Annotated in this window: 55 protein-coding genes and 1 other annotated feature (2 of these 56 cut by a window edge); of the genes, 5 read left to right on the forward strand and 50 right to left on the reverse strand. The window is 46.2% G+C overall.

Annotated features, from left to right (window positions below; genetic code table 11):
* The 4 genes from GKG41_RS10780 to GKG41_RS10795 form a co-directional block, all read right to left on the reverse strand.
* On the reverse strand, nt 1-449 hold the 5' portion of the coding sequence (locus GKG41_RS10780) for an ABC transporter ATP-binding protein (protein WP_154258514.1). Its footprint begins 256 nt before the window's first position; 449 of the gene's 705 nt are visible here — the first part of the coding sequence; it begins with the start codon at nt 447-449; its stop codon lies off the left edge, out of view.
* A 10-nt stretch (nt 450-459) separates the two neighbouring features.
* On the reverse strand, nt 460-2,526 hold the full coding sequence (gene recG, locus GKG41_RS10785) for an ATP-dependent DNA helicase RecG (RefSeq protein ID WP_154258516.1): 2,067 nt from the start codon (nt 2,524-2,526) through the stop codon (nt 460-462).
* A 99-nt stretch (nt 2,527-2,625) separates the two neighbouring features.
* The gene (locus GKG41_RS10790) at nt 2,626-4,281 is read right to left on the reverse strand and encodes a DAK2 domain-containing protein (RefSeq protein ID WP_347563307.1); all 1,656 of its coding nucleotides are present in this window, start codon (nt 4,279-4,281) and stop codon (nt 2,626-2,628) included.
* A gap of 17 nt (nt 4,282-4,298) precedes the next feature.
* The gene (locus GKG41_RS10795) at nt 4,299-4,655 is read right to left on the reverse strand and encodes an Asp23/Gls24 family envelope stress response protein (protein WP_072850922.1); all 357 of its coding nucleotides are present in this window, start codon (nt 4,653-4,655) and stop codon (nt 4,299-4,301) included.
* A 226-nt stretch (nt 4,656-4,881) separates the two neighbouring features.
* Here GKG41_RS10795 and rpmB point away from each other — a divergent pair, with 226 nt between their 5' ends.
* Nucleotides 4,882-5,067: a 50S ribosomal protein L28 gene (gene rpmB, locus GKG41_RS10800; RefSeq protein WP_072850920.1), complete on the forward strand. Its 186-nt coding sequence runs from the start codon at nt 4,882-4,884 to the stop codon at nt 5,065-5,067.
* Nucleotides 5,068-5,317: 250 nt separating this feature from the next.
* Here rpmB and GKG41_RS10805 read toward each other — a convergent pair whose 3' ends face one another.
* The 20 genes from GKG41_RS10805 to rsxC form a co-directional block, all read right to left on the reverse strand.
* Nucleotides 5,318-5,734: a GerW family sporulation protein gene (locus GKG41_RS10805; RefSeq protein WP_154258518.1), complete on the reverse strand. Its 417-nt coding sequence runs from the start codon at nt 5,732-5,734 to the stop codon at nt 5,318-5,320.
* A 2-nt stretch (nt 5,735-5,736) separates the two neighbouring features.
* Nucleotides 5,737-6,696, reverse strand: a complete 960-nt coding sequence (locus tag GKG41_RS10810) for a DUF2953 domain-containing protein (protein WP_154258520.1) — start codon at nt 6,694-6,696, stop codon at nt 5,737-5,739.
* Between the two features lie 13 nt (nt 6,697-6,709).
* The gene (locus tag GKG41_RS10815) at nt 6,710-7,036 is read right to left on the reverse strand and encodes a hypothetical protein (RefSeq protein ID WP_072850914.1); all 327 of its coding nucleotides are present in this window, start codon (nt 7,034-7,036) and stop codon (nt 6,710-6,712) included.
* Nucleotides 7,037-7,047: 11 nt separating this feature from the next.
* Nucleotides 7,048-8,562: a polyphosphate:AMP phosphotransferase gene (pap, locus tag GKG41_RS10820; protein ID WP_154258522.1), complete on the reverse strand. Its 1,515-nt coding sequence runs from the start codon at nt 8,560-8,562 to the stop codon at nt 7,048-7,050.
* A gap of 56 nt (nt 8,563-8,618) precedes the next feature.
* The gene (locus tag GKG41_RS10825; protein ID WP_072850910.1) at nt 8,619-9,071 is read right to left on the reverse strand and encodes an NUDIX domain-containing protein; all 453 of its coding nucleotides are present in this window, start codon (nt 9,069-9,071) and stop codon (nt 8,619-8,621) included.
* An 81-nt stretch (nt 9,072-9,152) separates the two neighbouring features.
* The gene (locus tag GKG41_RS10830) at nt 9,153-10,646 is read right to left on the reverse strand and encodes a penicillin-binding transpeptidase domain-containing protein (protein ID WP_347563308.1); all 1,494 of its coding nucleotides are present in this window, start codon (nt 10,644-10,646) and stop codon (nt 9,153-9,155) included.
* Nucleotides 10,573-11,946 carry an FtsW/RodA/SpoVE family cell cycle protein gene (locus GKG41_RS10835; RefSeq protein WP_226903548.1) on the reverse strand — a complete coding sequence of 458 codons (1,374 nt, stop codon included), beginning with the start codon at nt 11,944-11,946 and terminating at the stop codon, nt 10,573-10,575. Before GKG41_RS10835 ends, GKG41_RS10830 begins: the two co-directional genes overlap by 74 nt.
* An 8-nt stretch (nt 11,947-11,954) precedes the next feature.
* The gene (locus tag GKG41_RS10840) at nt 11,955-14,156 is read right to left on the reverse strand and encodes a U32 family peptidase (RefSeq protein ID WP_154258526.1); all 2,202 of its coding nucleotides are present in this window, start codon (nt 14,154-14,156) and stop codon (nt 11,955-11,957) included.
* Nucleotides 14,157-14,215: 59 nt separating this feature from the next.
* Complete coding sequence (locus GKG41_RS10845; protein WP_072850902.1) at nt 14,216-14,623, reverse strand: cell division protein ZapA; 408 nt, start codon at nt 14,621-14,623, stop codon at nt 14,216-14,218.
* A gap of 70 nt (nt 14,624-14,693) precedes the next feature.
* Nucleotides 14,694-15,689 (reverse strand): Holliday junction branch migration DNA helicase RuvB, encoded by a 996-nt coding sequence (gene ruvB, locus GKG41_RS10850; protein ID WP_154258528.1) that lies wholly within the window; start codon nt 15,687-15,689, stop codon nt 14,694-14,696.
* Between the two features lie 18 nt (nt 15,690-15,707).
* The gene (gene ruvA / locus GKG41_RS10855; protein WP_154258530.1) at nt 15,708-16,322 is read right to left on the reverse strand and encodes a Holliday junction branch migration protein RuvA; all 615 of its coding nucleotides are present in this window, start codon (nt 16,320-16,322) and stop codon (nt 15,708-15,710) included.
* Between the two features lie 42 nt (nt 16,323-16,364).
* A complete protein-coding gene (locus GKG41_RS10860; RefSeq protein WP_226903550.1) occupies nt 16,365-16,853 on the reverse strand; it encodes a Gx transporter family protein in 489 nt (162 codons plus the stop codon).
* 16 nt (nt 16,854-16,869) lie between these two features.
* Nucleotides 16,870-17,229 (reverse strand): NusG domain II-containing protein, encoded by a 360-nt coding sequence (locus GKG41_RS10865; protein ID WP_226903551.1) that lies wholly within the window; start codon nt 17,227-17,229, stop codon nt 16,870-16,872.
* 93 nt (nt 17,230-17,322) lie between these two features.
* Nucleotides 17,323-18,318, reverse strand: coding sequence for an FAD:protein FMN transferase (locus GKG41_RS10870; RefSeq protein ID WP_154258533.1), 996 nt, complete (start codon nt 18,316-18,318; stop codon nt 17,323-17,325).
* The gene (locus GKG41_RS10875) at nt 18,315-19,106 is read right to left on the reverse strand and encodes an RnfABCDGE type electron transport complex subunit B (RefSeq protein WP_154258535.1); all 792 of its coding nucleotides are present in this window, start codon (nt 19,104-19,106) and stop codon (nt 18,315-18,317) included. The genes GKG41_RS10870 and GKG41_RS10875 overlap by 4 nt, the downstream gene beginning before the upstream one ends.
* A gap of 12 nt (nt 19,107-19,118) precedes the next feature.
* On the reverse strand, nt 19,119-19,709 hold the full coding sequence (locus GKG41_RS10880; RefSeq protein WP_072850888.1) for an RnfABCDGE type electron transport complex subunit A: 591 nt from the start codon (nt 19,707-19,709) through the stop codon (nt 19,119-19,121).
* 12 nt (nt 19,710-19,721) lie between these two features.
* A complete protein-coding gene (locus tag GKG41_RS10885) occupies nt 19,722-20,420 on the reverse strand; it encodes an electron transport complex subunit E (protein WP_154258537.1) in 699 nt (232 codons plus the stop codon).
* 2 nt (nt 20,421-20,422) lie between these two features.
* Entirely contained in the window at nt 20,423-21,028 is a 606-nt protein-coding gene (locus tag GKG41_RS10890) for an RnfABCDGE type electron transport complex subunit G (RefSeq protein WP_154258539.1), read from the reverse strand.
* The gene (locus GKG41_RS10895) at nt 21,028-21,981 is read right to left on the reverse strand and encodes an RnfABCDGE type electron transport complex subunit D (RefSeq protein ID WP_154258541.1); all 954 of its coding nucleotides are present in this window, start codon (nt 21,979-21,981) and stop codon (nt 21,028-21,030) included. Before GKG41_RS10895 ends, GKG41_RS10890 begins: the two co-directional genes overlap by 1 nt.
* A 14-nt stretch (nt 21,982-21,995) precedes the next feature.
* The gene (rsxC, locus tag GKG41_RS10900) at nt 21,996-23,318 is read right to left on the reverse strand and encodes an electron transport complex subunit RsxC (RefSeq protein ID WP_154258543.1); all 1,323 of its coding nucleotides are present in this window, start codon (nt 23,316-23,318) and stop codon (nt 21,996-21,998) included.
* Between the two features lie 259 nt (nt 23,319-23,577).
* Between rsxC and GKG41_RS10905 the strand changes: the two genes are divergently transcribed.
* A complete protein-coding gene (locus GKG41_RS10905; protein ID WP_154258545.1) occupies nt 23,578-24,603 on the forward strand; it encodes a ribonuclease H-like domain-containing protein in 1,026 nt (341 codons plus the stop codon).
* Between the two features lie 76 nt (nt 24,604-24,679).
* On the opposite strand, the gene rpsA is transcribed toward GKG41_RS10905, so the two are convergent.
* From rpsA to GKG41_RS10950, 9 genes are all read right to left on the reverse strand, one after another.
* Nucleotides 24,680-25,774, reverse strand: coding sequence for a 30S ribosomal protein S1 (gene rpsA / locus GKG41_RS10910; protein WP_154258547.1), 1,095 nt, complete (start codon nt 25,772-25,774; stop codon nt 24,680-24,682).
* A complete protein-coding gene (gene ispH, locus GKG41_RS10915; RefSeq protein WP_154258549.1) occupies nt 25,755-26,603 on the reverse strand; it encodes a 4-hydroxy-3-methylbut-2-enyl diphosphate reductase in 849 nt (282 codons plus the stop codon). The genes rpsA and ispH overlap by 20 nt, the downstream gene beginning before the upstream one ends.
* Before the next feature lie 6 nt (nt 26,604-26,609).
* Complete coding sequence (gene cmk / locus GKG41_RS10920; protein WP_154258551.1) at nt 26,610-27,290, reverse strand: (d)CMP kinase; 681 nt, start codon at nt 27,288-27,290, stop codon at nt 26,610-26,612.
* Nucleotides 27,280-28,530 (reverse strand): NAD(P)/FAD-dependent oxidoreductase, encoded by a 1,251-nt coding sequence (locus GKG41_RS10925; protein WP_154258553.1) that lies wholly within the window; start codon nt 28,528-28,530, stop codon nt 27,280-27,282. Before GKG41_RS10925 ends, cmk begins: the two co-directional genes overlap by 11 nt.
* The gene (locus GKG41_RS10930; protein ID WP_072850867.1) at nt 28,523-29,449 is read right to left on the reverse strand and encodes a MurR/RpiR family transcriptional regulator; all 927 of its coding nucleotides are present in this window, start codon (nt 29,447-29,449) and stop codon (nt 28,523-28,525) included. Before GKG41_RS10930 ends, GKG41_RS10925 begins: the two co-directional genes overlap by 8 nt.
* A 200-nt stretch (nt 29,450-29,649) precedes the next feature.
* Nucleotides 29,650-30,849 carry a metallophosphoesterase gene (locus GKG41_RS10935; protein ID WP_154258556.1) on the reverse strand — a complete coding sequence of 400 codons (1,200 nt, stop codon included), beginning with the start codon at nt 30,847-30,849 and terminating at the stop codon, nt 29,650-29,652.
* 109 nt (nt 30,850-30,958) lie between these two features.
* Nucleotides 30,959-32,242, reverse strand: a complete 1,284-nt coding sequence (locus tag GKG41_RS10940; protein WP_154258558.1) for a lactate racemase domain-containing protein — start codon at nt 32,240-32,242, stop codon at nt 30,959-30,961.
* An 18-nt stretch (nt 32,243-32,260) separates the two neighbouring features.
* Nucleotides 32,261-33,625: a GntP family permease gene (locus GKG41_RS10945; RefSeq protein WP_154258560.1), complete on the reverse strand. Its 1,365-nt coding sequence runs from the start codon at nt 33,623-33,625 to the stop codon at nt 32,261-32,263.
* A gap of 31 nt (nt 33,626-33,656) precedes the next feature.
* On the reverse strand, nt 33,657-34,676 hold the full coding sequence (locus tag GKG41_RS10950) for a zinc-binding alcohol dehydrogenase family protein (RefSeq protein WP_154258562.1): 1,020 nt from the start codon (nt 34,674-34,676) through the stop codon (nt 33,657-33,659).
* Nucleotides 34,677-34,959: 283 nt separating this feature from the next.
* On the opposite strand from GKG41_RS10950, the gene GKG41_RS10955 reads away from it, so the two are divergent.
* The 3 genes from GKG41_RS10955 to GKG41_RS10965 all read left to right on the forward strand — a co-directional run bounded on the left by GKG41_RS10955 (nt 34,960) and on the right by GKG41_RS10965 (nt 38,768).
* Complete coding sequence (locus GKG41_RS10955; protein WP_154258564.1) at nt 34,960-35,616, forward strand: GntR family transcriptional regulator; 657 nt, start codon at nt 34,960-34,962, stop codon at nt 35,614-35,616.
* Between the two features lie 147 nt (nt 35,617-35,763).
* Nucleotides 35,764-37,239, forward strand: a complete 1,476-nt coding sequence (locus GKG41_RS10960; protein WP_154258566.1) for a tagaturonate reductase — start codon at nt 35,764-35,766, stop codon at nt 37,237-37,239.
* A 23-nt stretch (nt 37,240-37,262) separates the two neighbouring features.
* On the forward strand, nt 37,263-38,768 hold the full coding sequence (locus GKG41_RS10965; RefSeq protein ID WP_154258568.1) for an altronate dehydratase family protein: 1,506 nt from the start codon (nt 37,263-37,265) through the stop codon (nt 38,766-38,768).
* Nucleotides 38,769-38,956: 188 nt separating this feature from the next.
* On the opposite strand, the gene GKG41_RS10970 is transcribed toward GKG41_RS10965, so the two are convergent.
* The 17 genes from GKG41_RS10970 to GKG41_RS11045 all read right to left on the reverse strand — a co-directional run.
* A complete protein-coding gene (locus tag GKG41_RS10970; protein ID WP_154258570.1) occupies nt 38,957-42,745 on the reverse strand; it encodes a multicopper oxidase domain-containing protein in 3,789 nt (1,262 codons plus the stop codon).
* Complete coding sequence (locus GKG41_RS10975; RefSeq protein ID WP_154258573.1) at nt 42,745-43,653, reverse strand: DUF2935 domain-containing protein; 909 nt, start codon at nt 43,651-43,653, stop codon at nt 42,745-42,747. The genes GKG41_RS10970 and GKG41_RS10975 overlap by 1 nt, the downstream gene beginning before the upstream one ends.
* A gap of 32 nt (nt 43,654-43,685) precedes the next feature.
* Nucleotides 43,686-43,934 (reverse strand): hypothetical protein, encoded by a 249-nt coding sequence (locus tag GKG41_RS23500; RefSeq protein ID WP_243141025.1) that lies wholly within the window; start codon nt 43,932-43,934, stop codon nt 43,686-43,688.
* Nucleotides 43,935-44,356: 422 nt separating this feature from the next.
* Complete coding sequence (locus GKG41_RS10985) at nt 44,357-45,769, reverse strand: oxaloacetate decarboxylase subunit alpha (RefSeq protein ID WP_154258575.1); 1,413 nt, start codon at nt 45,767-45,769, stop codon at nt 44,357-44,359.
* A 28-nt stretch (nt 45,770-45,797) separates the two neighbouring features.
* The gene (locus GKG41_RS10990) at nt 45,798-46,946 is read right to left on the reverse strand and encodes a sodium ion-translocating decarboxylase subunit beta (RefSeq protein ID WP_154258577.1); all 1,149 of its coding nucleotides are present in this window, start codon (nt 46,944-46,946) and stop codon (nt 45,798-45,800) included.
* A 72-nt stretch (nt 46,947-47,018) separates the two neighbouring features.
* The gene (locus tag GKG41_RS10995; protein ID WP_154258579.1) at nt 47,019-47,390 is read right to left on the reverse strand and encodes a biotin/lipoyl-binding carrier protein; all 372 of its coding nucleotides are present in this window, start codon (nt 47,388-47,390) and stop codon (nt 47,019-47,021) included.
* A gap of 18 nt (nt 47,391-47,408) precedes the next feature.
* A complete protein-coding gene (locus tag GKG41_RS11000) occupies nt 47,409-48,176 on the reverse strand; it encodes an OadG family transporter subunit (RefSeq protein WP_226904396.1) in 768 nt (255 codons plus the stop codon).
* A 14-nt stretch (nt 48,177-48,190) separates the two neighbouring features.
* Nucleotides 48,191-49,627, reverse strand: coding sequence for a carboxyl transferase domain-containing protein (locus GKG41_RS11005; RefSeq protein ID WP_154258581.1), 1,437 nt, complete (start codon nt 49,625-49,627; stop codon nt 48,191-48,193).
* Nucleotides 49,628-49,803: 176 nt separating this feature from the next.
* The gene (locus GKG41_RS11010) at nt 49,804-50,448 is read right to left on the reverse strand and encodes a TetR/AcrR family transcriptional regulator (protein WP_173015591.1); all 645 of its coding nucleotides are present in this window, start codon (nt 50,446-50,448) and stop codon (nt 49,804-49,806) included.
* Nucleotides 50,449-50,597: 149 nt separating this feature from the next.
* Nucleotides 50,598-51,383: a tryptophan synthase subunit alpha gene (trpA, locus tag GKG41_RS11015; protein ID WP_154258585.1), complete on the reverse strand. Its 786-nt coding sequence runs from the start codon at nt 51,381-51,383 to the stop codon at nt 50,598-50,600.
* Nucleotides 51,376-52,560 (reverse strand): tryptophan synthase subunit beta, encoded by a 1,185-nt coding sequence (gene trpB, locus GKG41_RS11020; protein ID WP_154258587.1) that lies wholly within the window; start codon nt 52,558-52,560, stop codon nt 51,376-51,378. Before trpB ends, trpA begins: the two co-directional genes overlap by 8 nt.
* A complete protein-coding gene (locus GKG41_RS11025) occupies nt 52,553-53,167 on the reverse strand; it encodes a phosphoribosylanthranilate isomerase (protein WP_154258589.1) in 615 nt (204 codons plus the stop codon). The genes trpB and GKG41_RS11025 overlap by 8 nt, the downstream gene beginning before the upstream one ends.
* Before the next feature lie 4 nt (nt 53,168-53,171).
* On the reverse strand, nt 53,172-53,951 hold the full coding sequence (gene trpC / locus GKG41_RS11030; RefSeq protein WP_154258591.1) for an indole-3-glycerol phosphate synthase TrpC: 780 nt from the start codon (nt 53,949-53,951) through the stop codon (nt 53,172-53,174).
* Complete coding sequence (gene trpD, locus GKG41_RS23505) at nt 53,948-54,967, reverse strand: anthranilate phosphoribosyltransferase (RefSeq protein ID WP_243141026.1); 1,020 nt, start codon at nt 54,965-54,967, stop codon at nt 53,948-53,950. The genes trpC and trpD overlap by 4 nt, the downstream gene beginning before the upstream one ends.
* Nucleotides 54,968-54,994: 27 nt before the next feature.
* Entirely contained in the window at nt 54,995-55,564 is a 570-nt protein-coding gene (locus tag GKG41_RS23510) for an aminodeoxychorismate/anthranilate synthase component II (protein ID WP_243141027.1), read from the reverse strand.
* Nucleotides 55,564-57,024 (reverse strand): anthranilate synthase component I, encoded by a 1,461-nt coding sequence (gene trpE / locus GKG41_RS11040; protein WP_154258593.1) that lies wholly within the window; start codon nt 57,022-57,024, stop codon nt 55,564-55,566. The genes GKG41_RS23510 and trpE overlap by 1 nt, the downstream gene beginning before the upstream one ends.
* Before the next feature lie 62 nt (nt 57,025-57,086).
* Nucleotides 57,087-57,337: a binding site (T-box leader), on the reverse strand.
* A gap of 118 nt (nt 57,338-57,455) precedes the next feature.
* Nucleotides 57,456-57,671: the final stretch of a DUF4367 domain-containing protein gene (locus GKG41_RS11045; RefSeq protein ID WP_154258596.1), read on the reverse strand. It continues 1,140 nt past the right edge of the window; the window shows 216 of its 1,356 coding nt (coding positions 1,141-1,356); its start codon lies beyond the right edge, outside the window — the gene reads right to left on this strand; its stop codon occupies nt 57,456-57,458.

Here is a 57,671-nt window from a genome sequence, read left to right on the forward strand (position 1 = left end):
ATGGCCACCCGCTGCTGTTCCCCTCCCGAAAGCTGAGCTGGAAAATTCTGCATTCTCTCTTTCAAGCCTACGTCACAGAGGGCGTCCTCAGCATTGAGGGGATCCCTGCAGATCTGAATTGCCAGTTCAACATTCTCCAGAGCTGTCAGGTTCTGGATCAGGTTATAGAATTGAAACACAAAACCAATCGCATCCCGGCGATATTCAATCAATTTTTTACCCCTGAATCTGCTTATGTCTGTGCCGTCCACCAGGACAGCACCTTCATCACAGGTATCCATTCCGCCCAGAATATTCAGTACCGTTGTCTTTCCCGCACCGCTGGGGCCCACAATAACCACAAATTCCCCTTCCTGTATATAAAAAGACACGCCGTCCACAGCATGAATGGTAACTTCTCCCATCCGGTAAGATTTTTTCACATTGTCCAGTCTTACAATTTCCTTCATACACACCGCCTTACAGTCCCAGCGTCTCTGACTGAGACTTCATATATTTCTCCAATTCCTCTCTCAGAGGCCTGTGCTGTTCCAGGGAAAGCTCGGGATCCAGAGCCAGTATTCTCCCTGCCGCCTCGCTGGCCTCCTTTAATATATTCGCATCCTGATAAACATCTGCGATCTTAAACTCCATAATACCGCTCTGACGGACTCCAAACAGATCTCCCGGCCCCCGCAGGCGCAGATCCTCCCCTGCAATAAAAAAACCGTCGTTGGATTTTTCCAAAATCTCCAGCCGTTTCTGAATCTCTTCCCCTGCCTCTTTGTGCATAAAAATGCAGTAAGACTGAACATCCCCCCGTCCTACCCTGCCCCGCAGCTGGTGGAGCTGTGCAAGGCCGAACCGCTCTGCGTTTTCAACCATCATAACCACTGCATTAGGGACATTCACACCCACCTCTATGACAGTGGTGGACACCAGAACTTGGATCTTATTCTCTGCAAAAGCCTCCATAATCTGATTCTTTTCCGCCGGTTTCATTCGTCCATGAAGTGATTCTACCACAATTTGGGAAGGAAAAACAGTCTTTAAACGCTTTGTGTAATCAAGAACATTTTCCGCCTCCATCCCTTCGCTTTCCTCCACCATGGGACAGATAATATACACCTGGTGTCCCGCCTCTATCTGTTGCTGCATAAAAGCATAGGCTTTCGGCCGATAACTGGTATCTACTACACAATTTTTTATAGGAAGACGTTTTGCCGGCAGTTCATCGATAACGGAAATATCCAAATCCCCGTACAAAATAATCGCCAGTGTCCTGGGAATAGGAGTTGCACTCATTACAAGCACATGGGGACTCCCGCCTTTCTTAGACAGTATTTCTCTCTGCTGCACCCCAAACCTGTGCTGCTCATCCGTAATTACCAGCGCTATATTCTGATAAACTACCTTTTCCTGGATGAGTGCATGAGTGCCCACAATTATCTTAGCCTTTCCTTCCGCAATCTTTGCATATGCCTCTCTTTTCTCCTTTGCAGCAGAGGAACCGGTCAGGAGAATAGGTTCTAAGCCTGTCAGTCCGCTGTCCTCCAGCAGTCTTCTCAGCCCCTCGTAATGCTGTCTGGCCAGCACTTCTGTAGGGACCATCAGCGCACTCTGGTATCCGTTTGTCCCGGCAAGAATCATGGCCAGAAATGCAAGAATTGTTTTTCCGGATCCTACATCCCCCTGTACCAGACGGTTCATCAGGGTATGGCCTGTCATGTCCCTTTCTATCTCATGCCACACCTGCATCTGGGCACTGGTCAGACGGTAAGGAAGCTGTTCTATTACTTTTTCTGTCTCCCATACCGGCTTCATATCAAACAAATTCTTTTCTTCTGTCTTTTTTTCCTTCAGAAGCTGAATCCCCAGAATAAAGAAGAGGAATTCGTCGAAGGCAAGCCTGTGCCGTCCCAAGACCATGCACTCCTGATTTTCCGGAAAATGTATCTGGGAAACGGCAAAATTATACTCCGACAGCCGATACGCATTTCTTACTTCTTCCGGAAGATATTCCACAGCCAGCTCCTTCTGCTCCAAAACCTGGCGGAGCATTTTAACCAGCATTTTGTTTGTGATGCCCGCTGTGAGGCTATAGACAGGCTGCAGGCCATTCTGCAGCTTTTCATACTCCTCCCGCGTAAAGATCTGCGGGTGTTCCATAACCATTCTATGTCTTTTTTCCGATACCTTTCCTCTGAATATATAAATCCCGCCCCTTTTCAGCACATTTCTCAGAAAAGGCATATGAAACCAGATGAGCTGTAAGGTTTCCCCCCGATCCGTCAGAACAGTAGATACTATAGTACTTTTCCCTGCATTTTTCACATCCACATTTCCCGTAATCCTTGCCGCGACTGCTGTTTTCCCGGCTCCTTTTTCCACCGCTTCCTTTACGGTTACAGGTTCCGTATATCTGTCATACTCTCTGGGGTAATAGTGCAGCAGATCACCAACTGTATAAATTCCAAGCTTCTGAAACAGCTTTTCAGTCTTGTCCCCTACCCCTTTCAGGGAACGAAGAGGTGCATTTTCTTCCATAATATCCCTTCCACCTTTTTATGTAATATTAGAAAATCTGTGAAAAAAAGGTGCTGCCTTGGCCCACTTAGCCAGGCAACACCCTTCTTTTTCTCTCCTCTATTCTACTGATACAATATAATAATAGATTGGCTGTCCGCCCTGATTGACCTCTACATCAAAGTCCGGGTACTTATCTTCCAGCCGGGACGCCAGTTCCTCCGCATCCTCTTTTGAAACCTCTTCCCCATAGTAAATGCTTATGATCTCAGAGTCTTCATCCACCATCTCTTCAACCATATGCAGAGTTACCTGCTCTATCTCTTTTCCCACAGAGAGAATCTTATGATCGCCGATTCCCATGATATCCCCCTGGGATATTTCCTTGTCATCAATATGGGTATCCCGGACCGCATAAGTTACCTGTCCTGTTTTTACATTCTTGATTTCTTCTGCCATTGCCTCAGCATTTTCTTCCGGGCTTCTGTCCGGAACATAATTGATAAGTGCGGTAATTCCCTGAGGTATGGTTTTGGTGGGAATTACATAGATATTCTTATCTTCTGTCAGATCCCTGGCCTGATTCGCCGCCAAAATAATATTCTTGTTGTTCGGGAATATAAAAATGTTTTTCGCCGGGACACGTGAAATTGCGTTGAGCATATCCTCTGTACTGGGGTTCATGGTCTGTCCCCCTTCAATCAGATAGTCCGCCCCCAGCTCCTTAAAGATCTCACACATACCTTCACCCACAGACACAGAGATGAATCCAACTTCCTTCTCCGGCACTGTCTCTTCCCTGGCCTGCTCTGCGGCAAGCTTTTCCGCATCCTTTATCAGCTTCTCCTGATGTTCTTCCCGCATATTGTCAATCTTAATACGGGAGAGAGAACCATAAGTTAAAGCCTTGGAAATTGCAAGTCCAGGATCATTGGTATGTACATGGATCTTGACAATTTCATCGTCAGCCACGACCACCAGTGAATCACCGATTGACATCAAATATTCTTTTATCTTGGAAACCTCATGCTCCGAAAGTTCTTCCTTCAATACAATAAGAAATTCCGTACAATATCCGAACTTAATATCCGCTTCCGCCTGGGGAGAGATTCGGGTCAGTTTCTGCCCCGCAGGAGCCTCAAAACTATAGTCGATTTCTTTTCCCTGGAACCCGTCGTAGGCCCCCTTCAGCACTTCCAGAAGCCCCTGTCCTCCGGAATCAACGACACCTGCCTCTTTCAGCACAGGAAGCATCTCCGGGGTCTGAGAGAGGACATATTCCGCATGGTCAATGATCTCTCTGAAAAAAGCATCCAGATCATCCATCTCCTCAGCCAGTTCAAGTGCACGGGTTGCCGCTCCTTTTGCCACAGTTAGTATCGTCCCCTCCTTCGGCTTCATAACTGCTTTGTAAGCAGTCTCAACACCTTTTTCAAAAGCGTCGGCAAATTTCTGTGCATCCAGTTTCTCATAATGTGCGATTCCTTTTGTAAATCCCCGCAGCAGCTGGGAGAGAATAACGCCGGAATTTCCTCTGGCACCTCTGAGGGAGCCGGACGATATGGCTTTTGCCAGGGAATCCATGCTTATTTTATCCAGCTGACTGACTTCTGTCGCTGCCGACATAATCGTCAGGGTCATATTCGTTCCCGTATCCCCGTCCGGCACTGGAAATACATTCAGTTCATTAATCCACTCTTTTTTTGCCTCCAGATTCTTTGCTCCCGCCAGGAACATCTTAGCCAGGACGCCTGCATCTATGGTCTTTGTACTCACAACAAGTTCCTCCTTAATTAATCAATTACTCGTACGCCTTCCACAAGGATATTGATCTTCTCAATCTCCATGCCGGTAAAGGCTTCTACTTTATATTTCACGTTGCTGATTAGATTGTCGGACACTGCGGAAATACTAACACCATATGCCACAATTACGTGAAAATCCAACTCTATCTTATTGTCACTGATCGTCACATTGATTCCGTGCTTTAAGCTGTCCTTTTTCAAAAGCTTAACAAGCCCGTCTTTCATGCTGACAGCAGCCATTCCTACGATACCAAAACACTCAACGGCAACACTTCCCGCGTACGTAGCAATCACATCTGTATCAATAACTATTTTGCCCAATCCTGTATCAATACAACCATTCATACCGGACACCTCCACTATATTATTCAAAATCCGGTTCTGTGCCAAGACGCCAATCTTCCGGATCATGTTAGTATTATAACCTGTTTTATACAAAAATGAAATAATAATTTGAATTTTTTATATTTTTACTTGCAAAAAGCGCCGCCATCTGTTAAAATAACTATTGTTGTGAGTCTGTATTAATAGGGTATATCAGACTTATTTTATATGTCAAGGAGGTGCTATCATGGCAAAGTGTGCTATTTGTGAAAAGGGCGCTCATTTCGGAAACAGTGTGAGCCATTCCCATAGACGTTCTAATAAAATGTGGAAATCAAACATCAAATCTGTAAGAGTGAATGTGAACGGTGCTTCAAAGAAGATGTATGTTTGTACTTCTTGCCTGAAGTCCGGTAAAGTTGAAAGAGCGTAATGTAAGGAAATAAAAAACCATCGCGGTTGGCGGTGGTTTTTTTATTTTCCACTATCTGCAAAATAGATTATATCCCCCTAACAGGCATCCTGCTGCCACTAATACGATAAAAAAGCACTTGGGAAATATCAGGGCAATGAGCATTCCCACTCCTACCCAAAATAACAGGAATCCAATGAGACGACACATTTTTGACTCCTTTTGTCCTCTTACTTTTTAGTATATGCAGACACCCGCTCCTTCAATACACCTAGTCTGTGGGCTCTTCCTGGGAATCCCCTTCTGCCTTTTTGTCCTCCGCCTTCTGATTATGGGCGATAATATCCTCAGCTTTCTTGTCTGTAAACTTATTGACAAAGTCAGGCACCATATCCAGAATCTTAGTAAGTCCGTCCTGATTCTTAACATTTACCAGTTTTGTTGTCCCATTGGAGATTACAAGTACAGCGCTGGGGGATACTTTGCCGCCCATACCTCCGGCACCGTTATTCTTTTTATCATCGGCAAAAGCACCCGCTGCCACTCCAAAGGATACATCGATGAGCGGAAGTATAATGGTATCGCCTACCGTAATTGCCTCACCCACCACTGTCTTGGTTGTGATAAAACTGTCCATTCCCTTAAAAAGAGAATCTACTGTTGTCTGAAAATTATTCCCGTCTGCCATTGTTACTCCTCCTTGTGCTTACATCTTTTTATCATATATTTTATATTAGAATCACGATACAGCTTCCATGCCGCAGCCAGCAAATGAACCCCGTAGATTCTTCCCCTGAGATAGAGATCTGTCTCCAGAATCTTTCGGTCAAAATATGGGTAGATACGCAGTCTGTCTCCATATTTGGGATAGAATAAACTGAGCCCCGCCAACACCTGACCGGTCAGGGCAGGGTCATCAAACCCGTAAGAAAGGGTACCCTTTATCTTGGTCGGTCCCAGTCTCCGCAGAAGCGTCCTCAGCTGCTCCCACAGCAGCGTTCTGGCTCCCAAAAATTCTTCTGACTTTATCAGCTCCAGAAACACTTTCATTCTACCATATATTTCCCCGGTTGTTGAGTAAATATTTCTCACTGCCGCAAGAATCTTTCCCGGCAGATGCAGGAGCTTATACAGGATTCCTTTTAGTTTCGCCAGCAATGCGGTAAATTTGTTCTTTTTACCCTCTTTCGCCGGTATATCCTTTTCTTCCAATGCCTCCTGAACGCTGCGTCCCCCTTGAAGAGATTCTTTCTCTTCCTGGTTAGGTTCCTCCAGGGGATTATATGGGAGCTCCATTCCCTCAGATGACGCGGTTTTCAGCTGCTTCTTGGTATCCGGCTGCGTCTTTTTCCGCCGGAAACGAATTTTACCAAGACGCGTCACCAGTCCTTTTACCCGCTCTGCAGGAATCCCTAATATTCTTAACTTGATCCTGAATTCACCATGTTCATAAAGGATTAAAACAGACAGTCCATGGGCCAGCCAGGTAATTTTTCCTCTCCCGGCCACTCCATTCCCATCCTTCTGCAGCTTACCCTGGTATCGCAGGGGCACCAGAAGCAGGGATAGCAGAAGCAGAAGAACAAGTCCTACCAAAATGCCCAATATGATTGCTATAACTTTTAGTATTCCCAAAATAATATGTAGCATATTCTCACACCTATTATTTTTCTAGTTCTTTCTGTTTCAGATATCCCCGCACATCTGCGGTCTTTGTATTCTCATAGACTTCCTGTACCATCAAAGCCACAAGCTGTACCGCTTCGTCATATCCTTTTGCCAGGCCTACGATCATGGGACAGGTACGGCGAAGAGGCTTCTGCAGAAGAAGATTTGCAGAAAATATCTCCAGGAGATTCTCCGGATTCTTAGCAAGCGTCACAAGATAGACATCAATGACTCCGGCTCCATGATTAATTTTCCATATCAGTTTATTTTTCTTCTTTTCTGCAGTATCGCCCACATACAGATTCTTATACCATTTTAACATAATTTCTTTCCTTACTGCTCTTGCTTCAATCTTTCTTCAATCGCCTGTACCACAGATTCCAGGACTTTGATTCTTGCATAATATTTGCAGTTTCCCTCTACGATAATCCAGGGGGCATAGGAGGTGGAAGTCCGGATAATCATTTCATTCACGGCTTCCTCATACTGTTCCCATTTCTCCCGGTTTCTCCAGTCCTCCTCTGTAATCTTCCACTGCTTTATGGGATTCTCCATCCTCTCTTTAAAGCGGGCCTCCTGCTCATCCTTATCAATGTGCATCCAGAATTTCAGGACAATGGCCCCTGAATGGGACAGATGAGCTTCCATGTCATTGATTTCTTTATAGGCTCTCTGCCACTCCTCTTTCGTACAGAATCCCTCAATTCTTTCTACCATCACGCGCCCGTACCAGGTTCTGTCATAGACAGCCACATGGCCGTTTTTCGGTATGGTTTTCCAGAACCGCCACAGGTAGTGGTGCTCTTTTTCCGCACCGCTGGGAGCAGCTGTGGGATTGACAACATATCCCCGGGGATCCATCGTCTCTGTCAGACGTTTGATTGCCCCGCCCTTTCCCGCCGCATCCCAGCCTTCAAACCCCAGCACAACCGGAATTCTCCTGCGGTACAGTTCACTGTGCAGAAGCGCTATTTTATCCTGTAGTTTCTTCAGCTTTTCTTTGTACTCGTCCTTCGTATAAGAAAGGCTCAGATCCACACTGCTCAGACTGGAGGATTTCAATACTAAATCTTCCTCTGTAGGCTTTTTTAACTGCCCCTCTGCCGCAGCTTTCTTTTTCTCTTTCCCGGCCCGGCGCACCAGCTCTACCTGTTCATTCAGCCGGTCAATTACCGTACGGTAGATTTTGATGGTGGCAAACTTCCGATCCATACCCTCAACAATCGTCCAGGGTGCATAGGAAGTATCTGTCTTCTCCAGCATCTCCTCATTCATCTCTTTGTAGAGTTCATACTTCCTGTTTCTTTTCAGGTCTCCGCTGCTCACCCGCCAGGCTGTCTCCGGGGAGGCCAAAAGCTTCCGGAATCTTTTTTTCTGTTCCTTTTTGTCAATATGCAGAAATATCTTAAGGATTACGGTGCCGTCGTCGTTCAGCTGCTTCTCAAAGGTATTAATCTCCTGATATGCATATTCCAGCTCCGCCTCCGTAGTTTTTTTATCAAACCTGTCCACCAGGACCTTCCGGTACCAGCTCCTGTCAAATATAGCAATTCTTCCTCTGGCAGGAGTCTTTGTCCAGAATCGCCATAAAAAGGGGTGCATCTTCTCATCCTCTGACTCCCCGCTGATAGCGAACACCTGGAACCCTCTGGGATCCAGGGGATGGATCAGGCGGTTGATCTGCACACCTTTGCCCGCCGCGCCAAAGCCTTCAAACACAATAATCACTGGAATTCCCAATGTTCTGCATTCTCTCTGAAGCTCTGCCAGCCTGGTTTCCAGCCTGTCGATTTTTTCATGATACTCTTTTTTCACAATACTCTTTGTCAAATCAATCTGCTCCAACATGGTCCGCTACCTCCTTTAATTTCAGCAAGAGGGACTGAATGCCAGTCCCTCTTCCGTTAAAAATATTTCTTATTTCCCCATAGATTTGCCTTTTTCAAATCCAAATATTCATTGTACGCTTTCTCCAAAATCTGCTTTTCATTGGAAAAGCGCAACAGATGGTAAGCTTCATGGAATTTATAATACCCAGAATCCACAAAATATTCCTCTCTCTGAGGCTTGCTGTAATAGCTGTTCGCCGCCATTAGATACCAGTGTACATCCTTCTCTACCATATCCTCCGGCACGCAGAAACTGTATTGACTCTTACCCACATACTTAATTATGGTCGCTGATACTCCCGCCTCTTCTCTTACTTCCCGTATGGCTGTATCTTTAAAGTCTTCCCCTGCTTCAACTGTTCCTTTTGGTAATACCCATCCCTCGTATTTGTGCTTGTATGTCTTATACAAGGTCAGTATTTTGCCACGATAAATTACCACCCCGCCACAGCTCGTTGCTTCAATCATCTGCAATTCCTCCTGTACGGTTGTGTTCAAACCTATTTTAGTATAACTCTTTTTCAATTCTCACGCAAGGGAGGAAATAAATTAATAATAGTATTCATTAAACACTGCCCTGGCGATGGGAACGGCGGCCTCACTGCCTGTCCCTGCCCCTTCGGCTATCACACTGACTACAATATCCGGATCCTCCACATTGGAAAACCCTACAAACCAGGAGTGCGTCTGACGCTCTCCGCCCTGATCATACTCTGCCGATCCTGTCTTGCCCGCAGCCGTGTAGCCCTGTCCGTTCAGCTTTTTGGCAGTACCGTTTTCCACAACATCGATCATCAGCTCTTTCAGAGTGTCCGCCTCTTTCACAGACATCAGTCTTTTGTAAGTTTCCGGCTCTGTTTCACTTACCTTGTCTTCGTTGTCATTCTCCACACGATCCATAAGATAAGGAGTCATCAGTTCCCCCTCGTTGGCTACCGCACTGGTGATCAGCGCCATATGCATGGGAGATACCAGAGTATTTCCCTGCCCGATGGAAGTCTGCATCAGCAGAGGCTTTCCGGCGCTGGAATCAAGAGAAAAACGGCTCTTTCTGTACGTGAGATCCACAGGAAGTTTCTTATTAAACAGCAGGTCCTCACTTGCGGATTTCAGGGCACCCGCCCCCAGATCCAAACCAATCTGGGCAAAGGCACTGTTGCAGGATTTGGCAAAGGCTGTGGCAAAGTCCTCCTGGCCATGTACCGTATCGTTATAACAGTGAATCGTATGTTCTCCCACCGTGATACTGCCCTGACAGTCAAAAGAAAAGCCATCCAGTGTCCCATGTTCCCTCAGGTAAGCCAGAGAGGTTACAATCTTGAATGTGGAGCCGGGAGGATATGCCCCCTGGGTCGCCCGGTTCAACAGGCTGGAGTTGCTGTCGTCACTGACCAGTTCATCCCAGTTGTCGGCCAGATGATTCGGATTAAAATCTGGTTTGCTCACCATAGCCAGGATCTTGCCGGTCTTAGGCTCCATCACAACCACTGCGCCGTTATAATCTCCAAGGGCATCATATGCCGCCCTCTGCAGACTGGTATCCAGAGTAGTAATTACATTGTCCCCGATCACCTTCTCTCCCTTAAAGGCTTTCTGCATCTGTCCAAGATATCCTTCATGGGAAGTCAGAAGCTGGAAATTGGCCAGAGATTCCAGACCGCTTTTCCCCTTCTCCGTATAACCCACCACGTGGGCAAAAAGATCATCATAAGGATACACTCTTGTCTCAGAACCGTCCTCCGCTGTTTCCGTATAAGCCAGGCTCTCTCCGTCGGCAGAGAGAAGCTTTCCGCGGATCACCCGGTCTGCAAAGGTATCCTGCCGTTTATTGTAAGGACTATTAATGAATTCCTCGCTTTTCAGAGCATTAAAGTATACCAGGTAGCCAATAAGTGCTACAAAGATAGCTACAAAAAAGTACGACACAATGGCATATTCCCTGTTTCTGGCCTTTTTTGCCTTCTTCTTCTTAGCTTTTTGTTTTTGCTCTTTTTTGATTTGTCTGAGCTCTTCTTCTCTCTTTCTGCTTTCCAAGTTCCTCATCCTCATCTTCTCTTAAAATATATAATCCCTGAACAATGGCCAGCATAATAATTGTGCTGAGCACAGAGCTTCCTCCATAGCTGACAAGAGGCAGGGTAATTCCTGTCATTGGAATAAATTTTGTGGCGCCTCCTATGGTAAGGAACACCTGAAACGCGTATTCTGTGCCAAGCCCCAGGGCAATTAATTTGTAAAAAGGATTCTTAATCTGAAGAGAAATATTAACAACCATCAAAAACAGGCTCATACAGACCAGAATCAGGCACATGGCAAAGATGCCCCCCAGCTCTTCACAGATAGCAGCAAAGATAAAGTCCTGTTTTACTACCGGTATAGAGTCAGGCGCTCCCTGGCAAAGCCCCATCCCGAACCAGCTTCCGGTTCCTATGGCAAACAGGGACTGCACAATCTGATAACCCTCCCTGTCGTATACAGAGAAAGGGTCCTTCCACGCCACCACTCTCTGCCGCACATGATTAAACAAAAAGTAGGCGCCCACAGCCGCCACACAGCCGCCACCCGCGCCGGCCGCCAGATAGAGCGGTTTTTTTGTTGCTACATATACCATTGCCAGATATGTGATAAAGAATACCACTGCACTGCCCAGGTCTTTGGATGCCACCAGTATGAGGACATAGGCACCTGCAACCACCGTGGCCTTTACCACCTGTATAAACTCCGTGTTTTTATAAAGCATGGAAGCCACAAAAAACACGAAAATTATCTTAACAAATTCAGAGGGCTGAAAAGAAAAGCTGCCCAGATTAATGGAAAGCTTGGCCCCATATTCCGTCCGCCCCAATACCAGCACGACAGCCAGAAGCACAAATCCAGCACCGGCATAGACCCAGGTAAGCTGATTCAAAAACTTCATCCTGCGGATCATTACCGGTATCACCAGCGCTATAACTGTGGCAATCACGACGATCTGAAACTGCTTCACCGCACGCTCCAGATCCAGTCTTGCCAGCATAATGAATCCTATACTCAGAAGCATGCACATGTGGTTCAGTACCAAAAAAGCTGCCTTTTTATAGATGATGCGGTACAGGATCTGAACCACAGTAAAGTAGATCAGCTGTGCTGCAAAAAAGGTCAGGATTTCTATTTTCTGCATCTTCAGAAATATAACCGTAAAGGCAACCAGATCCATAAAATAGATCAGGAACAGCTGCTTCCTTAAAATATGTTTCTTCTCTCTCTCATTTCTCTCTTTAAACACAGTGAAGCACTGAAGAGTATACAAAGCCATGAGAATAATAATCAAATATCTGGATAACTCAACAATAACATTTACCACGTTTTCACCTACTCTACCCCTCTTTTAAAATGTCCCTTGGTAAACTCCGGTACATTTTGGGGATTCTTTTGATGGTGCAGGTATACACCTGCGAAAAGGGCTATCATCTCTCCGGTTTCCTTTGCATTTTCTGTAGTAAATGCCATCCGAAGACTTTCCGGTCCCAAATTCTTAACACTTTGACTCTCCTTCAGAAGTCCGGTGGGGATGCTGTTATATATGACGTTATAGCAAAAACTGCAGTAGCATTTTACAGGAAATCTCTGTCCGTACCGGTCTGCAAGCTCTGCCCGGCTGTCTCTGCCGCTGCATTTCCCTGCAGTTTTCTTCAGACACTGTGCTGAGATCATCATTGGATATCTCCCGTAGATGATCATCTCACTGCCGCCGTTATACCGCCTCTGCAGTTCTCTTTCATTCAGCTCCAGCGGCAGAGTCTGCCGCTTTACGCCCTCAAGCTCCCAAAAAGACTCCGCCCGGTTGTTAAAGCTGTACAATACATAGTCTAACACAGCTTTCCTCTCCAGTCCAAGTTTTTTTAGCAGTGCCCAGCTTTCCAGGTTCCGCACCAAAAATCCGTCAATCCCTGCATCCGCCAGCTCTCTCAGAGTGTTTTTTTCTTTTTCCAGGGTATCGCCTCTCACAATATAGGGAAGAGAAAGATAACATTCCTTTCCCCCATTATGAACCTCGCGGAGCAGCTTTTCTGCTCCGGCGAATAAACTATTTCCCGCCGTCATAGAACAGTCAACATAGATCCCTGCTACGTCTTTCCATTTCAGCGTCTCAGAAAGCTGTTCCCTGGTTTCCACAGAGATGTAGAGGGGCAGCTTATGCGCTCCCCCGCCGCGCTTTTCCTGTTCTCTGCCTGCAGGCACAGGGGGCTTTCTCCTGTAAACCTTCAGCAGTTCCTTTTCCAGTTCTTCCAATCCCCTGCGCCTCAGTTCATTGAGACTCTGCATAGGAAGAAAAAGTTCCCCTTCCATCATAATCCCGGGGTTTTCAAAAGAAAAGGGGGTGGCACCAGTTTTTCTCAGCTGTGCCTTAATTCTTTCTTCCGACAAAGGCTGCTTTACGGCCTGCTGAGCCGGTTCCCCGGATACGCTGACCGAGGCGTCCCGGCACTTTAAAGTGAAACGGGCAGGTTCTCCTGCCTTCAGATACAGACTTCCCTCTATACCCACCGGGCTGCTCTTCCCCACATACTCCCTGGCCAGCTTTTCATAAAGAACCCTGGCCTTTTCCTCTCTCTGACAGCCTTTTTTTTCGGTAAGCTTCTGATTTTTCACGGCCATCATTTCTTTTCCATTGTGTACCTGATAATACCCTCGGTTAAATCCATCTCTCTGATAAAGAGCAGCCAGCTCTCTGTAATCTTCCCCGGCTACTGAAAACGTCTCAGGACTCGTCAGCGCCATGTCCAGATACTTCCGATAGATCCGGGTAACCCCGGCCGCATATTCCGGTTTTTTCATTCGGCCTTCTATCTTAAGGGAGTATACTCCCCCGCGCAGAAGCTCGGGAAGAAGCTCTATGGTACACATATCTTTTGGGCTTAAAAGATACTTGTCCTCTTTGCTGTTCAGACGCTTCCCGTTTTCATAGACATCGTAGGGGAGACGGCAGGGCTGGGCGCACCTTCCTCTGTTCCCGCTTCTCCCTCCCAGAATGCTGCTGAAAAGACACATACCAGAATAGGAGTAGCACAGGGCACCATGGATGAAGCTCTCTATTTCTACGCCCGCAGTGTCGTGTATGACCTGGATTTCTTTCAGCGAAAGCTCCCTTGCCGTCACTACTCTGGTTACTCCCAGATCTCTCAGATATGCGGCGCCTCTTGCACCGGTAACAGCCATCTGTGTGCTTGCATGTATGGGAAGAAGGGGAAAATTCGCTCTGATGAAAGAGAGCACCCCCAGATCCTGAACAATGACCGCATCCAGTCCCCGCTCATAGAGGGGAGCCAGATACTGAAAAAGACTGCTCTCCAGTTCAGCGTCCTTAAGCAGGGTATTCACGGTAAGATACAGTTTTTTCTCATGTATATGGGCATAATCTATAGCCTCTGCCATTCGTCCATCCTCCAGGTTATTGGCGTATGCCCTGGCTCCGAAATTCTTCCCGCCGATGTAAACGGCATCCGCTCCTGCCAGAAATGCCGCTTTCATGCCCTCCCAGGATCCTGCAGGAGATAAAAGTTCTGCTTTCATATCGTTCCTTTCTGTTTTTCAAACAAGAAAAGGAGATCACCGCGGCAATCCCCCTTCCTCTATGATAATAATTCATTTACTTCTTTTTCCAGCTCTTCCACCTGACCGGACAGCTTATGATTCTTATCCTTCAGTTCATTCAGCTCATTCACAGCATTCTCTAGTCTCACCTGAAGCAGTGCCATCTCGTGCCTCAGATCATATACTTCTTTATCTTTGCCCTGCAGATCCTCTTCAAACACCTCAGCCTGCCTTTTTGCTTTAAAATAATCATCTGTGACATTCAAGCTTAACAGTGTATGCTTTGTCTCCACAGACTGCCGGTTGTATCCCGGCAGCTGACTCAGCTCTGCAATTTTATTATTAATATAGGACGCCACCTTCTGTAAATACTCTTCACTTTCATAACCGCTCAGGGTAATAATCTTTCCTCCGATTAACACCTGCGTCGTATTTTTTACTGCCATCTCGGGTCCTCCCACCTATTTTCTCATATGTCTATTATAATCGAATTCTGCAGAAAAACAACCCTTTTTATCAGGGCTGTGCGATCCCCAGATGATGATAGGCCAGCTCTGTGGCTATCCTTCCCCTCGGTGTGCGGGACAAAAAGCCGTTCTGAATCAGGTAAGGCTCATACACATCCTCAAGGGTTCCCGCATCCTCACCAATAGACGCAGCCAGAGTATCCAGACCCACAGGTCCTCCCTGGAATTTGACAATCACAGTAGTAAGAATGGTCCGATCCGCCTGGTCAAGCCCATACCGATCCACCTCCAGCAGATTAAGCGCAAAATTTGCCACCTCTTCTGTAATTCTTCCGTCGTATTTCACCTGTGCAAAATCTCGGACCCGTTTCAGCAGCCGGTTGGCAAGACGGGGGGTTCCTCTGGACCTGCGTGCCATCTCTTCCGCTCCCTTATCGTCTATCTCCACTCCAAGCACTTCTGCCGAGCGGATAATAATCGTCTTAAGCTCACCCACGCTGTAGAATTCCAGACGGTGCACCACCCCGAACCGGTCTCTCAGGGGTGCGGTGAGAAGTCCTGCCCTGGTAGTCGCGCCCACCAGGGTAAATTGGGGAAGATCCAGACGGATGGATCGGGCAGTGGCACCTTTTCCAATCATGATGTCAATGGCATAATCCTCCATGGCCGGATAGAGGACTTCCTCCACCTGCCGGTTCAGTCTGTGTATCTCATCAATGAAGAGTACATCCCCCTCCTGAAGGTTATTCAGGATTGCCGCCATCTCTCCGGGTTTTTCAATAGCCGGTCCGGATGTTACTTTCATATGAACCCCCATTTCATTGGCAATAATTCCTGCCAGGGTGGTCTTTCCAAGACCCGGCGGTCCATAAAAGAGTACGTGATCCAAGGCATCCCCCCGCTGTCTGGCTGCTTTTATATAAACCTTCAGATTCTTTTTTGTCTTTTCCTGGCCAATATATTCGTCCAGTGTCTGAGGGCGGAGGCTGCCCTCTACAGGCAGGTCTTCTTCTGTTACATCTGTGGTTATAATTCTTTTTTCCATGCTACCATCCTACTTCTATTATATGTGCATTTTCTTCAGAGACTGTTTCAGGATCTCCTCCACACTCATCTCCCTGGCACCTTCTACCAGTTTTACAGCCCTCAGGGCATCTGTGCCGGAATATCCCAGAGCAACCAATGCCTGCACTGCCTCTTTTGAGGCGTCACTGCTCCCGGGATTCTCCCCGTGGTCCATCTGACGGCTGCTTAGCTTCTGTTCAAAGGCATCTTCCAGATTCAGCTTGTCCTTCAGTTCCAATATCAGCTTCTGAGCCGTCTTTTTTCCGATTCCCGGTGCCTTTGCTATGGTGGCCGCATCATCTGACAGCACAGCGAATCTCAGCTCATCCGCTGTGATTCCCGACAGAATACCAAGGGCACCCTTCGGCCCTATTCCATTAACTCCCAGCAAAAGCTGAAAGGTATTCAAATCATCCTTTGTCAGGAAACCATACAGCTGCATAGCATCCTCACGGACATTCAGATACGTGTATATTTTCACCTTGTCCCCAGGATGCAGCATTCCATCCAGTGTGGAACCCGGCATAAAGATATTATATCCTATCTGACTGCTCTCCAGAATAATTTTATTTTCCTGAATCTCAATCACTTCACCTTTAATAAACGCTATCATATTTCCTCCTGCCTAAAGTATGCCAGGGCCGTCTGCCGTACGTTAAAGCAAAGGCTTCAGGCGCCTTATTAGCATCTGGCCTACAATTCCGATCAGCAGCCCGGTTACCAGACCCGCCACCAGCAATACAGGCACATAATAAAACAATTTTATATTTTCTACCACCAGAACTGCTACCAGAATCTGTCCGATATTATGAGTCACACCCCCGGCAATACTCACACCTATCACACTGAGTCCGGGAACCTTCTTCATCCATGCCATGACCATTAGGCTCAGATATCCTCCGGCCAGGCTGAACAGAATACTGAACAGACTTCCAAATAGAAAGCCTATGACCAGAATACGTATGGTAGCAATCACAGCGGCTTCTTTCCATGTAAATACATAGAGCATAAACACAGTTACCAGATTGGCAAGTCCCAGCTTAATCCCCGGTATTCCGGTGAATATCGGAAGAAGCGTCTCTATGTATCCGAATATAATGGCAATCGCCGCCATAAGACCCATCCACGCTGTCTTTTGTCTCACCTCTGTCTTCCACTCCTCACTGGGCTATAGTATCTGCCTGCTCATCCTCCCCGTTCCGGTAGATTTCCAAAACCACTTTGTTGGGAAGACACACAATCGTACCGCCGGAAGCGTCAATACTCTTCTGCTTTCGGCAGAGCTGGTCCGGGCAGTCAGCCTCTGTCATCCTTGCCGCACCATCTTTTATCTCGCATCGGTTGGTAGAACCGATTATAATCTCCTGATCGACAGATAGATCGTAAGTGCCGTATACCTCTCCGTCTACGGTTATCACCAGCATATTCCCTTTCTGTTCTCCAAACATCCTGAATCCGGCCCAGCAGGCTGCCGCCGCAAGCAGAATAACTCCTATCAGAATCAAATCTTTTTTCTTCACATTCAGGCACCTCCCGGAAAGTATCCACTATTGCTAATGCAGGATGCTTGAAAGAGTATACCATAAAAAAGACGTGATTGCAAAAATATCCGTCTATTGTTCTGTCAGTTTCATCCCTTCTGTTGTACGAATAGTTCCATCCTCCAAAACAAAGGCAGCCTCCACGCCCTCCAGGCTTTCTGCCAGTTCTCTTCCCTTCTCATATCCCAAAAGCAGACAGCTGGTGCTGAGACCGTCTCCCTGTAAGGAGCTGTCAGATAGGATGGTTACCTGGGTAAGACTATTTTCCACCGGATAGCCGGTGGCAGGATCCAGCACATGATGGTAACGCTTATTATTTTCCTCAAAGTAACGCTCATAAGTACCGGAAGAAACCACTGACCGGCCGTCTGCCTCCACAACTGCAAGAAGCTCGTTTCTGTCGGCAAAAGGTTTCTGAATGCCTACTTTCCACGGCGAACCGTCACTCTTTTTCCCCAGGGTCAGTACATTTCCTCCCAGATTAATCACCCCTTTTGACACTCCCTGTTCTCCTAAAAACTCCTTCAGACGATCTGCAATATAGCCTTTTGCAAGCGCTCCCAGATCAATCATAGCTGCATCATTTTCAAAAGTAAGAGTATCTCCCTCCAGAGATATTCCGGACATTCCCACCTTATCCAGAGCTTCCTGAATCTCATCCGGAGAAGGAACCCGGGGATTCTCTCCTGTGAAGTCCCACAGATCCTCCAGGGGAGCAACGGTAATATCAAACTTTCCATCTGACAGTTTATAATATTCCATAGCTGCTGTAATCAGCCTTTGCACATCCTCTGACACTTTCACGCTGCCGGTGCTTCTGTGATTAATCTGATACACCTCGCTGTCTTCTCTGGTACGGCTGAAGATATTCTCATACTTCTGACAAAGGGCCATGCATTGGTCCAGAATCTTCTCCGACTCTTTTTTGCCTTTTCCAGATATACTGATTTTAATTACTGTATCAAAATAAAAACCCTGCTTGCTCACCAGGGTATCTTGTTCTCTGCAACCAGTCAGGCTGCAGACGAAAACGACTGCAGCCATAACCAGACAACTTATTCTTTTCATTGTATAATTCCTAATCTCGGGCAAGAATCTTTGCACTTGCCGCAATTGGTACATTTTTCATAGTCAATATGTGCTATATTATCTGTAACCGTTATTGCCCCTGCCGGACAATCTTTTTCACACTTTTTGCAGGCAATACAGCCTACCTTACATGCATTCATAACTGCTTTGCCTTTGTCCTTGGAACTGCAGGCCACTAAGTACTTCTGATCATAGGGAACCAGCTCAATCAGGTGTTTTGGACAAGCATCCACACATTTCCCGCAGGCCTTGCATGCCTCCTTATCTACCACAGCAATGCCGTTTACTATATGAACAGCATCAAAAGGACAGGCCTTTACACAGCTTCCATAGCCCAGACACCCATATTTGCAGGCTTTTTCTCCCCCGCCCGGGATGAACTGCATCATCGTACAGTCTTCCACCCCTGTATACTGATAACTTTTTGTTGTTTTCTCACAGTCACCGGCACATTTCACGAAAGCCACTCTGTGAACAGCTTCCCCTGCATCCTGGCCTAATATAGCACCAATCTTGGCAGCAACAGGCGCCCCGCCTACCGGGCAGGCATTCACAGGCGCCTCCCCCGAAGCAATTGCCTTGGCCAAACCGTCACAGCCAGGGAATCCGCAGCCGCCGCAGTTATTTCCAGGCAGTTCTTCTCTTATGGCGATTTCCTTTTCGTCAACCTCAACGGCAAATTTCTTGCCTGCAATTCCCAGGAAGATTCCGATAAAAAGGCCTGTTCCGCCTACTAATACTGCCGCAATAATAATACCTTGTATCATCGTCTCTCCTCCTTATATAATTCCGGAGAATCCGAAGAATGCGATAGCCATAAGTCCGGCAGTCAAAAGCACACTCGGAAATCCCTGGAAAGCCTTTGGAATATCATTGTATTCCATCTTCTCACGCAGTCCCGCCATTAATACAATGGCAATGGTGAATCCCACAGCAGTGGCAAACCCATTGATGGTTCCTTCCAGCACATTATACTCTTTCTGTACATTGATGATAGCAACGCCGAGCACCGCACAGTTTGTAGTAATCAAAGGAAGATAGACTCCCAGACTGTTATACAGGGACGGAACTGATTTTTTCAGGAACATTTCAACGAACTGTACCAGTGCCGCGATTACCAGAATAAACACAATGGTCTGCATGTATTCCATGTGAATGGCTTCATTGGCCAGAATATATTTATAAATAATACTGGTAACAAAGGAGGCCAGGGTAATAACAAAAACTACCGCTCCCCCCATACCCGCAGCTGTGTCTATCTTTTTCGATACTCCGAAGAACGGACACAGGCCCAGGAACTGACTCAATACAACATTATTTACGACTGCCGCACCAATTCCAATGATTAATAACTCTTTTAATGCTTCCACGGTACCTACCCCCTATTCTTTCTCTTTGGCAGATGAAACTCTTCCGCCGCAGGATTTATTGCCGCAGGCCTCACAGCCCTCGATACAGCTGTGCATACTGTACTCTTTCTTGGGTTTCCCGTCCATTACTTTATTGCGGACAGCTGCCAGCATAGCAAGCACAAAGAAGGCTCCGGGAGCCAGGATAAAAATAGTTACGGGCACATAGCTGTCAGGCATAATCTGCAGACCAAAAATCTGTCCGGTTCCTATCAGTTCACGGAACGCCCCTAAAATAGTGATAGAAACAGTAAAGCCCAGCCCCATTCCTATACCGTCAAAGATAGAGGAAACCACGCCGTTTTTAGAGGCGTATGACTCTGCTCTTCCCAGAATAATACAGTTTACTACAATCAGGGGGATATAGATTCCAAGTGCGTCATACAGAGATGGTATAAAGCCCTGAAGCAAAAACTGCACCATGGTTACAAAGGATGCCACCACTACAATGTAAGCAGGCATTCTCACCTTGTCGGGAATCACATTCCGGAGAAGGGAGATGAACAAGTTTGACATGGTAAGAATCACTGTAGTCGTAAGTCCCATTCCCAGTCCGTTCATGGCCGCTGTTGTAACCGCCAGGGTGGGACACATTCCTAACACCAATACAAAGGTTGGGTTTTCTTTAATAATACCGTTATAGAGACGTTCTCCCGGTGAATTTGGTTTCATTCTTAGTTACCCCCTTTCTCATATTGGAAAGCCAGAAGACCGGCATTGACACCTCTGGTTACAGCTTTGCTGGTTATGGTGGCACCGCTTAGCGCATCAATCTCATTGTCAGCCGCCGCCCCTGTTTTTGTCACTTCAAAAGAATCCACCTGTTTATCCTTAAACTGATTTTTGAATTCATCCTTCGTGGCATTCATACCAAGACCGGCAGTCTCGCTGATGGTCAAAATGGAAATGCCATTGGTAGTACCATCCTCTTTCACACCCAGGGAAAAGGTGATATCACCGCCGTATCCCTCTGAGGTTGTAATATTAAAGGCATAACCCAGACTGTTTCCGTCGGCATCTACTGCTTCCATCACTTCATTGACTGTCTGGGCGGCATATCCTTTTTCCGCCAGAAAAGCCTGCAGCTTTGGGTCCTCTTCAGATATCACGGGTTCAAAAGTATCCGCTTCTTCAAAGACAGCTCTATAAGCCTCAATTTTTGCAGTTTCCTCCTGCTGGGCAATGGGCTCAGCGGTAATCTCGTGTACTAATCCCAGCAAAAGCCCTGCCACTAATGTAATCAGAGTAAGAGCTAATGTATCTTTTACAATATTTTTCATTATTTCTTACCTCCCTTTCCAAAAGCTGTAGGACGGGTAAACCTCTCAATGATAGGAATCAGAAGGTTGCTGAATATAATCGCATAAGAAACACCCTCTGCAGAGCCGCCGAATATACGGAACAGGCCAGTCAGAATACCAAGGATGATACCATATACAATCTGTCCTTTTTTCGTGATCGGCGTTGTCACGTAGTCAGTAGCCATAAACCATGCTCCCAGCATCAGCCCGCCGCCGCACAGATGAGCTCCGATAAATTCCAGGTCAAATCCATGTCCGCCGAACAGGATAATAAACACCAGGAAGGTAACTATGTAAGTGAGAGGGATCCGAAGGTCAATCACCTTCACTGCCAGAAGGAAAACCGCGCCTATGAGAATAGCAATCACTGAGGTCTCACCAATGGTTCCCTGGGTATTCCCCAGAAACATTCTCATTACATCGACACTTTCTCCTGCTTTCACTGCAGCAAGAGGAGTAGCTCCGGATACGGTATCCACCAGTCCCCAGGCACCTTTCTCCACACTGAAATCCGTCATCAGACCAGTAAATGAGATAAGCAGGAAACATCTTCCCGCAAGAGCCGGGTTCATAAAATTCTGTCCCAGTCCCCCAAACAGCTGTTTTACAATAATGATAGCAAATACCCCGCCGATGATCGGCATCCACCAGGGAACGCCGACCGGAAGGTTCAGCGCCAGAAGAAGGCCTGTAATCACTGCACTGTAGTCCCTGACCGTTACCGGTTTGTGCATGAAATGTTCGTAGATGCCCTCGGAAAGTACACAGGTAGCTACGGATATGAGAACCAGCAGCAGTGCTTTTGGTCCAAAGTTTATAATTCCAAAGATCGTTGCCGGCATCAATGCTATGACAACCATCAGCATAATATTACTTGTGTTCACCTTTGACCTAACGTGAGGCGAAGATGATACGTGTAATAATTCATTCATACTTTTCTTTCCTCCTACTTAGGTTTCTTACGGTTCGCAAGCGCAATTTTTCTCATAGACCTGATGGACTGGGTCAGAGGACGTTTTGCCGGGCATATGTAACTGCAGCAGCCGCATTCCACACACTCCACTCCATCATATGCCTCAAACATATCCAGCTGGTTGTGGTTGGCAAAAGTCGCCAGTCTGGACGGCAGAAGCCTCTCCGGACAGGCGCTGACGCAGCGTCCGCAGTTTATGCAGGCCGTCTCAGGCTGTTCAGAGACATCATCATTGGTCAGACAAAGGATTGCCCCGGATGTCTTCACAGTAGGAACATTCAGATGAAACAGCGTCATCCCCATCATAGGGCCGCCGGCAATCACCTTTTTGGGAGCTTCTTTTAATCCTCCCGCTTCTTCAATCAGGCACTCCATTGAAGTACCGGTACATACGGAAAAGTTACAGGGGTTGGCAATTGCATTCCCTGTCACGGTAACAATACGGTGTATCAGCGGCTGTCCAAGCATTACCGATTTATAGATAGCCACGACCGTATCTATATTGTCAACCACACAGCCCGCGTCGGCCGGAAGCATAGAGGAATTAATCTCTCTGCCTGTGGTTGCATTAATCAAACAGCGCTCAGCACCCTGGGGGTACTTGGTCTGCAGAGGTTTAACCTGAATCCTGGATTCATTTTTCACCATTTCTTCCATCTTTTTGATGCAGTCCGGCTTATTATCCTCAATGCATATAAATCCCTGGGCATTGTCAAACAGTTTCAGCATACATTTCAAACCGCCCACTACTTTTTCCGGCTCTTCCAGTATTCTCCGGTAGTCAGAAGTAAGATACGGCTCACACTCTGCACCGTTGACAAGAACATATTCTATTTTATCCGGCTCTTTGGGGGATAGCTTCACATGTGTGGGGAATCCGGCTCCACCCATGCCTACGACTCCGCCCTCCTGAATCCGCTTCAGAATCTCTTCCTTTGTGAGAGATTCCAGTGATTCTGCAGGATGGTATTCAACCGTCTCATACTGGTCGTCGTTTTCAATCACTATGGCATTTACCATAGCCCCGCTTGTAGTCAGACGCGGCTCAATGGTTTTCACAGTACCTGAAACCGATGCGTGAATAGGTGCAGACACAAATCCGCCTGCTTCCGCAATTTTCTGGCCTACCAATACCCGTTCTCCTTTTTCCACCACAGGCTTTGCCGGAGCCCCGATGTGCTGTGAAAGCGGATACACCAACTCTCCCTTGGGAAGTACGGCCTGAATTGGCTTTTCTTTTGACAGTTCTTTTCCGTCATAAGGATGAACTCCACCCTTAAAGGTTAAAAGCCCCATTTCTTTCCCTCCTTCAATTAGTAGAATCTTCTTGGCTTTTAAACTACATATACTCCTAATTTGCTTAATTTGTTGAAAGTGCCTTAGGGGCATCATTAAATTTTGATTTGTTTTTAATTTAACAAGGAGAAAGCCAAACTCCTTTCACAATAATACCACTTTTTTATAAAGAATACTATAAAAAATACTATATTTTTTATTCAATTTTTATTCATGTTTAATGTTATAATAAGTGCAATCGGAAAGGAGTTTGTATTATATGTTTAAAAAAAATATAGTCCTGACAAATTTATCTCATACTTTTCTTACCGGCTTTCCACTGGAAGTAAAATCCGCCGATCAGGTTCTTTTCTTTGATATAGAGACCACAGGCCTTGGATGGAAGCGTTCCGTCGTCTATCTGATAGGCGCGGTTCACTATAAAAACAGCCGCTGGACCCTGACTCAATGGTTCGCTGAGACAGAGGATGAGGAGAAAGAAATCCTCATGGATTTTTATCTTCTGGCCGACAGAAAATCCTATTTTATCCACTATAACGGTACCAGTTTTGATGTGCCTTATCTGAAACAAAAGTACAATTTTTACCAGCTTTCCCACCCCTTTACTGACAAAAAGCAGCTGGATCTTTATCAAAAATTTATACCTTTAAAAAAGCTTTTCAAGCTGGAAAATATGCGTCAGAAAGACCTGGAGTCTCTCCTGTCCTACCCGAGAAAGGATACCTTTTCCGGAAAAGAACTCATTCAAAAATATAAGGAATATCTTAAAAATCCCACCCCGGAACTGTTGGAGCTCATACTACTCCACAACTATGATGACCTGATGGGAATGATCGGGCTCAGGCCTCTGTTCTCTTTCTTTCAGCTCCTGAACGGCAGCTGGACCATCCGGAAAGCCAGCATAATATCCACAGAGACTTACGAAGGTACAGAAGAACCGGAACTGCTGATTACCCTGGACCTGCATGTACCTCTCCCCTTCCCTTTCTCCGTTTCCAAAGCAGACTACTATCTCACGGGAAAAGACCGGCAGGCACGCATAAAATCTCCGGTGAAAGACGGAACATTAAAACTGTATTTTCCGAATTACCAAGATTATTATTATCTGCCATTGGAAGATACTGCAATACATAAAAGCATTGGATGTTATGTAGACAAAGAACACCGGATAAAGGCAACACCTGAGCTCTGTTATCAGAAATTCGAGTGTACAGAGGAGTTTCTGGAAGATCCAAAAAAGCTCTTGCGGTATGTGAGAGGAGTCTTGGGGGTTTTGGAGATGTGAAGTATGGGTTTAATAAGCTGTGGGAGGAGACAGAAAAGAGCTGCCGCCTCTCAGCAACAGCTCTTCCATCTCTCAATTATTCTTCTGTATCAACCGCATCCTCTGCCGGTGCTTCCCCAACTGGTTCTAACACCTTCATACTCAGGCTGATTTTTCTCTCGTCTCCGTTGAAGTCTACCACTTTTGCGGTGATAATCTGTCCTACGGACAGTACATCGGATGGTTTATCCACATGTTCCCTGGAAATCTGAGATACGTGAAGAAGTGCGTCTACACCGGGTTCTAACTCTACGAAAGCACCGAAATCGGTCATACGTGCAATTCTTCCCTCAATTACATTTCCCACTGCATATTTGTCAGCTGCTGTAAGCCATGGATTCTGATCTTCAAATTTCAGGCTTAGAGCAATTTTATCTCCGTTGATGTCTTTGATAAGAACCTTAATCTGGTCTCCTACAGTAAAGACTTTTTTAGGATTCTCTACTCTGCCCCAGGACATTTCGGAAATGTGCAGGAGTCCGTCCGCACCGCCCAGATCGATAAACGCACCGAAATCTGTTACGTTTTTGATGGTTCCCTCTACTACATCACCCGGCTGAATTCTGGCAAAAAGTTCTTTCTGCATCTCAGCTTTTTCTGCCATTAACAGCTGCTTTCTGTCACCGATGATACGGCGGCGTCTTGGGTTAAATTCACTGATTACAAATTCGATTTCCTGATCTGCATATTTAGATAAGTCTTTTTCATAAGTATCAGATACCAGACTGGCTGGGATAAAAATTCTTGCCTCATCAATTACAACGCTTAAGCCTCCGTCCAATACCTGTGTCACTTTAGCTTTTAAGATTTCCTTGTTCTCGAATGCTTCTTCTAATCTCTTGTTGCCTTTTTCTGCTGCCAGTCTCTTATAGGTAAGCAGCACCTGGCCCTCACCGTCATTGACCTTTAATACCTTAGCTTCCATTGTGTCACCGACATGTACAAGAGTTGTCAAGTCTACATTCGGCTCATTTGTATATTCACTTCTGGAAATGATTCCATCTGCTTTATAGCCGATGTTCAGGATAATTTCATCTTCTTTTACGTCGATGATCGTACCCTCTACCACCTCTCCATTTCTGATGGTCTTAAATGATTCGTCTAACATTTGTTCAAAGCTCAGTTCTGACATGTTCTTGAACCTCCTCAATAATATTATTTGGGGTGGATGCCCCTGCTGTAATACCTACGCAACCAATGGATCGAAAACAATCAGAATCCAAGTCAACAAGTGTCTGTATATAGTAAGTATTTTTACATTCCTCTTTACATATCTGGTATAGCTTCTGGGTGTTGGAACTATGCTTTCCACCAATAACAATCATAGCATCCACATCTTTTGCGATCTGTCTGGCTTCCGTTTGTCGCTCCTTTGTTGCCTGGCAGATCGTATTAAAAACAAGTCTATCATACCTCTTTTTGCTAAAAATTTCAACTAGATCTTGAAAATTATTGTAATTAAATGTCGTCTGTGCCACGATACACAGCTTTTCTACAGGCTTTTTCAGGAATTCCAGGGCCTCTTCTTTCGTCTGGATCACTGTCACCGGGCCGTTGCACCAGCCCTTGATCCCTTCCACTTCCGGATGGCTGTCATTGCCAAAAATCAATATATGCCGGCCTTGTCGGCTTTCCTCATCTACTATTCTGTGTATCTTTTTAACAAAAGGACAGGTGGCGTCAATATAGGAAATCCCGTTTTTCTCCATTCTCTCACACACAGCACGGGGGACACCGTGAGAGCGGATCAGGACAGTTCCCTCCCGGATCTGATACAGCTCTTCTTCCGTCTCCAGTATCCTTACCCCTCTGCCGGCAAGCTCTCTCACCACCTCTTCATTGTGAATGATCGGACCGTAGGTATAGACTTTTCCGTCCTTTTCAGACTCTTTATACGCAGTTTCCACCGCTCTTTTGACTCCAAAACAAAACCCTGCGGACTTCGCTACTTTTACTTCCATACTTCCTCATTTCTCATTTTTCTGTTTTTTTGCTTCATATATTTCTAGAATTGCATGTATTACTTCAGGAATATCCAGATCTGAAGTGTCCACCAAAACAGCATCCTCAGCCTGTCTCAGGGGAGATATTTCACGAGTCATATCCCGGCGATCCCTCTCATTAATGTCAGCCTCAATTGCATGAATATCGCAGGCAATTCCCTTCTCTGTCAATTCTTTGTATCTGCGCATAGCCCTGGTGTGAGTGCTTGCCGTGAGATAGATTTTGACATTGGCATCCGGAAGCACCTGGGTCCCGATGTCCCTGCCGTCCATAACTACATTTGTACTTCTTGCCATCTGCTGCTGCAGTTCCACCAGCTTCCTGCGGATAGCCGGGTTGGCAGAGCTTACAGAGGCCATATTCCCTACCTCTTCACTTCTTAGCCTTGCGGTCACATTCTCATGATTCAGAATCACCTGCTGTTCGCCGTTTTCGTACTGTATGGTAATATCCGCCGTACGGCAGGCTTTTTCCATCCCCAGGGCATCCTCCGGAGGAATACCCTGCTGCAGGAGATAGTAAGCCATTGCCCGGTACATAGCTCCTGTGTCCACATAAACGAAGGACAATTGTCGGGCAATTTCCTTTGCAATGGTACTTTTTCCGGCCCCCGCCGGACCATCAATAGCGATGTTATCTCTCATCTTGTTCTCCTCCTTCTATTGCCTGAGCCGCCGCGTAAGCGGTAGACCAGGCGATCTGCAGATTAAATCCACCTGTAACAGCATCCAGGTCCAGCACTTCACCTATAAAAAAGAGCCTCTTTATTAGTTTTGACTCCATAGTCGATGGATTTACCTCAGAAACCTTGATCCCGCCTTTTGTAATAATAGCTTCGTTAAAATCTCTGGTCCCGGTTATGGTAAACGGAAAGGCTTTCAGCAATTCCAGAAGTCCCGCCCGCTCTTCCCTGGAGATCTCATGTATCTTCTTTTCCGGGGGGATTTTGCTCAGCTCAATGATCACGGGAAGAAACTTCGCCGGTAAAAGGCCGTGAATTACGTTTTTAAATTGTTTATTCTTCCCCTCTTCAAAATCTCTCAGGATCCTGTCATCCAACTGTTCTCTGGACAGAGCCGGCTTCAGATCCACATATCCCTGGAGCGGCTTTTTTTCCAGTTTTCTGCTCAGACTGGCGCTGGCGGTAAGCACCAGGGGACCTGTGACACCGAAGTGTGTAAACATCATCTCCCCGAACTCCTCGTACAAGGTCTTCTTCCCGTCCTTTATGGTCAGCGTAACATTTTTCAGAGAAAGCCCCTGAAGAAGGGGAATATAGGCTTCTTTCGTCTCCATAGGCACCAGCGAGGGAACCAGCTCTGTCACCTTGTGGCCAGCCCGTTTCGCAAATTCGTATCCGTCTCCCGTAGAACCTGTAGCCTGATAAGAGAACCCTCCCGTAGCGATTATCACACAGTCACCAGAGATTACCTGCCCGTTTTTAAGCAGAATCCCTCTGGCCTGTCCCCCTTCTGTCACAAGATCCATCACCTGCGTTCCCAGGTGAATCTTAACTCCCTCCATCTTCATTCTGCGCTCCATGGCACCGATTATTTCTGACGAATGATCGGAAACAGGAAAGACACGATTTCCCCGTTCCACCTTGGTCTTCACCCCGATAGATTCAAAGAAATCAATGGTATCCCAATTGGTATACCCATAAAATGCGCTGTACAGAAACTTTGGATTACTCATCACCGCGTTCAAAAGTTCGCTGACATCACAGGCATTTGTCAGATTGCATCTGCCCTTTCCTGTGATATAAAGCTTTTTGCCCAGTTTCTCATTTTTTTCAAATACATGTACCTCATGACCATGTTTAGCGGCAAACACAGAAGCAAACATCCCCGCTGCCCCGCCGCCTACAATTAATACTTTAGACATTATTCTCTCCCATATTAGGATTCTTTATTTCAATATTGTTATCTGCCAGATTAATTTCATCATTGTTATATACCTGGAATTCATCCCAGATTTCTTCCAGGGATTCCAGCGTAGACACTACCTCTTTCTGCTTTTTCATACAAAGTGCCACAACCAGCGCATTCACTACACTCAGAGGCGCCACCAGAGAGTCCACAATGGATGCCATATCACTTCTCGCTATAAGATTACAGGAGGAATACAGGTTCATAGGTGAGTGGATACTGTCTGTGAGCGTTATCACTTTGGCACTGCGCTTGTTGGCGAACTCCATTGCCTTCAGTGTCCGCATAGAATATCTTGGAAAACTGATACCAATGATAACATCCTTTTCATCGATTCGGATCATCTGTTCAAACAGCTCACTGGCACTGTTTGTCTGAAGGAGATGTACATTGTCGAAAATCAAGTTAAGATAAAAGCTTAAAAAGCTTGCCAGCGGGGCACAGCTTCTGATTCCCACAATATAGATCCTTTTCGCTTTTAAAATAGTATCTACAGCTATCTCAAAAGCCTCCTGATCCATATGCTCCAGGGTCAGCTTAATCTTATCAATATCTGACTGCAGCACCGTTTCCAGTATCTCTGACTGAGGGACCTTTCCGTAAGTGACCTCCATTCTCTGGATAGAGTTCAATTTGTTTCTCACAAGCTCTTCCAACGCTTTCTGAAACTCAGGATACCCCTTGTAACCCAGATAGATTGCGAAACGCACAACTGTGGACTCACTTACTCCCACGACTTCCCCAAGCTTTGCAGCCGTAAGAAACACCGCCTTGTCATAGTTGTCATTGATATAAGTTGCCAGCTTTTTCTGTCCCTTGCTGAAAGACGGGAACAGGCTGTTCATTCTGCTTAATAAATTCTCTGTCTTTCCCATTTCATACCTCGATCCTTTTTGGCTCCCTCAGGAGTCACTGCCGGCATTATATCATGCCTTCGGCATGATCGCCATTCCCCGCTCGCTAAAAGTGAGCAAAGCTCCCTATGGTTCGCTAACGCTCATTATATCACAAAAGCGGGTGAATTTAAATCTGCCACTTTGGATTTTGTTTAAAATCCCCTGTATATCCCTGCGTTCTAAGGATTTTCTGTAAAATGCACAAGAATTTCTACAATTTCACTTTCTGTTCCCACACGCATAGCCGGTCCCCATACCCCCACTCCCGAGGTGACAATAGATGTCATATCTCCCACCTGCAGCAGGCCGCAGGGGTTCTTCCATCCCAGCCTTACCGTAAGATTTCCGGGAAACATCTGCCCGTCATGGGTATGACCGGATAAATCCAGATCTGCCCCAGCCTCTGCCAGTTCCTCCAGTTGGGAAGGCTGATGGTCCATCACTATAACTGGGATGTCCTTATTCAGATTCCCAAGCAGTTCCTCCGGAGATTCTCTGCTCTCCCTCATCTTTTTCACCATGGAGGGATCTTTTCTTCCTGCCAGGCAGAAGGCATCGTCCACCAGCAGCACCTCATCAGAGAGCAGCGTAATATCCGCAGCCTCCAGGAATTCTTTCATTCTGGGATCTTCCTTTCTGACTTCTCCGGATGGAAAAGAGAATCCTGCCAGCAGCTTTTCATTCAGATCGTGATTCCCCCAGCATGCATATACTCCATAAGTGCTTTTGATCTCTCTCAAAACCGAGGCGATCCTTTCCGGATGAGAAATGGCATTGTACTCATTATCGAATATATCCCCTGTCAGACAGACAAGATCTCCGTCGCAGGCATTGATTGCCTCCACCATCCTTCTCATCTGCTCTTCGCCTACACTGTACCCCAGATGCAGATCCCCGGCTACTATTATGCGGAGGTCCTCCCGTCCCCAGCATTCTTTTTGTATCTCCACCGCATATTTGGCAGTGTGTATATACCTGGCGTGAAAAATGCCGTATATGCTCAGCAATGTGATAAGAAAAACACAGATTCCGCCTGCCGCTGCAAAGGTTTTTCTGTACTCCAGGAAATCCTGAGAGATCCTTTTTGTCCTTTTCAGCAAAATACGCGTCAAGCCGGCCCCAAAAAGCACCAGCAGGGTATAGAGAAAGATCCCCAGCCAGTAATTATTCAGCAGCTTTAATAGCCTGTGAAGCACCCCCTTATGGACTATGAAGGAGGTCAGAGGCGTCAGCGCCATAAACAGATATGCGCCCACAAATCCCCTGCAAAACCATTTCGACTGGAAATATTTATGACATGCTCCCATCCATCTCATCGCCAGCCGCAGTACATACCAATTTATCAAAAAATACAGCGGAGCCAGTAAAAATGCCAGCAAAACCTTCACTCCCCTTTCTTTTTATGATTGTAACATAAAATCAGAAAAAAAGGCATCTGTATGAACTGTGTTCTTTACAGATACCTTCTATATTATATATAGTTATTATTTACCAGAGATTTCCATCTGAGTCAAAGGGAAGATACTCCGGTTCACTCTCGATTATCAGATCCGGATTTTTCTTAGCCTCCTCGTAATATGCCTCAGAGAGCATAATATGTTCAATATGTAAGCTGTTAGGAATCCTGACGATTCTGGCATGCTTCTTGTCAATCTCATTGCAGGTTCGCACACACACCTGAATAGCTTCCCTGTCGCTTTCCATAATAATGGGAATTCTCACACCGCCCAACACTGTGCAGGTAATTGCATTGGGATACATAGAAGCCAGATCCAGCTTCTCAAAAACTCTTTTGGTTGTTGCGCTGGAATACCCCAGTCCGATACCGTTCCCGTGGGTTTCAGGGCTCAGATCCAGCACACAAACTCTCTGGGCTTTGATTCCGCCGGTCGCGTAGGGTGTACAGAAGGTTCCCGTAATATTGGGATCCATACCGTCTCCACTAAAATTCTTGCCGATCTGATCCACTACCAAAACATCACATTCATCCACCAGTATTCTTGGCATATTGGCAAATGCTTCCTGAAGCAGCGGAGGCTCTTTTTCCGCAATCTCCTCTGCACTGACTGCTACAATTTTACATGTCTCGTCAAAAGCATTCTCAATGGTGGGGACGGCAAACAGAATTGGTGCGTTTTTAATAATTGCTCTTCCGAACATAGGAACATATTTGGCCATATTTTTGAATCCTGCCTCGTGGCAGACCTCCGCTCCATGCTGCTTTCCCAGTCCGATGGCCATCATCTTCATAATACCGCTTTCATAAGGACCCCGAAATGCAGTATGTGGTTTGATCCTGCATCCAAGGATAATCCCGTCTGCCTCTGCTGCATACTTATCAATAAATACATCCATTCCCTCTTCATTGACACCAATCTTCTTCACTTCCATAGACGAAAGAATAGGGCACCCCATAGCTTCCTCCGTAATGCCATAACTTTCCAGCACAGCCTTCTGTCCCTCAGCCGTGGCACCTCCGTGACTGCCCATGGCCGGTACGATAAATGGCCGGGCACCTCTGTATTTCACAAAATCAGCAATACATTTTGTGGTCAATGCCACATTGGCAATTCCCCTGGAACCCGCGGTAATAGCAATACGCATCCCAGGCTGTACTTTATCAGCAAATTTTTTCTGAGAAAGAAGCTTTCGGATAATGTCCGGAATCTCTTCCGGTTCAATCCTCGGCCTCGGAAAAACTTGTTTTACCTTAAACATTTTCGGCAGAGCTATATCGCTCACCAAATCTGCCACTAACTGTCTGTCCCGCATACTGTACAACTCTCCTAACTAAAAAATTATTACATATCCTAAGGTTACAAGTAACAGAAGGATTAAAAATGTTACGGATTCTATCATTTCTGACAGTGTGTATGTCTTAATACCGCCCTTTACTGAGACGCCACTCATATTCGTGACAATCCAGAAGCCGCTGTCATTTACCGTTGCTCCGAACAGAGTACCTGCCAGACAGGCCATAGCGATCATAACCGGCGGCAGTGCCACGGAAGAGGCTACGCTCGACATAATCGTCATACTGGTAAGAGCTGACACAGTGCCGGATCCGGTTACCTGCTTAATCAGAAGACCAACGAAGTATGCAAGGATAATTACTACAAATACATTGCTTGTAAAACCGCTTACAATATCAGAGATAGCGTCACTGACACCGGTAATTGTTATAATATTGGAAAAAGCTCCGCCCGCGCCGGTTATAAGGAATACAATACCTGCTGAAGAGAGAGAATCTGTAGCCGTTTTTTCTGCTTTCTCTTTTCCCATACATTTTACCCCGATAAGGTATGCCACTATGGCTCCTGCAAGAAGAGCAGTAGTTTTGTCTCCCAGGAAGACAAAAATAGACGGCTGAGCATCCCCCATAGCGCTTCCGGTTACAGTATTCAGAAGAATTAAAATAATAGGCACAAAAATGGGAAGCAATGACAGGCCAAAAGAAGGAGGATTCACTGCAGCATCTTCTTTTGCATCTATCTGCACACCCTCTGCAGACTCATCCAAAGCCGGATTCCAGAATGTCGTCTTCTTGTCCAAAAATTTTGTATAAATAAATATCACTAAAAATACACCGATCAGACCAAATACTGTACCAAAACCAATCATAATTCCTGTGTCGAAGCCAAAGATCTCACCTGCAGCCAGAGGGGCAGGTGTGGGGGGCACCATGGTGTGGGCAGCTGCCGCGCCGATGGTGATGGCACCTACAATGTGAGCAATTGATTTGTTGATCTCCTTCATCAGCGCAACGCCAATGGGAATCAGAATCACGAAGGTTACATCAAAATAAACAGGAATTGCCAGGATAAATGCCGCAAGTCCTATGGCATAGATGGCCTTTGTTTTGGGAAATGCCTTTACAATCTTGTGGGCAATGATTTTGGCTCCCCCGGATGCACTCACAAGCTCCCCAAGGATAATACCGAATCCGATAGGAAGGCCCATACCCTTCAGCATGTTTCCAAATCCTGTATTAATTCCCTCTATGGTATCTACCATAGAGATGCCGGATAACAGTCCCATAAGAATACTCCCCAGCACCAGTGAAATAGCCGCATTGAGTTTTACCTTCAGGATTAACACCAGGATAACCACCATGGAGATAATCAGGGAACAAAATAACCAAGCTGAATGTGACATAAATTTCTCCTCCAATATATCTTCTTTTTATTTAAAATTCAATAACAACCTTTAATTTGCTTCCGGCATGTTTATCAAATTCTTCAAATGCTCTCCCGGCATCTTCGAATCTGTAGGTATCCGTCACTATCTTTTCCAAATTTACCTTACCGCTTTTCACAATATCAATCAGCTCTTCAAAATCTTTTTTCAAAGCATTTCTGGAACCGAAAATATTCAGTTCTTTCTTCTGAATTACAGTAAAGTCAAAATCAAGATTCTGTTTGCCAACTCCGATGAGGACTACTTTTCCTCCAAAAGCCGCTGCGTCTATACAAGCCTGGAAGGTGGACGGAAGCCCTACCGCCTCTATTGCTACGTCAAAGCCATTGCCCTCTGTCACCTCTCGGATTTTTTCCTTAAAGCTATCGGGACCGTCATTGAGAATGGTACCGTCCAGGTGGAACTCCTCCATGGCATATCGCAGTTTTTCCTCAGCCACATCGGCAATATAAACCTCCGCCCCCTTTATCTTGGCAGCCACAGCAGCCAGAACACCTATGGTTCCCGCACCGATAACCAGTACCTTGTCTTGTCTCTGCACATGAGCTCTTGAAACTCCATGATAACTGATGCAGAAGGGTTCGATCAATGCTAAAGTTTTGGCAGGCAGCCCTTTGCCGTCATAAATTCGCTCAACAGGCATTGTTATGTACTGGGCAAACGCCCCCTCCCGCTGCACGCCCATGGTCTGATTGGTAGTACAGCAGTTTACCAGACCCCGTTGACAGGAATAACAGGTCTCACAGTTAAAATAGGGATTACAGGTAACTACCATGCCAGGTTTTAATCCCCTGTCGTTAGGTCCAATCTCTACAATCTCCGCAGAAAACTCATGGCCCGGAGTTCTTGGGTAAGATACGTATGCAAAGGTTCCTCTGTAGGAACCCAAGTCACTTCCGCAGATTCCGCCGTATAAAATTTTCAGCAGCGCCTCCCCAGGCTTTATTACCGGCAGAGGTCTCTCCACAACAGCTACATCATGGGGTTCATTAATTACAATAGCTTTCATCTTTCTAATTCCTTTCTCAATACAACTAAGGATGTTGAATCTAATGTTGTATTTGTTGTTGTATACAACATATCACAGGCCTGTCATATTTGTCAACCGCTCTCCGACAGTTTTTTTCTTTATCCTGATATTATGTATATTTCTAACGAATATCAGCGTTTTGATTTGTATAGTTTTACCTGATTCAGCAGTTTGAACTGCTGATTGACTAATATTTTCTGGAATGATATGATTATTTTATCAATATTTTACGCCATACAACAGAAAGGAACTGCCGATATTTATGCCAAAACAAAGTCTGAAACAAATTGCCTATAACTCTATTAAAGAGAAAATATTAAACTGTGAATACATGCCCAATTCATTTTTAAACGAGGATCTCCTGTGTGAAGAATTCGGTGTAAGCCGTACCCCCATCCGGGACGCTCTAAGCCGTTTGGAACAGGAATACCTGATTACAATTGTCCCAAAAAAGGGGTTTTTTGTTGCCCCACTGTCAGCAAATGAAATCAATATGGTATTTGAAGGCCGTCTGCTCATTGAGCCCTATGTACTGTTAAATTATTGTAAAGATTTTCCTGCAGATAAGTTAGAGCGTCTATACGCTACTCTGGAGGAAACGCAAAAAGGAATTGTCTCAAAAAGAAAAGATATCTATGATTTAGACAATGAGTTTCATGAAACAATTATATCCCAGTGCATCAACCGATATTTGGTACAGACCTACTATAATATACACAACCAAAACTGCAGGCTGCGAATTATCAGCGGACGGGCAAATGACAAAAGACTTTTGGATACCGTGGAGGAGCATTTTCAGATTTTGGAGTGGCTCCGCAATAAAAATTATGAAAAGGCCGCCCAGGCCATGACTGACCATCTTACAAATTCCCGCGCTTCTGCTTTCCAGGCCTTTCTGGAAGGCAACAGCTATCTCTAAACCATATCAAACTGCACAAAAAAGACATTCGATTTTATGATATTTTTACAAATCGGATGTTTTTTTATTTTTGTTGTATACAACAAAGGATACATCTGTTATAATACAACTAAAATTAATAAAGAATATAATCCGGAGGATAAAAAAATGGAATTCATTAACAAAACAGTTAAAAAAGTATATGGAAATTACCCGGAAAGAATCCTGCAGTTCGGGGAAGGTAATTTTCTGAGAGCCTTTGTGGATTGGATGATTGACAAAGCAAACCGTGATGGAATCTATGAAGGCAGCATTGTTCTCTGCCAGCCCATCGACCAAGGAATGGCGGATATGATTAACGCACAGGAGGGTGTGTATTCACTGGCTATGCGGGGAATCGAAAATGGAGAGCCTTTGGAGAGAATTGAACAAATCACTTCTGTCTCCCGCTGCCTGAACCCCTACAAAGACTATGAGGCTCTTATGGCCCTTGCACGTAGTGCTGACCTGGAAGTCATTGTTTCAAATACTACAGAAGCAGGGATTGCCTACAAAGCCGGAGATAAGCTCACAGATACCCCGCCTTCCTCCTTTCCCGCTAAGATCACTGCTTTTCTCTACGAAAGATACAAAGCGTTCGGAGGTGATCAGGAGAAAGGACTTCTCTTCCTCCCCGTGGAGTTGATTGATAACAATGGGGACGAGCTAAAACGTATCGTCCTGCAGTATGCCGCAGAGTGGGAATTGGAGGAGGCCTTTATCCACTGGGTCTGCACAGCCAATGAATTCACCAATACACTGGTAGACCGCATTGTCACCGGTTATCCAAGAGACCAGATAGACTATTTTGAAGCCAAGCTGGGATGGAAAGACAATATTATAGTTACCAGTGAGCTCTTTCATCTGTGGGTGATTCAGGGAGATGAGACATGGGCCGAAAAACTTCCCATTCATAAAACGGATGCAAATGTTATATGGACCAGAGATGTGACTCCTTATAAGAAAAGAAAAGTACGCATTCTGAACGGCGGTCACACTTCCACGGTTCTGGCTGCTTATCTGGCAGGCCACTCCTTTGTCCTGGATTTCATGAAGGATGAAGTGTTCCGCTCCTTCCTCCAGAAAGTGATTTATGAGGAAGTGATTCCTACCTTGGTGGATCTGCCCCGGGAAGAGCTGGAAGCCTTTGCAGAAGCTGTCTCAGACCGTTTCTCCAATCCTTATATTAAACACAAACTGCTGGATATTTCACTGAATTCCTGCTCCAAATTCAACGCCAGATGTCTGCCCTCACTCCTTGGTTATGTGGAAGCCAAAGGACAAGTTCCAGACTGCCTCAGCTTTTCACTGGCAGCTTTTCTTAAGTTTTATCAGGGAGAAATGAGGGAGGAAGGCTACTTCGGAATCAGAGACGACGGCACTGAATATCAGATCAAGGATGACAAAGAAGTGCTGGAATTCTTCCATAACATCTGGTCTTCCAATGATACATCTATGGTTGCCCGTCAGGCCCTCTCTCACACCTCTTTCTGGAGCGGAAGAGATTTGACTAAAGTGGAAGGCCTGGAGGAAAAAGTTGCCGGTTATCTGGCAGATATGGAACACAAAGATATTCGTTCTATTGCAGCGGATCTGATAAAATAATACAGGAAAGGATACATGAACATATGAAGGAAACACAGCATCTGATTCAAATTGCCCGGGAGGATAATGTGGCAGTTGCCCTTGCAGACTTGCCTGCAGGGACAGTCTGCCGCGCGGGAGATACCACTGTTACTCTGACAGATCCCGTCCCCTTCGGCCACAAAGCAGCGCTTACTGACATCCCGGAAGGACAAAACATTATTAAGTACGGGCACCCCATCGGGCATGCCCTGTATACGATCCGAAAGGGCCAGCATATTCATACCCAGAACTTAAAGACGAACCTGGACGGAATTCTGGACTATACCTATACACCGAATCAAACATGCCTGAACAGCTTTTCTGCCCCAAAGGAAAATGCCTTCTTCCAGGGATACCTGCGGCCGGACGGAAAGGCCGGCATCCGCAATGAAATCTGGATCATTCCAACCGTGGGCTGTGTGAATACCACTGCGTCCCTTCTGGCCAAAGAGGCAAATAAGGCCTTTGGACAGCGGACAGATGGTATCTTTGCCTATACCCATAACATGGGCTGCAGCCAGCTTACCGAAGATTTTGAACGAACTCAGCAGATTCTCAAGGGCCTGATCCAACACCCCAACGCCGGAGGAGTCCTGGTCCTGAGCCTGGGGTGTGAAAACAATAATCTGGATGTATTTAAACCTGTGCTGGGCGATCTGGATCCCAACAGAGTAAAGTTCCTGGTAACCCAGGAGGCAGAGGATGAATACGAGGAGGGGATGCAGCTTCTGAAAGAACTGACGGAGTACGTCTCTTCCATAAAAAGAGAAAAAGTATCCGCAGAGAAGTTAGTCGTTGGATTCAAGTGCGGGGGATCTGACGCATTTTCAGGCATCACAGCCAACGCCCTCTGCGGCCGTATCACAGACAAGCTAGTCCGCTGCGGGGGAAGTGCAGTGCTTACCGAGGTGCCTGAAATGTTCGGCGCTGAGACCCTGCTGATGGAGCGGGCAGTATCGGAGGAGGTTTTTCAGGATGAAGTAAAGCTAATCAACGATTTCAAACAATACTTCACCAAATACAAGCAAACCATCTACGAAAATCCCTCCCCCGGAAATAAAAAGGGCGGTATCTCTTCCCTGGAGGAAAAGTCATTGGGCTGCACCCAAAAAGGCGGCCAGGCACCGGTGGTAGGTGTGCTGGACTACGGCCAGTCGGTAGAAACACACGGTCTGAACCTCCTCACCGGCCCAGGCAACGATCAAGTTTCCTGCACCAATCTGGTTGCCAGCGGCGCCCAAATGGTACTCTTTACCACCGGCAGAGGAAACCCCTTCGGCACCCCTGTACCAACAGTTAAAATCTCCTCCAACACTCCCCTCTATCTGCGAAAAAAGCACTGGATCGACTACAACGCCGGTCAGCTTTTAGAAGGGAAAACCTTTGAGGAAGTCACAGAGGATTTCTTCTCATATCTCCTGAAGGTAGCATCCGGGGAAGTGAAAACACAGAATGAGATCTATGGGTATAAAGAGATCTCTGTGTTTCGGGATGGGGTTATTCTGTAAAATAATAGTTTTGTGTATATGAAGCTCGAGGTTATATAGTCGGCAAGGGGAGGGTTGCAGACGGACAGTAAAGGGAGGAGGGCGTGAGTGGTACACTTTTCATCTTGTTTCGCACTATTGGTGGCTCAATGTTTTGGCTAAACAACTAAACCCGTTTCAATTATTAATTATACTTTTTCACGCTGTCCTTACTTTATACACTTTAAAATCCTTCCGCACATTTCTTTGCATCTGCACTTGACAGAATGTTTCATCACACGGAAAATCCCCCACATGCCTGATTCAACATCCCAGGCAAAACTTCCTGAACGGTACAGATAGTCCCCCGGACAGGCAGCCCCGTCCTTTAGTTCCATATCAAACCGGTTTCCGACACTGATTCCCCCCTGAAGCGGAATCTCCCTGGACAAGGCATCCTTTGGCTGTTCTCTCCATAAATGTCCATGGATAGTCAGTGAAACATTCCTGGGCTTATCTGCTGGCATCATGGTGCGGAAAATCACGCGGTCACCGGAATAAGCTTTCCACACAGGCGTTGCCGGGTCTCCATGAACCCTGCTGCTGAACACTTTCCATACCCGTGCATCCCTCAAGAGACGATTTGCAAACCGTTCGGACCGGTAGTTGTAACCTTTTTCTCCTGTATCTTCCGGGTCGACCGGATCCTCACTGACTGCAGCTGCGGTCTGAATCAGATTTCCATGTGCATCCAAAAGCCGGATTCCATTCTGAATAAACAACACATATTCCCGGAAGTTTTCCATTCCCGGTGCCGTTATCACCGCCTGTTCCGCAAAGGGATTCTTCTTTTTCGTAAAGTTTTCATACCATTCTGCCCCTGCAGGCTCTACAATCACCGCCCCGAACAATCCGTGATACCTGTGATTCCGCATATCTGCGAATGACTGCAGAATACAGGCTCCGTATTCCCGGTCTGCCTTCCAGAAATAGCGCTTGCACTCGCCGGGTCCAACGGTCTGCTCTTTGGGATTATAGCCCACGTTGATTCCCGAATCGCAGACAGGGTCATATTGCAGAAACTGTGGATTCAGAGAAACCCTGTTCGACGGCTTATGCTTTAGATCAAGCGGTACTTTCGGATAATCAAAATAAGGCACCGGACGGTCCGAGTCCCACACATTATGCAAAATAACCTCCAGCCAGTCTCCCACATTTGCACGCAGTATTAAAGGCTTTGGAGTATATTTTCCGGCCAATACAAGATCCACATCCTCCAAAGGGACAAAAATCAGTCCGTCCGGGTCATGGTCTCCATAACTGTTATAGACCAGCGCTGTCTGCACCGCCGCCACTTCATAGCGTCTAACCACATCATCCTTGCCCGGACAGGGCGGGAGAGGAAGAATCATATCTTTTCCTTTGCATAGCGGTTTCAGGCATTCCTGATATTTATCATAAGCACGGATGATTCCCCAGAGGCCAAGCCATACATCATCGGTCCCGCCAAAATAATACAGATAATCCCCTGCCTGATACGGTTCTTTGATGTTTAAATTGAAAGCCTCTGAAACTCCGATTGTCTGTGATGCTGCCAGTGGGGATCTGTCATCTGCCACTTCTTTTCTCCATGACATCCCGGTGACACTAAATACATGCTGTTCTTCATGCGCCCCATCTATCAGGCGAATCATCAGCTCATCTCCCGGATACGTTTCCAAAACAGGAGTTGCCGGGTCTCCATGCACGAAGGAGCTTAAAATATAGGCTGGGTCACCATCCCTTTTCAGTCTCTCCCTCATTGGTTCCGCACGGTAATTGATGCCCATCACTCCCGGGTCATCATGAGAGCCAGGAACCTCCGGGGCATTGAGTGGTTTTCCGTCTTTATCAAACAGAAACGCGAAATCATGAACAAAAAGAGCAAACTCCCGGAATGATGAGCCGTCTCTCCTTCGGATTACCGCCTGCGTTCCATAGCGCAGCTCTTCCCCGTTCCGTATATTGTGGAAGGTTGCACCTGCCTCCTCTACCACCAATGCACCAAACACACCATGCAGCTGATGTGCGTTGGCAAACAAATGGTCATGGAAAAATACGGTCCGTAATTCTTCGTCTGCAAAGAATCGTTCCACTAATGTTTCGTACTTTCTTGCCCCCGCAATATTATTCCAGCCGTTTGCCGCCCCATCGGAAGTAATCGTATCAAATTTCACCAAATGCACATGGTGGCCTACAATATCCGTTCTGGTCTTGAGCTGAAATGCATTTGCCTCCAGAAATTCAGGCAGCAGGTTCGTTGTACGCAGTTCAATACAGTCTCCTGCATTGGCACGTATTACCAACGGTTCTACCTGAATTTTCTGCGCTTCCACCTTACAGATATAGGATTCCAGACCGCCGTGGCGCTCCAGCTCTTCTTTTAAAACGAAAAAACGTCCTTCTGGGTCGTGCCAGCCATACTGATTGTATGTGAGCTTCGCCTGTACAAGCGCGATTTCAAATACTTTTACATTCTCACACGGTGTATCTATCGCAAGACACTTTTTATAATCACTGCACTCTGCGCAATCCGCACATTCATTATCTGCATCACATTCTATACAAACAGCACGTTTCTTATCATCTTCGCACTCTTTATAATTGTCACATTCCCCTGTCGTATAGCAGAGACAGGTATCCGCATACAATGCGCCCGGAGCTGCATTTTCCACAAAATTCGCCTCTTCCAGTAGTGTCGGACATACCACAACATTTCCCTCTGCATCCAATACTCCGCAGGGTGGCTGGCGCGGCGGCATCCCCACCTCTCCACAGATAAAATTAGGGTATCCCGGATGGCACTCATCTTTTTTCAGCGGCCGTTCCCGGTCTTTTAATGGCTGAAGCGCAGGAACAGGAGTCCCATCTGGCAGTTTCCCGCTTCCATCTTCCAACCGGTCATGAATTCTCCATAAAGTCCACATGCCTTCATGGAAATGCGGATACAAATGACAATGAAAAATCACATCGCCAATTACCCGGTTTAGGCTTCCTGCCCCATGCAAAATGTCCAGCGTATAGCATTCCTGGGGACTTATGGTAATCGAGTCAATAATCGTAGAAACCGGATTTTCCGGTTCCAGCCTCCATTGATGATTATGGAGGTGGAACACGTGTGTTTCCTTGATTCCTCCATGGATCAGACGGATTTTCGCCGGGTCTCCCACATATGCCCTGAGAATCGGAGGTGCCGGTTCCCCGTATACCCAGGAGCTCATAGAGATTTCCTCTCCCGAATCTGCCGGGTCATGGGTCAGCGGCATCCGGTTTCTCATAGGTTCCGAGCGGTAGCTGATTGCCGTCGTGGACGCAGGCAGCCCTGTCCTGTGGTCTACCGGGGGATTTCCATCCTTATCCAAAATCTCCAGTTCGTCATGAAAAAACACCGAGTATTCCCGAAAAGCCGGCTTTCCCGGCTGGTAAATGTCTGCCATCAATCCACTTTCTATTTCTTCCCCCGTCTGTGGATGAAACCACTTTGCGCCAGGCGGCTCCACAATCACTGCACCAAAGAGTCCATGCATATTCGTGGCCTCTTCACTGCTTCTGGCATCTGCCATATCATGGAACAGAAAAACACCTTCCACATTAGCATACCATGTGTATACAATTTCACGGTTTGTCGTGCTGTCCTGATTGAACCCTGTACTGGTACCATCGGAACTCGCCACATCATATGCCAGCCCCTGTACATGGATTGACAACCTGCGGTTCAATGGATTACGAAAACGTACTTTCACCGTATCGCCAAGATTCACGCGAAGCACCAGTGGCTGTACTTCCTCGCAGGGCTGCGGCGGCATCTGATGGAATCTGCGGACAGCTTCCTCCTGTATTCTCTGCGAATCCTTTTCCAGTACATACAGAAGTCCATCGGGATCGTAATCCCCATATCGATTATATACAATCGGAATCTGTATTGCTTTTATTGTAAAAAAGCGGGTCCTGTTTTGACAGGGATATTGGCACAGTTCCATTACCTATTGCCTCCCTTCGTTTTCAGGATTCTAAGATAATGATTTGCTTCCCGAAGCACATGGTCCGCCAGCAGAGGAAGTATAACGGAGCGTATCCCACAGCCTGTAATTCCTTCCGTACCTGCCGCCTTAAAATCGCGGTACTGCTTTGTTGTTTCCAAGGTCTTTCTCGTCAGTTCATCCATCGTCCGACAATCCTGTTTACTCGCTTCTTCCAACAGGCGGCAGTAGTCCCCGGCGAAATTATCTGCCGTTTTCATAAGTTCACACTCCGTCGGGTCAAGCAGCCCCCGAATAAACAACGCATGTTCCATCATGATCTGGTTCCAGAACAGTTCTGCATTTTTTAAATTCTTTGACGGCATACATCCTTTCTCTTCCAGTTCCGTTAGAATCTGATGGTACAATTTTGCCTCCCGGAGGATATGCTCAATCAGAAGCGGATAATTCACTGTGTACAGGTTACAAGCCGTGACCTCTTGCAATATTTTCTCTTTAAACGCAATCAATCCATTCAGCAGATACAGTACATTCTGATTCAGTCGGCGTACCTGCTGTATCATTCTTCTGTCCTGACATATTCCACAGCCTGCATGCAGTTTCTTTTCTGCCTGCGTAATCCGAATATCAATTGGAATCTTTGTCAGTCGTCTTGTCTGCTGCTCTGCCATTTCTGTAAATTCTGTGAACACTTCCCCTGAACATAGCACCTCTTCTCCTACCATTCCATCGGCAAGCCAGACTGCCTGCTCCAGCGCTTTTTCAAACTGTGCACGAAACCAGTCTGCCTTGTTTCTATATCCCGTTTCCCCTGCCGGGAATGCGGTCAAAAGAAACAGTGCATGTTCTCTCATGATTCTGGTGAAAAACAAATGTGTTTCCAGTGATGTTGTTACATATTTTTTCATTTTCCTGCATACCTTATTATTTTATAGAATTTCTATATAATATATGCAATCATCCAAACTTTGCCGTAACTAATAATCCTATAATCGCCCATTATCATTCTGACAGAATCTCTATCATTTTCTGATCCCTTTCTCCCCGAAAAAACTTGTCTTATAGGAGATAAGGTGTATTTCCCCTTCCTTATTCTTTCTGTCAGTTCGTAATGGTGTTCCTTCAGCCATGGCAGAGCCGCTTCAATGGTCATCACATCTACACGCGGCGCTCCCTTGTTTGCCTTCACTTTCTTATATGCTCTGTTCAGGTTGTCCTTGTTCAGAATCCTGCTTAAAATGTCCGGTTCTGCACTGTCCCCTTACTTCCATATCCGGTTGAATGAGCGGTACGCTCTCACATACCCTTCGCGTTTAGCGCTATTTCTTTGTGAGCAGCTTTCTCTGTTTTCTGTACCCATCTGCACATTCCTCCTTTCCCAATTGTACTAAAGGCTCCTATTGATTCAGCCTTTCACTGAACCCTGGGTGCCTCACGTTTCTTTCTCTCCATCCATCTGCCGCATTTACTGCACATGATTCCTTGTAGCTATTGGGCTTCGTCTTGTCAAAGTAGGTTCCCCACACCTGCCGTCCTGAAGCACCTTAAGCCGAAGTCTAAAATTTAAGCCAAAAAGAGGACCAACACCTGGTCCTCTTTTCTCTCCCTATCCTAAACCGGATAAGCCTTATTCTCTGTATCTGCCACCGTAGGATCCACCTTTGTCTTCTGCGCTTCTCTGTATTTAAAGAAGTCAACAGCAACCTGTGGGAACAGTGCGTAAGTTAAAACGTCTTCATCCTGCTCTGACCACTGTGCCATCTCTCCCCTTAAGGTATCTAACTCATCAGGAATCAGATCTGCTGGACGGCAGGTAATCGGCTCTTTATCTCCGATGCATTTCTTTTGAACCTCAGGATTAAAGGGCTTTACTGTTGCCCCGTATTCTCCGGAAAGTACAGCCTTTGTTTCCTTGGTAACCATCTTGTAGCGCTCACCCATAAGTACATTGAATACTGCCTGTGTACCTACAATCTGAGAAGACGGCGTTACCAGAGGAGGCTCACCTAAATCTTTTCTTACCCTTGGTACTTCTTCCAGAACATCATAATATTTGTCTTCCGCATGCTGCTCTTTTAACTGTGATGTCAGGTTGGAGAGCATACCGCCCGGTACCTGGTATAATAAGGTTTTAATATTCACTCCCATGTTCTTAGGATTCAGAAGGCCGCTTTCCAGAGCCTCGTCACGGATCGGACGGAAGTAGTCTGCGATCTCTGCCAGCAGATTCTGATCAAATCCTGTATCATATGGTGTTCCTTTAAATGTCTCAACCATAACCTCTGTGGCAGGCTGGGAGGTTCCAAGTGCAAATGGAGACATGGCCGTATCAATTACATCAACACCGGCCTCCACTGCCTTTAAATAGGTCATAGATGCCACACCGGATGTATAATGGGTGTGAAGCTGAATCGGAAGACTCACATTTTCTTTTAAGGCTGTGATTAACTCAGTCGCTTTATAAGGAAGAAGCAGGCCAGCCATATCCTTGATACAGATAGAGGTTGCGCCCATCTCTTCGATTTTCTTGGCAATGTCAATCCAGTACTCCAGGGTATAGGCATCTCCCAGTGTGTAGGAGAGCGCAACCTGAGCATCGGCTTTCTCTTTCACTGCAGCTTTGACAGCTGTCTGCAGGTTGCGCAGATCATTTAAGCAGTCAAAGATACGGATGATATCAATTCCATTGGAAACTGATTTCTGAACGAAATACTCCACTACATCGTCGGCGTAGGGACGGTATCCCAGAATATTCTGTCCCCGGAATAGCATCTGTAATTTTGTGTTTTTAAATCCATCCCGGAACTTACGAAGTCTGTCCCATGGATCTTCTTTTAAGAAACGCAGGGATGCATCAAAGGTTGCACCTCCCCAGCACTCTACGGAATGGTAACCTACCTGGTCCATTTTATCTACGATTGGAAGCATCTGCTCTGTTGTCATTCTTGTGGCAATCAGAGACTGATGGGCATCACGCAGAATAGTCTCAGTAATTTTGATTGGTTTCTTTGCGATTTCTGACATATTCTTACCTCCATTCTTATTTTAACTATTAAACTCCAAAGATTGCCATGAATGTACCGGCTGCTACTGCAGTACCGATAACACCGGCAACGTTTGGTCCCATGGCATGCATCAGCAGGAAGTTTGTAGGATCTGCCTCAGCTCCTACTTTCTGAGACACACGGGCTGCCATAGGAACGGCAGATACACCAGCAGAACCAATCAACGGATTAATCTTTCCGCCGGACAATTTGCACATCAGTTTGCCAAGAAGCACACCCCCTGCAGTACCCAAAGCGAATGCAACCAGACCTAAGACTACGATTTTAAGTGTATCCAGGTTCAAGAATGCCTCAGCGCTTGTAGATGCACCTACGGATGTACCAAGTAAGATAACTACGATGTACATAAGCGCATTAGATGCGGTCTCTGTTAACTGCTTTACAACACCTGATTCTCTGAACAGGTTACCCAGCATCAGCATACCTACCAAAGGAGCTGTGGTGGGGAGAATCAGACAAACAACGATTGTGATAATAATAGGGAACAGGATTTTTTCCAGTTTTGTTACCGGACGAAGCTGTTCCATCTTGATTTTTCTTTCCTTCTCAGTGGTGAGAAGCTTCATGATCGGCGGCTGAATAATCGGTACCAGTGACATATAGGAATAAGCTGCCACGGCAATGGGGCCCATCAAAGTAGTCTGTCCCAGTTTACCAGCCAGGAAGATAGATGTCGGACCATCCGCCCCTCCGATAATGGAAATAGCCGCAGCAGCCTTTCCATTGAATCCCAAGAAAATCGCTAAGAAATATGCCCCGTAGATACCCAGCTGCGCTGCGGCACCCAGAAGGAAGCTTTTAGGGTTGGCAATCAGGGGACCAAAATCGGTCATGGCGCCAACACCCATAAAAATCAGAGACGGCAGTATACTCCACTCGTCAAGCAGATAGAAATAGTGAAGAAGTCCGCCTACACCGTTTGATGCATCTTCGGCTCTCAGCATAATATCCGGATAAATGTTAACCAGCAGCATACCAAATGCAATCGGAACCAGCAGCAAAGGTTCAAAACCTTTTCTTATTGCCAGAAATAAGAATACACAGGCAACTGCGATCATCAGATAGTTTCCCCATGTTAAATTAAAGAAAGCAGTCTGATGAAGCAGGTTAGACAGTGTTTCTGTTACATAAGACATTTTTTTACCTCCCATTGTAAGTTTTCAGGCAGGCAGATACCTGCCGCAGGGAATTTACACAGAATGCAAATTCTAGTTCATTGATGCTAAGATGTCACCAGACTCAATGGCGTCGCCTACAGATACATCAATACTTGCAATGGTTCCGTCCTGAGGTGCTACAACCGGAATCTCCATTTTCATGGCTTCCAGAATAATAATCGCATCGCCGGCCTTCACAGCCTGTCCTGCAGAAGCTTCTACTTTAAATACTTTACCCGGCACGGAAGCCTTTACTTCAACAGCACCTGCTGTCCCTGCCGCTGCCTTTTTAGGAGCTGCCGCCGGTGCTGCCTTAGGAGCAGCTTTCGGCGCTGCCGCTGGTGCTGCCGGTGCGCTGCCGGTACCTTCTTCTACGGTTACATCATATGCAGTTCCATTCACTGTAATTGTATAGTTTTTCATGATTTTTCCTCCTATTGATTAAGCTCTCTGCCAATTTCTTTTATTTGATTTTCTGATAGATCTTACTACAAAACTGTCAGTGGAAGTATTCTCAGATGCTGCGATCGCCGCTGCAATTACTGCTACCAGCTCTCCGTCATCCACAAGCTCTTCTTCCTGCACCAGGGCAGGAGCTGCTGCAGGTGCTGTTTCCGCTGCAGGTGCTGTTTTCTGGGGAGCAGCCTCACTCTTTTTAAACTTATCCGCAATGGCTGGTATGAATTTAAAAAGATAAATCAGAAAGCTCAGGAATATCAGCATCAGGAATACGATGCCGACTCCCATCAGCGTATTCATACCGGCTCTCTGCAATTTGGTTCCCATAGTGTACTGTATATCAATACCCATAGAGGTAGCAGCATACTTTTTATCAAATGTAATCGTAAAAAGTGCTTCTTCCTTTTCAAATTTAGTAGGTATGGTAACCGTAATCATTTCTTTATCTGTCTCCAGAGCGGCATCTCCCATACTCACGTAGGCACCCAGTTCATCTCTGCTCCCCTGCCATGCTTCCATAGCAGATACAGAGAACGCATCTTCGGATTCCAGATAAGACTGTATAGTCTCATCATCCATGACCACAATTGCTTCAACGGCGGACTGGGCAGACTGAATCAGCTGACTTTGAATGTCTTCGCTCACCTCAAGCCCAGTGCTCTCATCCTTCTTCCCACCGCAGGCGGTAAGGGCAGCGAAGAGAACCCCCATCAAAACAATGCTAAATATTTTTTTCCATGTCTGCTTCATATGATTCACCTCGCCTAAACCGTGCCATGTTTCTTGCTTGGTCGGTCTTCTCTCTTTGTGAATAACATTTCAAAAGCTCCAATCACATATTTTCTTGTGTCTTCTGCTTCAATAATTGTGTCCACATATCCTCTCTTCGCAGCTGCCTGAGCGCTGGACTGAAGAGTTGCATATTCTGCTGCTTTTTCATTAATCGTTGCTGCATCTGCACCTGCATACATGATCTTTGCTGCCAGTTTTGCATCCATCATACCGATCTCTGCCGTAGGCCATGCAAATACCATATCTGCTCCGGTAGATTTGCTGTTCATGGTCAGATATGCACTTCCGTAGGCTGCGCCAATCACTACATTCACCTTCGGAACGGTTGCATTTGTATATGCATATGTTAATGCCGCAGCTGCTTTTGCCATATTCGCTTCGGCACATTTTGTCGCTTTATATCCTTTTGCGTTGGTAAGTGTTAACACAGGGATATCAAAAGCATCACAGAAATCTACAAATTCTGCAGCCTTTTTACATCCTCTTGCAGAAAGAACATTGTCGAATTCTTCCGTCTTATTGCCTTCTGCATCATATACTTCGGTTCTGTTGGCAACACATCCAACCGTTGCGCCGTTCAGGCGGATAAATCCAGTTACCATGTCTTTCGCATAGCTGGATTTCACTTCAAAAAATACATTATTATCTGCAATCTGGGAAAGAGCAATAGAAGTATCACCCACACAATTAGCAAGTTCTGTACAAACCCTGTTTAAGTCATCTGTACATTCTGTGTAAGACATGTCATCCTCGTTGTTGGCTGGAAGCATACTTACCAAAGCTCTCATCTGTGCAATAATTTCTTCTTCACTTCCCACACCGTCTACCAGTCCGGTCTCTTCGCTCTGGAACTTTGCGCTGGATGTATCGCATTTAGAAATTTCGTTCCCGTCAATTGCATTGGGAGAGTTTACAAATAACCTGCCTTTTTTCTCTTCCATAAATGTAAAATCTGTCATCGCAGATGCAATGGCAAGACCGCCTCCGCAAGTTCCGAAGATGCCTGTAACCTGAGGTATCACACCTGATGCCAGAGCCTGCTTGGTGTAGATTTCGCCGAATCCGTTTAATGCGTCTGTAGCCTCTTCCAGACGAAAACCTGCGCAATCTACCAGTCCGATTACAGGTGCTCCTGTTTTCATTGCCAGATTATAGAGGTTTGTGATTTTTTTAGCATGCATTTCACCGATGGTTCCGTTTAATACAGAAGCATCCTGGCTGTAAACATAGACTAAATTGCCGTCGATCACACCATAACCTGTAATGACACCATCAGACGGTGTTTCCTTTTCAGATAAGTTGAAATCCGTATTTCTAGCTGTAATCTGCCCGCCGATTTCAACAAAACTGTTCTCGTCAAGTAAAGAATTAATTCTTTGACTTGCTAAGCTTTGTGCTGTACTACTCATTCTTCAGCCCTCCATTTTTTATTATTGACCAAAATTTTACCAATGTAAAACCAATTTCTGCCGAGTATAATTGTACCTTGTTTCACGACTTTTTTCAACATGTATTTTGTGAAAATTTTAATGAAAAAAGGGCAAAAAAAGCCGGGGTTTCTGGCTTTTTTTCTAAAGAACCCCGGCTATTTTAAACGATATTTATTAGTTATTTCCTGAATCATATTAAAAAACTTCTCTGAAGCCTCTTTTGCCACTCCCGGTTTCCGGTAATCCATCCTGTGTTCCATGAGCATTCCGTGAAAAAGATAACAATTCATCTCACTCAATATCCTGGCCGCTTCCGGCGTAATCTCCCCTGCCCGGGCTGCCCTCCGGAGCATCATATAATCCCTCTGCTTCACGTCATTGCTGAAAAACACACTGTCCGACAGACCGTCAAATTCTTTCACATCTTCCGGAAACATCCGGTAGTACTCAAAGATAGTATCCCCCAGATTTTCTTTATACTTGCCGAAAAATAACATTTCATAGATGGGAATCGACGCAAAGGCATACCCTGCAAAGCAGTCCCACAGCGTTAAATACTGCTCCAGCGGATTCATATTTTCGTTCAGTGTGTTTTTAAAACAGCGGATATAATCCTGCAGAAAACGCACGGATGCATACATAATAAACTGATCCATATCTGCAAAATGCTTATACAAAGTGGTACTGCTCAGCCCCAATCCGCTTGTTATTTTCCGGATGCTCAGGCCCTGCAGACCTTCCTGCTGCATAATCTCATAAGTCCTCTGAATCAGCTCTTTTTTTGTATTTTTTTCTCCCATTTTTTCACCCATATCTGTCCTTTACAGCTGGAAATCACGTATCTTTTTAGAAGAATGTTTCTGTATAAATTAACTATAGAGAATAAAATAATTTCTGTCAAGATTAAGTTATTTCGCCTCTGCGGACAATGGTTTCAGGAGATTCGCAGTTACAGCAGGGATTCCCCGGATACTGCCGCCTTCATCGTTTTCACATACTCTGCCACCGGTGCCACAGCATGTTCTCCATATTTGGCGACGATTTTAACAATGGCAGATCCCACAATAGCGCCGTCTGAAATACGGGCCATTTTCGCCGCTTGTTCCGGCGTGGAGATACCGAATCCGACGGCACAGGGAACCTGTGTTTCCTCCCTGATCATAGCGGTCATCTCCCCCACATCTGTCTTAATCTCACTTCTGACGCCGGTAACACCCAGGGAGGAAACACAGTAAATAAAGCCTTTCGCTTCCTTTGCAATCATCCGGATTCTCTCATTAGACGTGGGGGCCACAAGAGAGATCAGATCCACTCCAAAGGCTTCGCATTCCCCTGCAATCTCATTCTTTTCCTCAAAGGGAAGGTCCGGTACAATCAGACCGTCAATCCCGCATTCCACGCACCTCTTTAGAAAGCGTTCCTTTCCATAAGTATAGATAGGATTGATATAGGTTAAAAATACCATAGGAACCTTAACCTTTTCCCTGGCCCTTTTCACCATATCAAAGAGTCTGTCTGTGGTACATCCTGCTGCCAGAGCTCTCTCATTAGCTTCCTGGATCACAATTCCTTCTGCGATGGGATCGGAAAAGGGAATACCGATCTCAATCAGATCCGCCCCGGCCTCCTCCATGGCAGCCAAAAGCCTTTCTGTCACGTCCAAATTGGGATCTCCCCCTGTCACAAAGGGAATAAATGCTTTTTTATTTTCAAATGCTTTATATATATTACTCATAGATCTCCACTCCTCTGTATCTTGCAATCGCAGCTACATCCTTGTCTCCCCGTCCGGATATATTGATCACGATGATTTTATCTTTGTCCATGGTTGGTGCCAGTTTTCTGGCATAGGCTACAGCATGTGCACTTTCTACCGCCGGAATAATTCCTTCGGTCCTTGACAAGTATTCAAAGGCAGCCACTGCCTCTTCGTCGGTTATCGGTACATACCTGGCCCTTCCGGTGCTGGCCAGATGGGCGTGCTCCGGCCCGATGCCAGGGTAATCCAGGCCTGCGGAAATAGAATAAACCGGAGCAATCTGACCGTATTCGTCCTGGCAGAACAGGGATTTCATTCCATGGAAAATCCCTTCGCTTCCCTTAGCAATCGTAGCCGCATGCTTTGAAGTATCCACTCCCAGACCGGCAGCCTCGCACCCAATTAGCTGCACCTCTTTGTGAGGAATAAATTCATAAAACGCACCCATAGCGTTGCTTCCTCCGCCAACACAGGCAATGACTGCATCCGGCAGCCTCCCTTCCCTCCCTGCAATCTGCTCTTTGATTTCTTTCCCAATGACTTTCTGAAAATCCCTTACTATCATGGGGAATGGATGGGGGCCCATTACAGAACCGAGAACGTAGAGGGTATCGTCCATCCTTCGGGTCCACTCTCTCATGGTTTCATTCACGGCATCCTTCAGGGTCATGGTTCCGCTGGTCACTGCGTGAACCTTAGCCCCCAAAAGCTCCATCCGGTACACATTCAACGCCTGTCGGTCCGTGTCCTCTTTTCCCATAAACACTTCACATTCCATGCCCATGAGGGCAGCTGCCGTGGCTGTGGCCACACCGTGCTGTCCGGCGCCTGTCTCTGCAATAACTCTTGTCTTTCCCATCTTTTTAGCCAGGAGCACCTGTCCTAAGACATTATTGATTTTATGGGATCCGGTATGATTCAGGTCCTCTCTTTTCAGATAAATCTTGGCGCCCCCAAGATCCTTTGTCATTTTCTCTGCATAGTACAGACGGGAAGGCCTCCCCGCGTAATTTCTGTATAAATCATCCAGCTCAGCCACAAAGTCCGGATCCTCTTTATATGTGTTATAAGCCTCCTCCAGCTCATGGACTGCATTCATTAATGTCTCAGGGATATACTGACCTCCGTATTCCCCGTATCTTCCTTCACTCATATGCTCTTACCCTTTCTATAAATCTCTTTACTTTTTCAAAATCTTTGTATCCATCGGTTTCCACTGCACTGCTTACATCTACGGCATAGGGGGAAGCCGCCGCTATGGCCTCTCCTGCATTGCTCTCCTTTAGTCCTCCGGCCAGAAAAAACGGTTTGCCTATAGGGGGGATCAGATGCCAGTCAAATGTTTTTCCGCTTCCCCCGTACATTCCTTTCGTATAGGTGTCCAAAAGGAGATAGTCACAGGGAAGCTCAGCCCCCTTTCGTATCTGTTGTCTGTCTCTGACTCTCAATGCCTTGATTACCGGAACCTCAACCTTTTCTTTCAGCCTCTGTATATATTCTGCACTCTCATCTCCGTGGAGCTGCACCATATCTATAATATGGCTCTCACAGAGAGTCTCTATCACTTCCGGATATTCATTTACAAACACCCCCACTGCCTGAATCTCAGGATCCAAAGCCTTTTTCAGTTCCAGAGCTCCATCAATTCCCAGCTGCCTGGGACTTTTGGCAAACACGAACCCCACATAGTCAGGCCTGCATGTGTTTGCCATTAGAATATCTTCTTTTCTGCGCATTCCGCATATCTTAATTTTCGTCATTCTCTCACATCCCCTGGAGTGTTCTGAGCATCTGCTTCTTATCTCTGCTTCTCATTAAAGTTTCTCCTATTAGTACACCGTTCACCTTTGCGCTGCGAAGTGCCTGAATATCCTCAGGGGTTTTTATGCCGCTCTCAGCCACAAAAATTTTGTCGGCAGGCGCCATAGAACGCAGACGTATACTATTATTGATATCTACGGTAAAATCCTTTAAGTTTCTGTTATTTACACCGATAATTCTGGCGTTCGCCTTCAGTGCGGATTCCATTTCCTTCTCGTCGTGAACCTCCACCAGCGCAGAGAGTCCAAGGATATCACACACGGATATATACTCCGCAATAGTCTCTGTATCCAGGAGGGCACAGATGAGAAGCACCATGGAAGCCCCCAAAACCTTTGCCTCATAAATCTGATAAGGGTCCACTATGAAATCCTTTCTGAGCACAGGAATGTTAACGCTCTCTGCGATCTCCTTCAGATACTTGTCACTTCCCAGAAAATATTTCGGCTCTGTAAGGCAGGAGATTACAGCTGCGCCTGCCCTCTCGTATTCCCCCGCGATCTCAAGATAAGGAAATTTCTCTGCAATGACTCCCTTTGAGGGGGATGCTTTTTTCACCTCACAGATAAAGTGCATGCCTTCTTCCCCCAATATCTGTTCTGCAGGAAACCCTGTATCTCTCCCCTTTTTCAGGGCCTCTTCCCGGATGGCAGGGTACGGGAGCCTTTCTTTTGCTTTTTGTACCCTCTGGACAGCATAGGCTGCAATCTCTTCCAGTATCATCCCTTCACCTCTTTCGTGGCAGCAACAAATTCGTCTAATTTTGCCAGGGCTTTCTTTTGATCTATCAGGTCTGCGGCCATGGCAATTCCCTCCTTAAGGCTAATATCATCAATCCCCAGATACAGGCTCATACCGGCATTCATAAGGATTACATCTCTCTTTGGCCCCCGCTCAATCCCCTCCAGAATGTCCCTGGTAATCCGTGCATTCTCTTTTGGACTGCCGCCTACCAGCTGAGAAAGTTCACACCGTTTCAGACCAAATTGTTCCGGTGCGATATTGTAGGAGGTTATTTCCCCGAACCGAATCTCATACACCGTAGTCTCGCCGGTCAGAGTAATCTCATCCAAACCGTCATCCCCGCATACAACCACTCCTCTGGTCACTCCCAGATTCGACAGCACCTGTGCCAGGGGTTCTGCCAGTTTTCTGTCATACACCCCCAGCAGCTGCATAGTTGCCGCCGCCGGGTTTGAGAGGGGACCAAGAATATTAAATACTGTCCGTGCCCCCAGCTCTTTCCTCACCGGCGCTGCATATTTCATAGATGAATGATAAGTCTGCGCGAACATAAAACACATATTCGTCTGTTTCAGAACCCTTTCATTTTGCTCCGGGGACAATGCCACCTCAGCGCCGAGATGCTCCAGGACGTCTGCTGCCCCGCTTTTGCTGGATACGCTGCGGTTGCCGTGTTTGGCCACAGGAACGCCTCCGGCTGCGACAACAAAGGCAGAGGTTGTTGATATATTGAAGGTTCCGGCCTCATCACCTCCTGTCCCCACAATATCTATGACTTCTCTCTCTGGTTTTAGTTTAATTCCCTTTTCACGCATCACAGTTGCAAATGCTGTTATTTCGTCTATGGTCTCCCCCTGCATGCGCAGTGCGGTTAAAAATCCCCCCATCTGGGCCTGAGTGGCTGTACCGTCCATCATCTCTTCCATAACACCCTTTGCCTCTTCATATGTTAAGTCTGAACCATTTAATACTTTATGAATTGCCTCTTTGATCATGTTATCGTCCTCCTGTTTGTCATTGTTTTATTCTAAATTTAAGAAATTCTCTATTATTTTCCGCCCGTCGGGAGTCAGTATGGACTCCGGATGAAACTGTACTCCATACACCAGATACTTCTGGTGCTGTACTGCCATAATCTCTCCATTTTCTGACTTACCGATTACTCTCAAACAGTCCGGCATAGTGTCGGGGACAGCCACCAGAGAGTGATATCTGGCTACCGCTGTCTCTCTATCCAGGCCCCGGAACAAATAGCTTTCGGTATCTATTGTAATTCTGCTCTGTTTGCCGTGCATCAGTTCTTTTGCATGGCCGATAGCAGCTCCATAGGCTTCGCATATTCCCTGATGGCCCAGACACACCCCCAGAATGGGAATCTTTCCCTGCAGCTTTTTTACTATCTCTTCACATACCCCCGCATCTGCGGGGTACCCTGGTCCAGGAGAAAGTATAATATGGGACGGGTGCAGGGCTTCAATCTCTTCCACTGTCATAGCATCATTGCGGATGACCTTAATATGAGGGCAGATACTCCCTGCCATCTGTACCAGATTATAAGAAAAACTATCATAGTTATCTATCAGCAATACCATTATTCCAGCACCTCCCCTGCATGTATTATTGCGTTCATCACTGCCGCCGCTTTATTGGCAGATTCCTCATACTCTTTTTCCGGAACACTGTCGGCTACAATGCCGCCGCCTGCCTGCACGTATACTTTTCCATCCTTTTTTACTGCCATCCGTATGGCGATGCAGGTATCCAGATTGCCTGTAAAATCCAGATATCCCAATGCTCCTCCGTAAATACCTCTGGGTTCGCTCTCCAGCTCTTCAATTATCTGGCAGGCCCTGATCTTGGGAGCTCCGGAGAGTGTTCCTGCAGGCAGTACTGCCTCTATGGCGCTTAACCCGTCGCATTCCCTGCGTATCTCCCCTTCTACCTGAGAACATATGTGCATGATTTTTGAATACTTGTGAATCATCTTATACTGTGTCACTTCTACTGTGTCAAACTTAGAGATTCTGCCTAAGTCATTTCTTCCCAGGTCCACCAGCATATTATGCTCTGCCAGTTCCTTCTCATCTCCCAGAAGCTCTTCCTCCAAATTTCTGTCCTCTTCTTCCGTCTCTCCTCTGGGGCGGGAACCGGCCACAGGGAATGTCGTCAGTCTCCCATTTTCCAGTCTGACTAAAGTCTCCGGAGAGGAACTCATAATCTCTTCGCCGTCAATATGAAAATAAACCATATAAGGAGAAGGATTGGTGGTTCTGAGCACCCGGTAGGGAAGTATCAGGCTGCCCTCATAGGGGCTTGTGAACTGTCTGGAGATCACTGCCTGAAAGATATCCCCGTCCACAATATGCTCCTTGGTCTTCTCCACAATCCGGCAGTATTCCTCTTTGCTTACATTGCAGGAAAACTCTATCTTTTCTTTTGGGGCTGCCTGTTCTCCCACCGCCCCATTGCGGATTAAGCTAATGATATTTTCTATATCCGCCATTGCCTTCCCATAGTTTTCCATCACCTTGTCTGTTTTCATATTCACAACAATGCAGATTTTCTGTTTCAGGTGGTCGTAGGCGATCACCTTATCAAAAAGCATCATATCGTAATCATTAAAACTGCCCTTTTTAATATTCAGGACCGGCTCTGCATACCCCATCATGGAATACGCGAAGTATCCTACAAATCCCCCTGCAAAAGGAGGCATCCCGGACAGCCTGGGAGCTCTGTGGGATTTCATCACCTCACGGAGCACTTCCAGCGGATGCTCTGTGGGAATCACCTCTTTCTCCCCGCCCTGCTCCTTTACAACCTCACCGTTTTTACAGGAGACACGCATCACGGGATTATATCCCAAAAAGGAGTATCTGCCCCATTTTTCACCGCCCTCTATGCTCTCCAGCAAAAAAAAGCGTTCGCTGATATTTGCCAGTTTTCTAAGTAGTGTGATTGGCGTAATTACATCTGCATAGATTTCCCTGCACACAGGAATTACCTGGTAGTCTTTTGCCAATTCTAGTATTTCTTCACAGCTTGGCTGCATCATAATGTGTTCCTCCTTTTTGATAAGATATCCAAAGATCAAAAAAGCCTCTGTCCCTTCAGAAACGAAGGGACAGAGGCAAACTCTGCGGTACCACCCAAATTGCCGATCACGAATCGGCCACTCTATCATGCACTGACATACATGCCTTGTTGATAACGGATAAGGCTCCCGTCGGTGTCTACTCTCTTCCCGGGAAGATTTCAAGCCGCCCTCGCAAGTCCATTCAATAAAAACTGTTATTGCCGCTATCCCACCATCAGCAGCTCTCTGGAAATAAATATTCTTATCTACTACTCTTGCTCATTGGTTTGTTCTTTGAATTAGTTCTTTAATGTAATACAGTATATGTAATTTTTCTGGGTTTGTCAACCGTTTTTTTAATAATGAAAATTTGCAAACGGTATCCTGCTAACCGGGATGCCGTTTGGTGCTTACCAGAAAAGATATTTGGTAAATTCAGAATTTTCCTGGAAAACCAGACAGGAATCCTGAAGTCTGTCTTCTGCGATTGCAAAGCCAAGGTGTATTGTCTTTGTCTCAGAAGGCGCAAAGTTCATATAATAAAAATGTTTTCGTTCCTGCAGATAGCTGGACTGATCGAAATAGAAGGGCATCTGATCCGGCTGTATACCATACATATCCTGAGA

Source organism: Lactonifactor sp. BIOML-A5 (assembly GCF_009677585.1).
GTDB lineage: Bacteria > Bacillota > Clostridia > Lachnospirales > Lachnospiraceae > Lactonifactor.

Bases quoted from the DNA above. Each gene is read 5' to 3' on its own strand.
- recG (WP_154258516.1), bottom strand. From the start codon at position 2,526: ATGGAAGAAAATGCACCTCTTCGTTCCCTGAAAGGGGTAGGGGACAAG.
- GKG41_RS10795 (WP_072850922.1), bottom strand. From the start codon at position 4,655: ATGAATGGTTGTATTGATACAGGATTGGGCAAAATAGTTATTGATACA.
- rpmB (WP_072850920.1), top strand. From the start codon at position 4,882: ATGGCAAAGTGTGCTATTTGTGAAAAGGGCGCTCATTTCGGAAACAGT.
- GKG41_RS10805 (WP_154258518.1), bottom strand. From the start codon at position 5,734: ATGGCAGACGGGAATAATTTTCAGACAACAGTAGATTCTCTTTTTAAG.
- GKG41_RS10810 (WP_154258520.1), bottom strand. From the start codon at position 6,696: ATGCTACATATTATTTTGGGAATACTAAAAGTTATAGCAATCATATTG.
- GKG41_RS10815 (WP_072850914.1), bottom strand. From the start codon at position 7,036: ATGTTAAAATGGTATAAGAATCTGTATGTGGGCGATACTGCAGAAAAG.
- pap (WP_154258522.1), bottom strand. From the start codon at position 8,562: ATGTTGGAGCAGATTGATTTGACAAAGAGTATTGTGAAAAAAGAGTAT.
- GKG41_RS10825 (WP_072850910.1), bottom strand. From the start codon at position 9,071: ATGATTGAAGCAACGAGCTGTGGCGGGGTGGTAATTTATCGTGGCAAA.
- GKG41_RS10830 (WP_347563308.1), bottom strand. From the start codon at position 10,646: ATGAGGAACTTGGAAAGCAGAAAGAGAGAAGAAGAGCTCAGACAAATC.
- GKG41_RS10840 (WP_154258526.1), bottom strand. From the start codon at position 14,156: ATGAAAGCAGAACTTTTATCTCCTGCAGGATCCTGGGAGGGCATGAAA.
- GKG41_RS10845 (WP_072850902.1), bottom strand. From the start codon at position 14,623: ATGGCAGTAAAAAATACGACGCAGGTGTTAATCGGAGGAAAGATTATT.
- ruvB (WP_154258528.1), bottom strand. From the start codon at position 15,689: ATGGAAAAAAGAATTATAACCACAGATGTAACAGAAGAAGACCTGCCT.
- ruvA (WP_154258530.1), bottom strand. From the start codon at position 16,322: ATGATAGCGTTTATTAAAGGTGAAGTGATTGAGATTCAGGAAAATAAA.
- GKG41_RS10870 (WP_154258533.1), bottom strand. From the start codon at position 18,318: ATGAAAAGAATAAGTTGTCTGGTTATGGCTGCAGTCGTTTTCGTCTGC.
- GKG41_RS10875 (WP_154258535.1), bottom strand. From the start codon at position 19,106: ATGATACAAGGTATTATTATTGCGGCAGTATTAGTAGGCGGAACAGGC.
- GKG41_RS10885 (WP_154258537.1), bottom strand. From the start codon at position 20,420: ATGAAACCAAATTCACCGGGAGAACGTCTCTATAACGGTATTATTAAA.
- GKG41_RS10890 (WP_154258539.1), bottom strand. From the start codon at position 21,028: ATGAAAAATATTGTAAAAGATACATTAGCTCTTACTCTGATTACATTA.
- GKG41_RS10895 (WP_154258541.1), bottom strand. From the start codon at position 21,981: ATGAATGAATTATTACACGTATCATCTTCGCCTCACGTTAGGTCAAAG.
- rsxC (WP_154258543.1), bottom strand. From the start codon at position 23,318: ATGGGGCTTTTAACCTTTAAGGGTGGAGTTCATCCTTATGACGGAAAA.
- GKG41_RS10905 (WP_154258545.1), top strand. From the start codon at position 23,578: ATGTTTAAAAAAAATATAGTCCTGACAAATTTATCTCATACTTTTCTT.
- rpsA (WP_154258547.1), bottom strand. From the start codon at position 25,774: ATGTCAGAACTGAGCTTTGAACAAATGTTAGACGAATCATTTAAGACC.
- ispH (WP_154258549.1), bottom strand. From the start codon at position 26,603: ATGGAAGTAAAAGTAGCGAAGTCCGCAGGGTTTTGTTTTGGAGTCAAA.
- cmk (WP_154258551.1), bottom strand. From the start codon at position 27,290: ATGAGAGATAACATCGCTATTGATGGTCCGGCGGGGGCCGGAAAAAGT.
- GKG41_RS10925 (WP_154258553.1), bottom strand. From the start codon at position 28,530: ATGTCTAAAGTATTAATTGTAGGCGGCGGGGCAGCGGGGATGTTTGCT.
- GKG41_RS10930 (WP_072850867.1), bottom strand. From the start codon at position 29,449: ATGGGAAAGACAGAGAATTTATTAAGCAGAATGAACAGCCTGTTCCCG.
- GKG41_RS10940 (WP_154258558.1), bottom strand. From the start codon at position 32,242: ATGCGGGACAGACAGTTAGTGGCAGATTTGGTGAGCGATATAGCTCTG.
- GKG41_RS10945 (WP_154258560.1), bottom strand. From the start codon at position 33,625: ATGTCACATTCAGCTTGGTTATTTTGTTCCCTGATTATCTCCATGGTG.
- GKG41_RS10950 (WP_154258562.1), bottom strand. From the start codon at position 34,676: ATGAAAGCTATTGTAATTAATGAACCCCATGATGTAGCTGTTGTGGAG.
- GKG41_RS10955 (WP_154258564.1), top strand. From the start codon at position 34,960: ATGCCAAAACAAAGTCTGAAACAAATTGCCTATAACTCTATTAAAGAG.
- GKG41_RS10960 (WP_154258566.1), top strand. From the start codon at position 35,764: ATGGAATTCATTAACAAAACAGTTAAAAAAGTATATGGAAATTACCCG.
- GKG41_RS10965 (WP_154258568.1), top strand. From the start codon at position 37,263: ATGAAGGAAACACAGCATCTGATTCAAATTGCCCGGGAGGATAATGTG.
- GKG41_RS10970 (WP_154258570.1), bottom strand. From the start codon at position 42,745: ATGGAACTGTGCCAATATCCCTGTCAAAACAGGACCCGCTTTTTTACA.
- GKG41_RS10975 (WP_154258573.1), bottom strand. From the start codon at position 43,653: ATGAAAAAATATGTAACAACATCACTGGAAACACATTTGTTTTTCACC.
- GKG41_RS10985 (WP_154258575.1), bottom strand. From the start codon at position 45,769: ATGTCAGAAATCGCAAAGAAACCAATCAAAATTACTGAGACTATTCTG.
- GKG41_RS10990 (WP_154258577.1), bottom strand. From the start codon at position 46,946: ATGTCTTATGTAACAGAAACACTGTCTAACCTGCTTCATCAGACTGCT.
- GKG41_RS10995 (WP_154258579.1), bottom strand. From the start codon at position 47,390: ATGAAAAACTATACAATTACAGTGAATGGAACTGCATATGATGTAACC.
- GKG41_RS11000 (WP_226904396.1), bottom strand. From the start codon at position 48,176: ATGAAGCAGACATGGAAAAAAATATTTAGCATTGTTTTGATGGGGGTT.
- GKG41_RS11005 (WP_154258581.1), bottom strand. From the start codon at position 49,627: ATGAGTAGTACAGCACAAAGCTTAGCAAGTCAAAGAATTAATTCTTTA.
- GKG41_RS11010 (WP_173015591.1), bottom strand. From the start codon at position 50,448: ATGGGAGAAAAAAATACAAAAAAAGAGCTGATTCAGAGGACTTATGAG.
- trpA (WP_154258585.1), bottom strand. From the start codon at position 51,383: ATGAGTAATATATATAAAGCATTTGAAAATAAAAAAGCATTTATTCCC.
- trpB (WP_154258587.1), bottom strand. From the start codon at position 52,560: ATGAGTGAAGGAAGATACGGGGAATACGGAGGTCAGTATATCCCTGAG.
- GKG41_RS11025 (WP_154258589.1), bottom strand. From the start codon at position 53,167: ATGACGAAAATTAAGATATGCGGAATGCGCAGAAAAGAAGATATTCTA.
- trpC (WP_154258591.1), bottom strand. From the start codon at position 53,951: ATGATACTGGAAGAGATTGCAGCCTATGCTGTCCAGAGGGTACAAAAA.
- trpD (WP_243141026.1), bottom strand. From the start codon at position 54,967: ATGATCAAAGAGGCAATTCATAAAGTATTAAATGGTTCAGACTTAACA.
- GKG41_RS23510 (WP_243141027.1), bottom strand. From the start codon at position 55,564: ATGGTATTGCTGATAGATAACTATGATAGTTTTTCTTATAATCTGGTA.
- trpE (WP_154258593.1), bottom strand. From the start codon at position 57,024: ATGATGCAGCCAAGCTGTGAAGAAATACTAGAATTGGCAAAAGACTAC.